Genomic DNA, 56844 nt, shown 5'->3' with positions numbered 1-56844 from the left:
GCGTTGAAGCTGACTTCATCCAGCACCTTGCCGCCGGCGTCCGTGAAGCTCTTGCGGAACGGCTGAATGGTGCTCTGCGTAAAGGGCGTCTGCAGCACGAGGATCGAGGCAGTCTTGATGCCGTCCTTGGCCATCGCCTTGCTGAAGGCCTCGCCCCAGCTCTTGCCATTGGTCTGGAAACGCCAGACCAGATTCTTGTTGTCGCCGTCGGTGATTTCATCGGCTGAGCCATTGACGGTGAGAAGTACGCCCTTCTCAAGCGTAATCGGCTTGACCGCCAGCGCGACGGCACTGCTCCATACGCCTGCGATCGATGCGACCTTGTCCACGTCAATCAGCTTGCGTGCGGCAGCGACACCGGCGGTCGGCTGCGTCTCGTCATCCGCCACGATCAGTTCCAGCGGGCGACCGAGAACCCCACCGGCGTCGTTGATAATTTTCACGGCGGCGCGAGCGGCTTGCTCTTCTTCCTGGCCGTAAGGTCCGCCGATCCCCGTCAACGGGGCCAGCAATCCGATACGAATCGGTGATTGCTGAGCGAGCGACATTGGCGGCGAAGCGAGGCTCGCTGCGAGCGCAACCGATGTAGCCAAAAGAGCGCGGCGGGACAGATACGAGGTAAGCACGGTGATCTCCAGGATACGTCACGGGCGAGCGCTGGAACAGATCTCTGCCCGGCCGTCGAACGCCGCAAGCCGTGAAACAGCCATGACATACATGTCAATGCTGCCCACGAAAGAAGCGCTTTTAGCCTCGTTTGCACCGCTATGGAACCTCGCGCGAACCGGGACACAGCCGGGAAAGAGATTTTTATTCTCGCACTCATAAGACGCATGGTGCTTGCGATAACCTGAATGGGTGTATCGATTTCGCGTCTCCAATCCGCCCCATATCACGGGACGTCAGCACAACTTCCGGCAGGAACGAGCCGCGGCAGGCCTCGTCAAACAGACAAGCTGGCTCTTCATTCGGTCGCCTATCGAGAGCAAACCGCCTTCTCTCTTCGCAGGGATTTCGAGAAAAACCGTCTCACATCGATCGTTGCGCCAGTGGGCTTGTTCTGAAGATGGCGCCATCGCATCTGCACGCTGGACGCGTTGCCTGATTTCCTGAAGTGTAGTTGCAACTTCTCCAAAGCGCACACTTATGCCGCATCAGCAGGCACTGAAGAGACATATCATGAAGACAGCAAGATTTCTGCACGTCGGCGCGCTCGCGTTGGGCTTTGTCGCGGCGACTATGCAAGGCGTTCGAGCCGAGACGGCCCAACTCCGTATCGCGCAGCAGTTCGGGATCGCCTATCTCCCGCTCATCGTCGCGAGCGAACGAGGCTTGATCGAGGACGAAGCCAAGGCGCTTGGCATCACGCCGCCGAAGATCGAATGGCTGCGGCTCTCGGGCGCCGCATCGATGAATGAAGCACTGATTTCCGGCGGACTGGATTTCGCGACCGCCGGCATCACGCCGATGATCCTGACCTGGGACAAGACGCGGACCACCGCCAAGATCATCGGCGTCGCCGCCTTGGGATCAATGGCCAATATCCTGACCACCAACAATCCGAACATCAAGACACTGGCCGACTTCACCGAGAAGGACCGCATCGCGCTGCCGTCGGTCAAGGTCGGCTTCCAGCCGATCGTACTGCAGATGGCGGCCGACAAGGCGTTCGGCAAATTCGACAAGCTCGACGAACTCACCGTCAGCATGCCGCATCCGGACGCAACGGCGCAGATCCTGTCGGGTCGCTCCGAGATCACCGCGCACTTCACGTCGCCACCGTTCTCGCAACAGCAACTCGCCAGCGGAAAAGTGCACGAGGTGCTGAACAGCTACGACGTGCTCGGCGGCCCGCATACGTTCAACGTGGTCTATGCCACCACCAAATTCGTCAACGACAATCCGAAGACGATCCAGGCTTTCGTGCGCGGACTCGACCGCGCCAATGACTGGATCAAGGCCAATCCGAAGGAAGCCACTGCGCTTTACATCAAGGCGGAAAACTCGAAGCTTGCGCCGGATTTTGTCGAGAGCATCATCCGCGACAAGAACATCAACTTCACGACAATTCCCGAAGGCGCGCAGAAATTCGCCGACTTCGAGGCCAAGGTCGGCCTGATCAAGCAGGCGCCGGCGTCGTGGCGGGATCTGTTCTGGTCCGGCCTCGGGGAAAAGCCGGGAAGCTGAGGTGAACGTCGCGCCGCGATCGGCTGACTTCGTCGGCGACGCCGTAACGGCGCCGCTGCTGGCGCTCGATCACATCAGCATCAGCTATCCCACCCGCGACGGCATCCTCACCGCCGTCGAGGATGTCAGCTTCACACTCTCGGCCGGCGAACGGCTGGTGCTGCTCGGCCCGTCGGGCTGCGGCAAGTCCACGCTGCTGCGTACGGTGGGCGGTTTCCTGAAGCCGAGCAGCGGCGAGATCCGGCTACACGGGCGGCGCATCGATGCGCCCGGCCCTGACCGCATGACGGTGTTTCAGGAATTCGACCAGTTGCTGCCGTGGCGTACGGTGCTCGGCAATGTTCGCTACGCACTGCAACGCGGCAAGTCGCTGCCGCGCCCACAAGCGGAAGAGGTGGCGCGCCACTGGCTCAGCCGCGTCGGGCTGAAGAATTTCGTCGATACCTATCCGCATACGCTGTCCGGCGGCATGAAGCAGCGCGTCGCCATCGCCCGCGCTTTCGCGCTGGAGCCGGCATTGCTGTTGATGGACGAGCCGTTTGCAGCACTGGATGCGCTGACGCGCCGGCAAATGCAGGACGAACTGCTGAAGCTATGCGAGGAGACCGGCAGCACGGCGCTATTCGTCACCCATGGCATCGACGAGGCGATCCGCGTCGGCACCCGCATCCTCGCACTGACGCCGCATCCCGGCCGGCTGGCCGCGGCATTCGACGTGCCGCCCGACACCCGCATCCGCGGCACCGCGCGCTTCGCCGAGCTGGAACGGCAGATCCAGCAGAGCGTGTTCGCCGATCCGGAAACCGAATATGTCTGACATCGCCGCACCGAAGCTCGTTCGCGCGCCTGCCCTGCAACGCGCGTTCTCCGGCACGCCGTGGCGCCGCGCCGTGATCCTCGCGGGCTTTGCGCTGATCTGGGAGCTTTATGCGCGCTGGCTCGACAACGCGTTGCTGCTGCCGACCATGGGCGCGACTTTGTCGGCGCTGTGGGCGGCGACCGTCTCCGGTGAACTGCCGGACCGCACCCTGACGTCGCTGCGCGTCCTGATCACCGGCTATGCGCTGGGCGTCGCCGTCGCCGCGGTCCTCACCACCCTCGCCGCACTGTCACGCTGGGGCAACGAAGCGCTCGGGCTGCTGACATCCATGTTCAATCCGCTTCCCGCCATCGCGCTGCTGCCCGTTGCATTGCTGTGGTTCGGCATCGGCACGCCGAGCCTGATCTTCGTCATCGTCCATTCCGTGCTGTGGCCGGTGGCGCTGGCCTGCTATGGCGGCTTCCTTGCCGTGCCGCCGACGCTGCGGATGGCTGGCCGCAATCTCGGCCTGTCCGGCGGCCGCTTTGTCGTGGAGATTCTGGTGCCCGCGGCATTTCCGCAGATCCTGTCGGGCCTGCGGATCGGCTGGGCCTTCGCATGGCGGACCCTGATCGCGGCCGAACTGGTGTTCGGCGTCAGTGCCCGTTCTGGCGGTCTCGGCTGGTTCATCTACACCAGCCGTGCACAGTTGGAGACGGCCAGCGTGTTCGCGGGACTGCTGACGGTGATCCTGATCGGCCTCGTCGTCGAAGGGGTTATCTTTCGCACATTGACGCGGATCACGGTGCAGCGCTGGGGCCAGGAGCAGGCCTGAGCGAGCAATCTGCGGCGGCAATACCGGAAGCACAACGTTCTCCGGATGGCGGCATTGTGCAGAGCGATCAACCCATGATCGTCCCGGTTTTTGGAATTCCCCAGATCGCCTGCTTGGGACTCTAATGCGTCATCGGTGATGGCACCTTTCACGCCCCAATGCAGGACAACGACAATGCATGCCAGACGAATGATCTTGAAAGCCGCCATCGCCATGGGTCTCGGCGTGGCTGTCGTCTCCGCTCCCACGCTGATCGGTTCCGGATCAGCGCACGCGCAAGAGAAGACCGTCCGGATTGGCTTCCAGAAATACGGCAAGCTGGTTCTGCTGAAGAGCAAAGGCAGCCTTGAGCCACGCCTGAAGGCGCTTGGCTGGTCCATCAAGTGGACGGAGTTTTCGGCAGGCCCCGCGCTGCTGGAAGCCATCAATGTTGGTGCGCTCGATTTCGGTAACACCGGCGAGGCGCCGCCGATCTTCGCGCAGGCCGCCGGCGCACCGATCCGCTATGTCGCCTACGAGCCGCCAGCGCCCAAGGGCGAAGCGATCCTGGTGCCGAAAGGCAGTCCGATCAAATCGGTCGCCGAGCTGAAGGGCAAGAAGGTCGCGCTCAACAAGGGCTCCAACGTTCACTATCTCCTCGTCAAGGCGCTGGAGAAAGCCAATGTCAAATATTCCGACATCACGCCGGTGTTCCTGGCGCCGGCGGACGCGCGGGCGGCGTTCGAGCGCGGTGCCGTGGATGCCTGGGTGATCTGGGATCCGTTCCAGGCGGCCGCTGAAGCTGCGATCGAGGCGACGGTTCTCGCCGACGGCACCGATACCGTGTCAAATTACCAGTTCTATCTGTCATCGCAGAAATTCCTGGAATCCGATCCCAAGGTGGTCGATGCGATTCTCGAAGGCCTGCGGGAAGTCGACGACTGGGCCAAGACAGACATCAAGGCGGTGGCCGAGCAATTGAGCCCCTCGGTCGGCCTGCCGGTTCCTGTCCTGGAGGTCGCGCTCAAGCGGCAGGCCTACGGGATCAAGCCGATCGATCGCAAGGTCATCACTGAACAGCAGCAGCTGGCCGATACGTTTCTCGCGCTCGGACTGATCCCGAAAGCCATTGCCGTAGCCGACGCCGCCGGGACATCCGCACCATGACCGCAGTCGACGACGCTCTCAAGATCCTCTGGTTCCTGCCGACCAGCGGCGACGGCCACTATCTCGGAACCACGGCCGGTGCGCGCGAGGTCGATTTCGACTATCTGCGGCAGATTGCGCGTGCCGCGGACAAGCTCGGCTATTACGGGGCCCTGCTCCCGACCGGCCGCAATTGCGAAGACTCCTGGGTCATCGCATCGGCCATCGCGCCGTGGACGGAACGATTGCGCTATCTCGTCGCCGTGCGACCCGGACTGCAGTCGCCCACCGTGGCGGCGCGCATGACTGCCACACTGGATCGCCTGACCAACGGACGGTTGCTCATCAACATCGTGACGGGCGGCGATGCCATCGAGAACAAGGGCGATGGCGTCTTCCTCGATCACGACGAACGCTATGAGGTCACCCGTGAATTTCTGAATGTTTACGCGCGGGAGCTCGCCGGCGAAGCCGTCACTGTCGCGGGCAAGCACATCACGGTCGAAGACGGTCGCATCCTCTACCCGCCGATCCAGACGCCCCATCCACCATTCTATTTCGGCGGTTCGTCCGATGCCGGCATCGATGTCGCCGTCGATACCGTCGACAAATACCTGACCTGGGGCGAGCCGCCGGCGCAGGTGGCGGAGAAGATCGCACGCGTGCGCGGGATCGCCGAGCAGCGCGGCCGCAAGATCACGTTCGGCATTCGGCTGCATGTCATCGTCCGCCATACCAACGAGGCGGCATGGAAGGCCGCCGACGAACTGATCGAGCATCTCACCGACGACACGATCGCATCCGCGCAGCAAATTCTCGGGCGAATGGATTCCGTCGGCCAGCAGCGCATGTCGCAATTGCACGGCGGCCGGCGCGACCGGCTCGAGGTCAGCCCGAATCTGTGGGCCGGTGTAGGCCTGGTGCGCGGCGGCGCTGGCACGGCGCTGGTCGGCGATCCCGCCACGGTCGCCGCACGCATCCGCGAATATCAGGACTTCGGCATCGATACGTTCATCCTGTCTGGCTATCCGCACCTCGAAGAGGCCTATCGGTTTGCCGAACTGGTATTCCCGCTGCTGTCGCTGCAACGGACCGACAATGTCCGGCAGTTCCGTGCCAATACCGGCCCGTTCGGAGAGCCACTCGCCGATCACCGCCGGGCGATTGCAAAAGTTTGACGCGCCACCGGTCTTGATCTCAGCGGCGCAACGACGCCGCGGCATCTGGAGGACACCACGTGACGAAACAGATTCGCCTCAACGCATTTGCCATGAACTGCGTGGCGCACCAGTCGCCCGGCCTGTGGACGCATCCCGACGATCGCTCCGGCGACTATAATCGCCTGCCCTACTGGCTCGATCTCGCGCAAACGCTGGAACGCGGACGGTTCGACGGACTGTTCCTTGCAGATGTGCTCGGCGTCTACGACGTGTTCGGCGGCAATCCGGACGCGGCATTGCGCAATGCCGCGCAGGTGCCGGTGAACGACCCGCTGCTGCTGGTGTCAGCGATGGCTGCCGTCACTGAGAATCTCGGTTTCGGCGTGACCTGTACGCTGTCTTACGAGCCGCCCTATCCATTCGCCCGCCGGATGTCGACCCTGGATCACCTCACCGATGGCCGCATCGGCTGGAACATCGTCACCGGCTATCTCGACAGCGCCGCCAAGGGCATGGGTAAGGCCAGCCAGAACGCCCATGACGACCGCTACAATGTCGCCGAAGAATATATGGAGGTCGTCTACAAGCTGTGGGAAGGCAGCTGGGAAGACGACGCCGTGCAGCGCGACAAGGCGCGCGGCATTTTCACCGAGCCGTCGCGCGTTCACCGCGTCCAGCATTATGGCGAGAACTACACCCTCGACGCCATCCATCTCTCCGAGCCGTCACCGCAACGAACGCCGGTGCTGTATCAGGCCGGAACGTCGCTGCGCGGAAAACTGTTCGCCGCGCAACACGCCGAATGCGTGTTCATGTCCGGTCCGGCCGCAAAGGTGATCGCGCCGCGCGTCGCTGCGATCCGCACGCTTACGGCAGAGACGGGGCGCGACCCGTCGGAAATCCTGATGTTCAGCATGATGACGGTCATCCTCGGCCGCACAGAAGAGGAAGCCGCCGCGAAACATGCGGAGTATCGCCGCTACATCAACCATGAGGGCGCCCTGACGCTGATGTCCGGCTGGACCGGCGTCGATTTCTCGACCTATGACCTCGACCAGAAGGTGGAGCACGTCCAAAACGAAGCAGGCCGCACGGCGATGGACAATATCACCCGCGCCGATCCCGATCGCACCTGGACAGTGCGCGAGGTCGCCGAGCATGTCGGCATCGGCGGCATCGGGCCAATCGTGGTCGGAACGCCCGAGCAGGTGGCTGACGCCATCGAGGACTGGGTTGCGCAGACCGACGTCGATGGCCTGAACCTCGCCTTCGCGATCTCGCCGGGAAGCTTTGAGGACATCGTCGATCTGCTGGTGCCGGAACTGACCCGGCGCGGCATCTACAAGAGTGCCTATACGCCCGGCACGCTTCGCGAAAAACTGTTCGGTGCCGGTCGCGCACGGCTGCAGGTGCCGCATCCAGCCTCCTCGTTCCGCCCCGCGCTGCCATCCGCTATCGCCGCGGAGTAACGGCCCGAACGACTCGACGTCGGCCTTCCGCTTGGGCTGGCACCAAAACAGCAGAGGGATCGACGCATGCGGGGCGCTCTGATCATTCCGGGCCTTCACGGCTCACCGGACGGCCACTGGCAGACCCTGTTGCAGAGCCATACGCCGTTTGCGCGCCGCGTCGAGCAGGACGACTGGGACGCACCTGTGCTCGATCGCTGGGTGGAGCGACTTCTGTCGAGCGCAGATGCCAATCCCGGCGCGATCGCAGTCGCCCACAGTCTCGGCTGTATCCTCATTGCCCATGCAGCGCTGCGGGTGCCGGACATCAAAATCGGCGGCGCACTTCTGGTCGCACCGGCCGATGTGGAAACGAACACCGACGCATTCCCGCAATTGCGCAACTTTGCACCGATGCCGACGACATCCCTGCCGTTTCCGAGCATGGTCGTCGCCAGCAGCAACGATCCCTTCATGTCGCTGCAGCGAGCGCGCATGCTGGCCGAGAGCTGGGGCTCGGACTTCGTCAACATGGGCGATGCCGGCCACATCAATATCGCGTCGGGCTATGGCTGGTGGCCAGCCGCGCATGGCATGGTGGACGCTCTCGTTGTGACAGCCGACGCGGCACAACAGCGAAAGACCCGGCTGTTCAGGGACATGCCAGGCAAACGAATTCCGGCGGCTTAGGCGTCATTTGCGTCGTCATTGCGAGAAGCGTTTGCGACGAAACAATCCAGTCTTCCTTTGTGGCCTTCTGGATTGCTTCGCTGCGCTCGCAATGACGAACTCCTGGACTAGTTTCAATCAATCATGCTCTGGAAAGGTCAGCCGTCGCCGCATTGGCAGACGAACGCACGAAGGCACTCTCGATGGCGGGGATCGATGACAACAAGGCCCTGGTGTAGTCATCGGCCGGGTTGGAAAATACCTGATCGACCGGTCCGGATTCGACGATCCGCCCGCGGTGAAACACCAGCACGCGATCCGCGATATGCTGGACGACGCCCAGATCGTGAGAAATGAAAAGCAGCGCGGTCCCGAGGCGCGCCTGCAGTTCGCTCAGCAGGTCCAGCACCTGCGCCTGGATCGAAACATCCAGGGCCGACACCGGCTCGTCGCACACGATGATGTCCGGCTCCGCCGCCAGTGCACGTGCAATGGAGACACGCTGCCGCTGGCCGCCCGACAACGACCGCGGAGTGCGACCGAGATGACCGGCGTTCAGACCGACCTGCTCGAGCAGCGCAACGATGCGGTCGCGCTTTATGCGCGCATCGCCGGTCAGGTTTTCGGCAATCACATCGGCGACCCGGTAGCGCGGATCGAAACTGCTGAGCGCATCCTGCGGGATATATTGCAACCTTGCGCGCAGCGCGCGCCGCTCAGCCTCCGCCACCCCGGACCACGGCTGCCCGAGCAGGCGCACCTCGCCCTCGTCCGGCGCGAGCAGGCCGAGCACGATCTTGGCGCATGTCGACTTGCCAGATCCGGACTCGCCGACGATGCCGACAACCTCGCCGGCCTTGACCGAAAAAGTTACTCGGGCGAGCGCCGGCGGCGATACCGCGCCGACCGCAGCTGATCGCCGCTGGACATAACGTTTAGAAATGCCCTCAATCTGGAGCACCAAAGCTTCATCCGACGGCCTTCGAATGGGAAGGCGCTCGCGGACGATGACAGACCCGACGACGCCGTTCCCTTCGACGCTTGCAACGTCAAATCGGGCAGACGCGAGCAGATGTCCTCTTGAATCAGCGGATGGGATCGCAGCGAGAAGCTGTCGCGTATAGGGATGGCGCGGACGGCGCAAGACATCCGCCGTGGCTCCGCTGTCCACGATGCGGCCGTCGCGCATCACAATCACCCGATCGGCGATTCCAGCCACGACAGCGAGATCGTGGCTGATCAACAGCAGCCCGGCGCCTTCCCGCACGCGCTCGGCCAATACGGCGAGCACCTGCGCCTGAACGGTGACGTCCAGCGATGTGGTCGGTTCGTCTGCGATGATGAGATCCGGATCGGCGGCAATGGCCGATGCGATCAGCGCGCGCTGGCGCAAACCGCCGGAGAGCTGATGCGCATATTGTGCAGCTCGATGTTCGGGATCGGGAATGCCGACCTTGCGCAGCACACCGGTGACACGTGCGGCAACTCTTTGTCGCCCACGTAATGTCCGATGCGCGGACAGCACCTCGCCGACTTCCTGGCCGATGGTGCGCAGCGGATCCAGCGACACCAGCGCGTCCTGCATGACAAGGCCGGTGACCGTGCCGCGCAGCTTGCGCCAGTCGGCTTCACGAAACTGCAACGCATTGCGGCCCTTGATCAGGAAGCGATCAGCGTCGACCTCGGCCCCATCGCCAGACAGGTTGAGCAGGCTCCGCGCCGTAATGCTCTTGCCCGATCCGGACTCGCCGACCAGCGCCACGCATTCGCCGCGGCGGATCGTCAGGTCGAAGTTCCGGACGATCGGTGCGCCGCCATTGGCGCCGGCAAAACCGATCGAGAGGCCCTCGATATCGATCAGCAGATCATCGGGCTGTGGAACGACCAGATATGGTTTGTCCGTCATGCCAGCCGTCCCTCGAACCGTTTCTGGATGGCATTGCCGACCAGCGTGAAAGCGATCACCGTCAGTGTGATGGCGAGGCCGGGAAACACGCCGGGCCACCACGCTACGCGCAGCACGTCGCGACTCTCCGCCAGCATCACGCCCCATTCCGGCGTCGGCGGCTGCGGGCCGAGCCCCAGAAAGCTGAGGCCCGACACCGCGAGGATCGTATTGCCGATATAGACCGTCGCAATCACCGGCACCGCGACCAAGACATTCGGCAGCACATGGCGGATGAAGATCTGCCAGCGGCCGAGGCCATAGACGACCGCATGCGTCACGTAATCGGCATCGCGCACCAATTGCGTTTGGGCACGGATGACGCGACCGAATTTCGGAATGCCGGCAATTCCCACAGCGATGGCGATGTTGAGCATACCCTGTCCCAGAAACGTGACCACCAGCATCGCCAGCAACACGCCGGGGAATGACGACAGCACGTCGAACACGCGCGACGTCGCCTCGTCGAGGAAACGGTTGCGTTGTCCGGCGAGAATGCCAAGCACGATGCCGAAGGCCAGGCTGATCGCCATCCCGCCGAGCCCGATCAGGAGCGAATAGCGCGTGCCGTGGATGGTCCGCGCGAACACGTCGCGGCCGAGCCGGTCGGTGCCGAACAGATGCTCCCAGCTCGGCGGCTTCAGCCCCAGCGCGTAATCGCCGATCAGCGGATCGAACTGGGTGAAGGCGCGTGGGAATGCCGCGGCCAGAAGCAGCACGAACAGAAACGCTAGCGAGATAGCAAGGCCTGGCGACAGCAATCGCGGCGCGATCACGGCCGCCGTCGTCACCGGTTCCACCGCACCGGGCGGGTTAACCTGCGGGTCAAGCGCGATGGACAAGTCCGCGAGCGGACGGGTTTGCACGTTCATTGCGCCCTCAGTCTCGGGTCGATCAGTAGATACAGGATGTCGAGCAGGGTCGACGCGGCGACATGGATGAAAGCGGCCAGCAGCACCACGGCCAGCACCACCGGCACGTCATGGGTCAGCACGGCGCCGAGAGTCACGGTGCCGAGACCCGGACGCCCGAAGACTTTCTCCGTGATCACAGCGCCGCCGAGCAGTCCGCCGATCAGCCAGCCGCCGAGCGTCACCGCCGGCAGCAGAGCATGCCGCAGCACATGGCGCGCGCGGATTACGAGCTCGCCGACGCCGCGCGAGCGTACCGTAGTGACGAAGGGCTGATCGAGCGTCTTCTCCATCGCCTCACGCAGCACCTGCGCCAGGAGGCCCGCCGTCGGCAATGCCAGTGTCAAGGACGGCAGCACAATCGACTTCCAGCCGCTGCCCCCGGACACCGGAAACCAGCGCAGCGTGAAGGAGAACGCCATCAGCAGCAGAATGCCGAGCCAGAACACCGGCGTCGATGCGAATACCAGTTCCAGAAAGGATGCGATCTGGCGCGAGATGCGCCCACGCCCTGCCGTCAGCAACGCGAGCGCGACTCCGATCACGATGGCCAGAAGTCCGCCGAGCAGCGCCAGTTGCACGGTCGGCATCAGTTGTGATCCCACCACCTCGGTGACGGGCTGACGCAGCACATAGGACGTGCCGAAATCGCCCTGCAGGATGCGCAGAAGAAAATCCAGGTACTGCGCGAGCAGACTGCGATCGAGCCCCCACTCCGCCGCAATCGCCTCGCGCAGCCCTGGATATTCCAGATCGCCCGCCAGGATATCCTGGATGCGTCCCGGCAAAGCGTGCAGCGCCAAGAATGACGCCGTCACACTTGCCCAGGCCACCACGAGACTGGTGAGCAATCTGGAAATAATACGAGACCACATGATCTCGTCTACTTCGCCAGCCAGAAGTCGTAGGCGCTCGATGGCGAGTCCAGACCCGCCTCGAAGCTCAACCCGTTGACGTTGTTCTTCGCCGCCAGGAACCAGCTCGGTGCGAACATTGGCACGATGAAGGCCTGGTCGACGCCGAGCTTCTGGATTTCATCGGTGAGGGCACGCTTCTTCGCCACATCGGTCGAGCGCAGCGCCTCATCGATCAGACCCGTGATCTGCGGATCCGGATTGGCAATGTTGGAATACAGAAACCCTTTGGAGCCGAGCATGTCCCACAACTCCCGCGCCGGATCCGATGGATTGTCGGTGTTCGGATAGATCGTCCAGTTGCCGTTGGCGTTGTTCTTGGCATATTCGCCAGCGGTGATGATGCGCAGGTTGAGATCGAAGCCGATATTCTTGCGCAACGCGGCCTGGATGCCTTGGATCAGCACTTCGCGGTTGTCGCGGACGTAAGGCTGCGGATAGCCGACGTCGATCTTCAGGCGCACGCCATTCTTCGTGCGGAAGCCTTCAGAATCGCGGCCGGTCCAGCCGGCTTCATCGAGCAGCTTGTTGGCGCCTGCGATATTGTTGCCCCACGCACCGACCAGCGCCTTGTTATAGGCCGGGTTGGCCGGGCCGATGATGGACCATGCACGCGGCACCGTACCGAGATAGACCTGCTTGACCAGCGGTTCGAGATCGAAACCGTCACGCAGCGCGCGCCGGACCCGCACGTCATCCGCGGGCGGAATGGTGTAGTTGATGTTGAACGTGAACGACGTGCTGGCGCCGGACGGACCGGTCAACAATTTGAATTCAGCCTGATCCGCGAACAGCGGCGCGTCGGTCGGCTGCACGCCTTCGATCAGATCGACCTGCCCCGACGTCAGCGCACCGGCCCGCACTGCAGCCTCCGGCAGGAACCGCAAGGTCACGCGATCGAGATAGGCCGGACCAGTATGCGCGGCATAACCCGGTCCCCACTTGTAATCCTTGTTGCGGACGAACACGGCGGACTGGCCACGGCTGTAGCGCTCGAACACGAACGGCCCGCTGCCCGCCAGCAGCGGCCCACCGCCGCACAGGTCGCCCTTGGCGAGGGCCTTTGGCGAGATGATGCCCAGCTTGACGTTGGACGTGGACTCCAGGAACGTCGAATCCGGCTGCGTCAGGATCAATTTGACGACATAGGGCGACACGACTTCGGCGCGATCGAAATATTGCAGCAGCGCGACTGCATTGGTGGCGTTTTCCGGCTTCTTGACGAAATCGTAATTCGCCTTCACCGCCGCGGCGTCGAACTTCTCGCCGTCGTGGAAGACGACGTCCTCGCGCAGCTTGTACGTATATTCCTTTCCGTCCGGCGAGATCGACCACTCAGTCGCCAGCCATGGCGCGAAGGTGCCGTCGGTCTTCTTGCCGACCAGCGAGTCGATATAGTTGCGCGCCACGAAAAACGCGGCCTGCTGGGAGGCGCGATGCGGATCGAAGCAGCTCGGCTCGGTCGCAACGCCCCATGTGATGGCGCCGCCCGAAACCGGCTTGCCCTCCTGCGCCTGCGCAAGCTGCCCGCCAAGCATGACCGACACGATGGCAATCGACGCGCGCGCCGAAATACTAATCTTCCTCATTGGGGACCGTCCGTTGGTGTTTTTGACTACCAACCGCGGCAGCAACGTCTCGCATTTTCTGAAGTGATCAATGACATGGAGTTGCCACTTCATCTGAGCGCTGCAACGCGGTAGCAATTTGTAGCGCGATCTAAATCTGCAATCCGCGCAAAGACAATGCACTTCACGCGATCTCACCGTCGCGACACCAAGTTTGAAAGATCATTCGCGATGCGATGCGATCAGTGGGCGAATGTCATACGCGCGAGCCCGAAGACAACTGGATCGCTCTCCGCCTCGCCCATCAGGAATGCTCCATGAGTGAACGCAAACTGCATCTCAACGTGAACCTGCTTCATTCCGGCGTCTATGCATCGGCATGGCGGTTACCCGACAGCGATCCCGGCGCATTCTACGACGTGCAGCATTATGTGAATGTCGCGAAGATCGCCGAGCGCGGAAAGTTCGACGCGATCTTTCTCGCCGACACGCCGGCCATCACCGACCGCATCGACCTGCGGCCGTTTCAATCCATGGAGCCGACCATCGTTCTGGCTAGCGTGGCTGCCGCGACCACGCATATCGGCCTGATCGCCACCGCATCCACGACCTATAACGAGCCGTATAACATCGCACGTCGCTTCGCGACGCTCGACCATGCAAGCGGCGGCCGCGTCGGCTGGAACGCGGTGACCACGGCGGACGCGTCTGCGAGCCGCAATTTCGGCCTGTCGAACGTACTCGAACACGGCTTGCGCTATGAGCGCGCAAAGGAATTCGCCGAAGTCGTGCACGCGCTGTGGGACAGCTGGGAAGACGACGCCTTTGTCGGCGACAAGGCGTCGGCGCGCTTCGTCGATATATCGAAGGTCCACGCCATCGATCATCGCGGCACGCATTACACCGTGGCCGGTGCGTTGACCGTACCGCGCTCGCCGCAGGGACGGCCGATCACCGTACAGGCCGGCGGTTCAAGCGACGGCCGCGACCTCGCGGCGGCGCAGGCCGATGCGGTGTTCACGCTGTCGCAATCGATCGACGACGGCGTCGCCTATGCGCGTGATCTGCGGGCGCGGGCCGTCGCCTATGGCCGCCCGTCGGATTCCATCGTGATCCTGCCGGGCCTCGCGACCATCATCGGCAGCACCGAGGCCGAGGCGCAGCGACGGCAAGACGAATTGTGGGACCTGGTGCCGATCCAGTACAGCCTGTCGCGCCTGGCAGGAACACTGCATGTCTCGCCCGACATCCTCGAACTCGACAAGCCATTGCCGGACATTCCACTGCCGGCCAATGCCAACCAGACGATGTTCAAGGGCACCGTCGCCATGGCCCGCAAGGATAATCTGACGGTGCGGCAACTGCTCAAGGCGCTGGGCGGCGGGGTCGGCCATCGCATCATCGTCGGAACGCCCGAGGCGATCGCCGACGATATCGAGGCCTGGTTCAGGGCCGGCGCCGCCGATGGCTTCAACCTGATGCCTGACGTCTTGCCGACCGGTCTGGCCGTGTTCGTCGACGAAGTCGTCCCCCTGCTGCAAAAGCGCGGTATCTTCCGCCGCGACTACGAGGGAACCACGCTGCGCGACCACTTCGGATTGGAACGTCCGCCCAGCCGCTATGCAAAGCGCCCCGCAGCGGCCGTCACGGCGTGATATCGTCACAGGTGAATGCTCCCGCCGCGATCGACGGGAGCATCATGGTCGCGTTAGCCCACCCTATGGTGCGTGAAACACCAGCGCGCGCAGCTCGATGCTCTCGCGCGGCGGCGCATCCACAGGCGCGGTCGGATCGGCGAAGGCCGTGTGCGGAGCGAAACGCGCGACGCCATCTTTGGCCGAATCATAGCACTTCAGCAGCAAGATCTCGTCGGGCGTCATATCCGGCACGTAGTACCAGCGATGCTGCGGATTGAATTTCACTGCGTAGGTTTCACCGACCCGGTGCTGATAGACCAGATCCGATCCGACCAGTTCGTCAAAGCGAACGGTCCGCGCATCGGCGACCGCCAGCGGCGAATCCTTCAACGGGCCGCGGATCGGACGCCAAAGATTGATGATCTGCACCCGACCCTTGAGCAATTCTTCCGCGTCCTCCGGGATCAAATCGCGGACACGTTGCGGACCCGATCTATCCGTATGATCGACATGTACCCGCGCGACTGGCTGGCGCGGGCCGTCGCCGCGGTCATTGACGCCATCGACGCGCTTGCGCACGGTATGATCGAAGATGAAGACACGGATCGCGCCGGTGATGTCTTTCAGCAGCTTCTCGGCTTCGGGATAGTAGACGCCCTTGACGTTCTCATCATCGTAGAAGTCGGAGACCGCGCTGTGCTGGTGCGCCACCGCAAAGCCGTGTTCATCGAGCGACCACTGATCGATGCTCGGCCGCACATCATGGATCGCAACCGCATGCGGCTCCGGCTCCGCGTTGGAGCGCGGCTCTCCTGCCGGAGGATCGAATGTATAGGTGCGAGGGCGGCCATTGATCGGTGCCAGATAGTTCAGATCCGCGGTGACGAATGCACCGGCCGTGATCTTCTCGTTGAGCAGTCCCATGATGGTTCTCCCGATTGACATGGGCTCATCACACATTTCATGCGGCCCATTTGCTTCAATCTGATCCCGGAGACCCGCCGCGCCAATGGGGCGTTTCAAATAAGAAACTCATTTCCCGACAGCCTGAAAACGGATGATGCGATTTCAGCATCGCTATAGATTGAAGATGTTTAATGTTGTGATCACGATCATCGTGAAAAACGTTCGGCGTCGGTGCTCCCACGCACGCGGAACATCGCGCGCATCCGCAAGCATTTACGCCTCGTGACCGACGCTCCGAAAGAAGGATTGGAAGCCGTTCGGCCCAACTTTGGAATTCCCAAGCGCGCTGTGTGGAGCGTTAATGGGTGTCTTCAGGAGTCGAATTGATGCCACATCCGCCACTTCTCGCCGTTGCCATCGCAGGCGCTCTCGCGCTTGCGACGGCCGTCGAGACCTATCACGCTGCCCATCAGCCCAAGCCTGACATGTCCCGGAATGCTGCAGTCACAGTGACGCCAGCCCAGCAACTCGATCGCGCGCTGCAGGCACTCCGCCTCGATGCTGCCCGGGACAACGCATCAGCCATGTAGACAGGAGAAAGGACCAAGGCATGTATCTCGGAAAGATGACCGCTTTGGTACTGGGACACGCGACGTTCCTCAGCCTGTTCGTGTGGTGGTTTCACTAGGCGGAGATCACGCCTTGCAGGACCGCCTTGTAGCGTCAACTCAACCGCGCGAGGCCTTCAGCAAAGTTGCCTCCCCCTTCACCCGTGGAAAGATTTGCTCGGCAAAACGCTGCATCTCACTCTCCAATGGCTGGAATTGCAGCATGAACAACTCTATGCCGGCGGCATGGAACTCGCGGATACGGGCAGCGACCGTATCGTAGCTTCCCACCAGACCCGCAGCGGTCCCGCCATTGGTGCCGACCCGCGGCGACTTCTGCATCGTTTGCATCATCACGACCTTGGGATCGGTATTGACACGCTGAATGGCCTTCATCGGCGCGTCCTGCGCGGCAAGCGCCAGCAGACGCTGATGTGCCTGCTCGGCTTCTGCATCAGTCTCACGCGCGATCACGAAGGCCGACAGGCCAAAACGCAGCGGAGCGCCGGCCCGCGGTCGTGCCGCCACATTGGCGATCAGTGCCGTGACATCGGCCAGCGGCTGGCCGTTGATGAACCAGACATCGCCATGGGACGCGACCAGTTCGCACGCCGGCTCCGACTCACCGCCGACATAGATCGCGGGCCGCGCCCGGTACAGGTCCTTCGGACGTAGCGCGTAGTCTCGGACATCGAAATTTTCGCCCTTGTGCGTCAGCCGTTCCCCGCTCGTCAGTCGCGCAACGATCGAGATCCATTCCTTGCCATAGGCATAGCGATCGTCATGCTCGGCAAAGCCGATACCGGCTTTCTCCAGCTCGGGCTTGTTCCAGGCATTGACCAGATTGAGCGCAAAGCGGCCGCGGCTGATATTCTCGATCTGCAGTGCCATCTTGGCGAGTACGACCGGATGAAACAGATAGGGCTTGATCGCCGCGATGATCTCGATCCGGCTGGTCAGTGCAGCCAGCGCCGCTGCAGAACTCCAGGTCTCGAGTTGATCGAGATCTTCCTGATGCGGATTGATGGTGTGCTGCGCGATCAGGGTCGAATCGTAGCCCAGTGCCTCGGCCTGCAGGACCAGCGCCTTGTTGCGCTCCCACGACGCATCATACGGCTCTTCGGGATCCTGATGCGCCGCCCGTGGCCCATGCACCGGTGCCCAGACGCCAAATCGAAGAGGGTTCGTGCTCATGGTCTGCCTCATATTCACGTCGCTCTCGCTATAAGACGACCCGCACACGACAATGCAAGCACCGCCGTGCACTTATGACATCGGCGGCAAAATAGCGCGGATCGAATGAGAAACTTCTTCTTCGCATGACGCGCAGCACCACAAGAAAATTCCACTGCGCGTCGGGCGGATTGAATTTCAAGGCAACACGCAGCTTCATTTTCCAAAAACAGGCACCGCAAAAGATCGTTCGCCTCTCAATCGCGTCGCTCGGATATCAAACTGATCTAATATCGCATGGAGAATGGTTTCGCCGAAGAAACTGAAGACGCTGCGCTTTTCGTTGCTCTATCATCGCCGCTGAATTTCAGAACTGCAGCAATGGATGGCAGGGTGAGCAACGTCGACTACGTCATTCAACAGGAGTATCGCGCGCCCGCAACGCCGGCACCCGCGCGCCACACCTCCACCATTGCCAAACCCGGCCTGAAGCCAAATCTGATCGTCCTGTCCTGGATCGCGCCCGTTATTCTCATCGTTGTATGGGAAGCGCTGGCGCAGGCCGGTTGGCTGTCGCCACAAGTCCTTCCTGCCCCCTCGAAGGTGCTACGCACAGCGTGGAAACTGACTTTGTCCGGATCGCTGCTGAACGATCTCGGCGTCAGCTTGCTGCGTGCGGCCGCGGGCTTTGCAATCGGCGGCAGCATCGGCTTCATCCTCGGCACGCTGGTGGGCTTCTCGCGCATCGCCGAAGCATTGATCGATCGCAGCGTGCAGATGATCCGCGCGATCCCATTCCTTGCCCTCGTACCGCTCGTCATCGTCTGGTTCGGCGTCGGTGAGGGACAGAAGATCTTTCTGGTCTCGCTCGGCGTCGCCTTCCCTATCTATATCAACACCACCCTCGGCATTCGCCAGATCGATCCGAAGCTGATCGAGCTCGGCCGCGTCCAGGGGCTGTCCACGCTGCAATTGATCCGGCGCATCATCCTGCCCGGCGCGTTGCCGTCGATCCTCACGGGTGTCCGCTATTCGCTGGCAACGGCATGGCTGGCGCTTGTGGTGGCCGAGACCGTCGGCGCGCAATCAGGCCTCGGGTTCCTGGCCATGGACGCCCGCGAATTCCTGCGCACCGACGTGATCGTGCTGACCATCGTGATCTACGCGCTGATCGGGGTTGCCGCCGACTCCATCGCCCGGCTGCTCGAACGCAAATTGCTCGCCTGGCATCCGAACTACGGCAAGGGCGCACGATCATGAGCCCGACATCCGTGACATCTAGCGAAAACGCCGTAACCGTGAGCGGCCTGACGCGGGCCTATGGCCCGCGGGTGGTGATCGATAGGCTGGATCTCCGCATCGGGCGCGGTGAATTCGTCGCGCTTCTCGGTGAGAGCGGCTGCGGCAAGACCACGTTGCTACGCGCCCTCGCTGGCCTCGACCCGATCCAGGGCGGACATATCGATGCGCCCGGGCGACCTGCGGTGGTGTTTCAGGAACATCGCCTGCTGCCCTGGGATACGCTCTGGCAGAATGTCTCGCTCGGCCTTCCCGGCGCGGATCCGCGCAAGCGTGCCGCCGCTGCCCTGGTTGAGGTCGGTCTAGGCGACCGGCTGGACGACTGGCCGCGTAATCTGTCTGGCGGGCAGGCGCAGCGCGTCGCCCTCGCCCGCGCGCTGGTGCAGGAGCCTCGGCTGCTGTTGCTGGACGAGCCCTTCGCGGCACTGGACGCACTGACGCGAATTCGCATGCATGTGCTGGTCAAGGAGCTTATCGCCCGCCACCAGCCCGGCGTGCTTCTCGTTACGCATGACGTCGATGAAGCAATTGCCCTCGCCGACCGAATTCTGGTGATGCGCAACGGCGTGATCGCATCCGAGCACCGCGTAGATACTCACGGCAGGCCGGCTGCATCCCGCGATCAACTACTTCGCGAACTCGGCGTCGCCACCAATCTCCAGGTCGCCTGATTCCACCTCACAGGAAGTTTTCTCATGTCAAAACCGTTCTTCACATCGTCACGCCGGGATTTTCTCAGTCTCGCGATGGCGGGTGTCAGCGCCTATGCCGGCATTCATCTCGCGAGCCATGACGACGCCATCGCGCAAAGCACCGGGCGAAAGACCGACAAGGTCCGTCTCACCTGGGGTTATCATGGTCTCACGCTGATCGCGAAGGAGCGCGGCGAGTTCGAGAAGGCACTCGCCCAGCATGACATCAAGGTGGAATGGCTCGGCCCATTCCCGAACCACGCGCCGACCTTACAGGCAGTGACCGGTGACAGTGCTGATTTTGGCTTTGGCGGTAGCACCACGCCCGCGCTGGCGGCCATCATCGCCGGCTCGCCACTCGTCTTCACCCAGTTCGTGCTCTACGAGCCGCGCACGACGGCGATCATCGCCAAGGATGATTCCGACATCAACAAGGTCGAGGATCTGGTCGGCAAGTCGGTCGCGGTCAACCGCTCCGGACTTGGCGAATTCCTGCTCATCGCAGCGCTCGAGAAGCACAAGGTCGACCGCTCCAAGGTGAAATTCGTCTATCTCAACCCACCGGACGCCGCGCCAGCACTCGCATCCGGCAAGGTGGATGCCTGGTCGATGTGGTCGCCGGGCGTCGACATCGCGCGGCTGGACTACAAGGCTCACGACGTTTTCCTTGAGGGACGCGACCTGCCATTCCAGATCGACTTCTCTTCTTACGTGACGTCCCGCAAATTCGCGAAGGACAATCCGGCCATCGTGCGGGCGCTCAACGCGGCTTATGAGAAGGAAGCGCAGTGGGTCAACAAGAACACCACCGACGCCGAGCATCTCATCCAGAAGGTCGCGAAGTACGACGACCGGATTCGCGACCAGTTCATTGAGCGCAAGCGCAACTACACGCTCATTCCGGTGTCGGACAAGAAATTCGTCGGAGAACTGCAAACCGCAGCGAACTGGCTGACCGAGCGAAAGGTCCTGCCCGAATCCGTCACCGTCTCGGATCATCTGGCCAGTCTTTAAGCTTCTATCGCCGCTCGATCCTTCCCCTGGAATCGCCGAGAAAGAACCCCATGAACAAGCCCACACCACAGCACTCGTTCGACGTGTCGCAGCCGATCCGGATCGGCTCGTCCGATCTGCAACAGTTGTTTGATCACATCGCGCAGGGCGAGGCAGAGCGCGAGCACGACCGTGTTCTGCCTTACGATATCATCGAGCTGATCCGCCGATCGCGGATCGGCGCGCTCCGCATTCCCAAGGCCGACGGCGGCGGCGGCAGTACGGTGCGTGAACTGCTCACTGCAGTCATCAGGCTGGCGGAAGCCGACGCCAATGTCGCGCATATCCTGCGCAATCACTATAGCGTGGTCGAGCGCCTGCTGACCTCGCCGCCAAGCGCGCAGAACCGCAAGTGGCGCGACGACGTCGCGGCCGGCGCCATCATTGGCCTTGCCACCACGGAGCTGGGCAGTTCGCAGGTGGGAGACATCGCTCCCGCCACCACCGTCACGCCGGATGACGATGGCTACCGCCTTAACGGCACCAAATATTACAGCACCGGCACGCTCTATGCGGACTACGTGCTGGTGCGCGTCGCGGATGGTAACCAAGCGCTCGCAACGACGATCATTCCGGTTAAGCGCGAAGGCATCGAGCTGGTCGATGACTGGGATGGTTCGGGCCAGCGCCTGACCGGAAGCGGCACCACGCATTTCCGCAACGTCCGGGTCGAAGCGGCCGAGCTCATTTTCGATCAGCCCAATATCGGTTATGGGGCCGCCTATCAGAACACGTTCGCGCAACTCTACCTGACGGCCATCAATGCTGGTATCGCCGCAGCCATCCTGCGAGACGCCAGCGACCTGGTCAGGCGGCGCGCACGCAGTTTCTATTACGCGCCGACTCTTCGCCCGCGCGAAGACCCCATCCTGCAGCAGACCGTTGGCCAGATCGCAAGCAATGCGTTCGCGGCAGAAGCAACCGTGCTGGCCGCGGCCGACGCGCTTGACGTATCGAGCAAGGCCCCGGATCGCGAAGATACCAAGCCAGCGCTGGATGCCGCCCTCGCATCGTCCAAAGCCAAGATCGTCGTCGACGAATTGGCCATCCGCAGTGGCAGCCTGCTGTTCGACGCCGGCGGCGCATCCGCGACCAAGAAGTCCGACAATCTTGACCGCCACTGGCGCAATGCGCGGACGCTGTCGTCGCACAACCCGGTGACCTACAAGGCACAGGCGATCGGCGCCTATGAGGTCAACGGCACGCCGCTGCCGGCCAAGGGCTTTTTCTAGGCAATCCGGAACGCTGCGACATCGTAGCGAGCGCGATACATTCACTTCATTCCCAACCTGGACACATCATGAGAGCTGCATCTCGATTTCTCATTCTCTCCCTTTCAGCGCTTGCACTGTCGTTACCCGCCCTGCAGGCCAACGCCGCCGACAAGCCGCTCAAGGTCGGCGTTTCGGCAGGGCCCTATGGCGACATTCTTCGCGAGGCCGCGCGGCTGTCCGAGAAAGAGGGACTGAAGGCGGAGATCATCGAGTTTAGCGACTGGAACCAGCCCAATGCAGCGCTGCAGGCAGGCGACATCGACCTCAACAACTTCCAGCACCGCTTCTATCTCGCCAATCAGTCGAAGGCGCGCGGTTACAAGCTCTCCGCCCTCGATGAATCGATCCTGGTGCCGGCCGGCGTCTTCTCCAAGAAATACACCAAGGCCTCCGACATTCCCGACGGGGCCAAGATCGCCATCCCCAACGATCCGACCAATGCAGCGCGCGCATTGTTGCTGTTTCAGACCGCTGGACTGCTCAAGTTGAAGACCGATGCCGGCCTCTCGGCGAGCATTCTCGATGTGACTGAAAATCCAAAGAAGCTCCATATCGTCGAGATCGACGCGGCCCAGTTGCCGCGGTCTCTCGATGACGTGGCAGCCGCCTTTGTGTCATCCAACTACGCCTATCTCGCCGGCCTGGACCTCAACAAGGCGCTTGCGGCCGAAACCAGCGTCGTCGAAGCCAAGCCATATTATACCCTCGTCTTCGCCGCACGTGACGATCGCAAGGACGATCCGCAGATCAAGAAGTTCATCTCGATCTATCGGTCGCAGCCGGTGAAGGATTTCATCCGCACCAAGTTCAACGGCTCGATCCTCGCCGCCTGGTAATCCCAAGGGAGGATAGCTTGCTTATCCTCCCTGACGCGATGTGGCATGGTCTGACTACGGGCCATGCCTGTCGGGACTGCGGCAGCGTATTAACGCGACGGCTATCCAACCATCATCGCGGGCTGATCTTGCTCCGCACCGATGCCTGCGTCACGAAACTGTTGGGCGGTACGTCTTCGGTCAACCAGACGTTGCCACCGATGGTGGAGCCGCTTCCGACCACGATGCGTCCCAGAATGGTCGCGCCGGCATAGATGATGACATCGTCCTCGATGATCGGATGGCGCGCATTGCCCTTGATGGCCTTGCCCTCGTGATCGGTGGGGAAGTGCCGGGCTCCAAGCGTTACCGCCTGATAGATTCGGACGCGATCACCGACGATGGCAGTTTCGCCGATCACGACGCCGGTGCCATGGTCGATGAAGATGCTGGCGCCAAGACGCGCACCCGGGTGAATGTCGATTCCCGTTGCGCTATGCGCCAGCTCGGCGATCAACCGCGCCACCATCGTCGCCCCGAGATTGTAAAGCAGGTGCGCGACGCGGTGATGGATGATCGCCACCATGCCGGGATAGCCAATCAGGATTTCGGGGAAGCTCGTCGCAGCAGGATCTCCCACGAAGGCGGCTCTGAGATCGCTGACCAGCCTGCCTCGGATCTCCGGCAGCCGGGCGGCGAAGCCGCGCGTCAACGCAACGGCGTCCTCAAAATGTCGCTCGGTCGGCGCGCCGTCGGAAACGAAAGTCTGCCCGCGGTAGACTTGCTCGAGCAAGCCATCCAGTGCGGCGCCCAGTTTGCCTTCGACAAACGCATCGATGCTTTCGGTGCCGAAATCGGAACGGCCATAATGCCGGGGAAACAATGCCTCGGTGAGGCTCTTGAGCACCTCTGTAAGGGCTTCGCGCGACGGCGCCCGTCTGCTCGGCCCACGCTGCCAGATATTGTGGGCAACGTCGCGGGACTCGCGCAGCCCGGCAACGATCGTACCCAAGTCCCAAAGTGGCGCCGGACCGTCCCGACCTATGTCTTGTTTGACGTCGTCGGCAACCCTCGACATCGCGGCTCCCCTGTTGCGATCTCATACAGCTGCAACTGTGACTCATGAGCCGAGGACAAGGAATTCCAAAAGTGCAGCATTTTCGATACGTCCATGCTTCCTTCTCACGCGCCGACCTCACGTCACGTGCCTTCGCTTCCGATACAATCGCGTTCAGGCACTCGAACCAGCCTACGCGCAGCTCCCAGGCCGGTGTACGCGACACGGTGCGATGATCGCATCGTAGTCGAATGGCTGGGGTCGTCGCCAAACAGCGGTTCATTCGCTGCATATGCCCGCGCACAGCATCGTCGCTATGCGGCGCCGCTAAATTTGGATGGCCATTTCATTGACGAACGAACGCCGCCGTCGGATATTCGTGACACAGATTGTGCACTTCGGAATGCCTGCATGACCGCATATGAGACAACAGTAGTGAGCCAGTTGCGCAAGCGCGTAACCCGCCGCTGCGTGTCCGCGGCCACCGGCGCGTGTTGTTGATTCCGGCGTAAAGCTCACACCGAACATCCCATCACTCACGGATAGGATCGCTGCCTCGGCGGCGAACAGAACGCGCATGTCCAATGCCTATGTCATCGAAGTCTTCAATCGCACTGCCGGAATCGTCGTCGCCGAAGAGCGCGGATTTCGCTTCTTTTCATCAGAGCCTGCCTTCGACACGCTGGAAGGCGACCATTTCGGATCGGCCCGTGCAGCGGAACGCGCGGCGAAGGCACTCATGGACCAGCGAAGTCACAAGGCTAGCCAATCCCGCATCGCCACGGCCCGCTGAGTTCGAGACTGTCTTGGCCTGACCAGAATGACAATCAGCGCGCCGAACGAACAAAATTGCCTGGTGCAGACGGCATGGAGAATATTACTCCACGCCGGAACGCCCCGACGTGCTGATCATCATTATTTCTGGCGCGCGCTTGCGCAGACCGGATTTATCGCCTTGTTATCTGCAAATGTCGCGTTGGAGAACGATGATGCGTGAACTATCGGCGGAAGCCCGGTTGCATAACCCTGCGCGCGCGTCGTCGAACCGCACAGCGGTGCGCCTGCACACGGCCGCCGTTTACGGCGCATTTGCGTTGATCGCAGCCATCGTGTTCGGCGCGACATCGGTGCGCCCATTTTGACAACGACACGGGACGGTGAGCCGCACGCAAACATGCGGTCCCATCGTCAGAGGACATCATGAGCGATCGTTCGGAGTTTCTTTGGTACATCCCGAATGACGTGAAGGCAGGTCACCGCGGCGATGTCGTCGACCCAAACCACAACAGCGTTGAGACGCTTGCCGACCAGGCGCAAGCGCTGGAACGTCATGGGTGGAAAGGCGCGCTGATCGGAACCGGCTGGGGACGGCCGGACACATTCACCGTCGCCTCAGTGCTGGCGGCCCGCACGACGAGTTTCGAGCCGCTCATAGCCATCCGCCCGGGCTATTGGCAGCCGGCGCATTTTGCATCTGCCGCAGCCACACTGGATCAATTGAGCGGTGGCCGGGTTCGTATCAATATCGTCTCCGGCAAGGACAATCTGGCGGCTTACGGCGATGACGAAGCCGACTCGTCGCAGCGATATGCGCGGACCAGGGAATTCATGCGCATCGTCCGGCGGCTGTGGACCGAAGAAAACGTCACCTATTCCGGCGCACATTTCCGCGTCGCTGACTCCACCGCTGCGCCGCGCATCATCCAGCGCGGCAGTCGCCGACATCCGAAACTGTATTTCGGCGGGGCGTCGGACGCGGCCGAGCATGTCGCCGCAACCGAAGCCGATGTCCAGTTGTTCTGGGGCGAACCGCTCGGTGACGTCAAGCAGCGCATCGAGCGGCTCAAGAGCTTGAGTCAGCGCCTTGATCGGGATCTCCCGCCCCTGGAGTTTGGCCTCAGGATCACGACGCTTGTCCGGGAGAGCTCGGCCGAGGCCTGGGCTACGGCGGAAGCCAAGGTTGCCGACATGGCGCGGAAAGCAGGCGCGGGCTGGAACGACCACGGCCCTCCAATCGCAATCGGTCAACAGCGACTGCTCGACCTGCAGGCCCGCGGCGACGTCCTCGACGACAATCTCTATACAGCGCCAGGAAAATTCGGCGCAGCCGGCGCCGGCACCACCTGGCTGGTCGGTTCGGCATCCGAAGTGGCCAGCTCGCTGCAGAAATACCGTGATCTCGGAATCAAGTATTTCATCCTGTCTGACACGCCCTATCTGGCGGAGATCGAGCGGCAAGGCAAAATACTCCTGCCTTTGCTTCGAGATTGATTTGCGGAAACGGAAATTTGACGACCTTTATATAGTTGAAATTATTATACAATTCCTGAAAACGCCTCTAGATTCAATCCTACCAAGGTCGGCTTTGCGGCCCATTCGCGCCTCCCGAAGGACGATGTAACTCGCCCTGAATACAGCGCCAGCTTCGGCGGGATCGCTTTCGTTCCGACGAGGTAAACCAGGCGAATATCGCTGCCCCTTTCGCGATACTCTGGCGCGCAAATTTAATTGCGGCGGCCTGCCGTAAGTGATTGAATTTTCAGCAACTCGACTCAACTAATGATGGAGATACTTTCGCCAGCGAGGTTACTGCCATGCTTGCCGAGAAGTTTTTTCTGGTGCTCGAGACAATCAGAAGTCACGCCTCCGATGATAAGCCATCCGGTGGTAGATCATCTTCAGTCGTGACTGGTCCCGTACCGCAGATCCCGATCAAACCGCCAAGCGAAAAGCAAACTAAGGCCGCCGACTGAGGTAGCGTTTTGCTTTTCACGAATGTGGGCGTTCGCACCATTCGAACAGCCCTGAGTCCCGCTGGTCCCGATCGATCCGGAAATTGCCGTCGTAATTTACCGCGTCATTCCATCGCCATCTTGGGCATGTCTTGCTAGTGTCATAAAATATGATGCGTGCTTCCGATGGAGTTACCATTGAACGCCCAGCAGCCAATCGTGCCCGATCCTGCTGGCGCAGCAATTGCTGTACGACCGGGCGAACAGGCGGAAATCGAACTCAAGCTGCTGGCGCCGCAAGCTATCCTGGAAAAGCTGCGCGAGATGCCCGTCATCGTACAGCATGCGCGCAATCGCGGCGTGGTCCGCCAGCTGGAGACAGTTTATTACGACACACCGGAGAGAGCGCTGTTTCAACGCGGCATGTCGCTGCGCGTGCGACGCAGCGGCAAGCATTTCATTCAGACGCTGAAACTTCTGCCCGACATCGGGCGGCCGTTGGCGCGATGGCAGTGGGAGACATCGGTTGACGGCATGACTCCCGACCTGGCGCAGCTTCCTGTTGCCGAGATTGGCGATCCGCTGACGACGCTTACGCCCGATGCGCTCGTGCCAGCGTTTGCGACAAGAGTTCGCCGGCATGCACGGCAGCTCGATCTGCCTGATGCGTCAGTTGAGATCGCCTTCGACGTGGGGACTATCGAGGCCGGTACGCGTCAAGAAGTCCTGTCCGAGATCGAGCTCGAATTGAAGAGCGGCAACGCCGGCGCGCTGTTTGATCTCGGAACGCAGTTGCTCGACGCGGCGCCACTGCAGGTCGGCACACGGAGCAAGGCAGAACGCGGCTATGCGCTGGCGTTCGATGTCGTGCAGCCGGCGGCGAAAGCCGAACCCATCAACATCACTGCCGAGCACGCGGTTGACGACGTCATTGCGCTGCTGGGGGGCGCTTGCTGGCATCATCTCCTGCGCAATCATGCGGTGGCAAAGGAAGGATCCGATCCCGAAGGCGTGCACCAGATGCGCATCGCTCTGCGCCGTCTGCGCACGATCTGTGCGCTGTTCCGGCGTGAGATTCCATCGCCCTCGTTCGAGGCAATCAACAGCGAAGCGAGGTGGCTGATGCGACAGCTCGGCCAGACCCGCGATTGGGACGTTTTCGCGACCACGATCGTTTCTCGCGTGGCGACGACAACGCCGGAGGTCGACTTCGGCGGCTTGCGCGACGCAATCGAGCGACAGCGCAAGTCGAACTACAGCAGCCTGCAGGCGGTTCTCGACGATCCGCGCTACAGCCGTTTTCTGCTTTCGCTCGGGCACTGGGTCGAGCGCCGCCGCTGGCGCAACGATATCGACAGCGATGCGCTGGCCGTCCTGTCGCAGCCTATGCCGGCGCTCGCCGACAAAATTCTGGCGCGACAGCAGCGGAAGGTGCGCAAGCGTGGCACGCACTTCCGGCAGCTCGACACCGCTGCACGGCACAGTCTCAGAATCGAGCTCAAGAGGCTGCGCTATGCGGCGGAATTCTTCTTGCCACTTTACACCGGCCATGCGCCCGCCAAACGCTACGTGGCTCGGCTCGCCAGACTTCAAAAGAGTCTTGGACGCGTATGCGACATCGCAAGTATCCGCGGATTGCTCGGTTCCGTCAGGCAAGGCGATCAGGCCGCACTTCACCTCGCCATCGGCACGGTGACCGGCTGGCAGGCCCGTGACGAGATTGCGGCCGCGACAACGCTGCGCAAGAAATGGCGGCGCTTCAAGGCGACGCCGGCATTCTGGGGCCGGTAAAGTTCGTCGCGCTCATCTACGGACGTGACAGAGCGCACCTGAAATTGCGCGGCAAACGGTGATTTTCAACCGAAACCAGACCCGCAGTAGTCAACACCACCGCTGCCCGGATTCGTGATTTTGCTCTCAATTGGCCTAAAAATGGCGCTCCGTAAGGGAATCGAACCCTTATTTTAGCCTTGAGAGGGCCATGTCCTAACCGTTAGACGAACGGAGCGTGCGCGGGAGGGGATAGCCGGGAATGGCGGTGGCTGCAAGATGCTGCCGCCCCCTCGCCCACTTATATGGTTATGGTTCGTTTTGGCGAACCTCAGGGCTCGCTGGCGAATTTCAGCGTGCCGGCGGGTTTCAGGCTCTTGGCGTCGAAAGTGCGGATTTCGGTGCTGCCGCCGACGTCCAGCGTCAGCACGATCCGGTCGCCAGCTACCCCCGTGGAGAGGATTTTGGCGCCTTTCGGCAGGGTCGCGGTCGTCGCCGACGTCACAGTGCTTCCATCCGTGCGGAAAAGGCGGTAGCCGATCACGACGAGCAGCGCGCCGACGCCCAGGGCGGTGGTCAGGCCCGCGATCAGCATCATGCGGCGGACGCGCGCGATCATGGCGGCCTGTTCAAGGGTCGGTTCGGGCGCGCTATCGGCGGCGGGCTGGGTCATGCAAACACTCGTCTCTTAATTCACGGCTCTCGAAGCAACACGCTTCTGTCAGGTAAGGCTTTACGGAATGAACGATCAACGGCTGGATGTCACGGTGCAGGGCGACGAAGGCTCGACCCGGCTCGATCGCGTGCTCGCCGTGCGCAGCCCGGCTTTGTCGCGGTCGCGGCTGAAGGCGCTGATCCTCGCCGGCCAGGTGACGATCACCCGGTCTGCGCAAGACCCCACCCCCGTGCGCGACCCCGCTTATCATGTCGCTGCCGGCGATACGATCACAATCGACGTCCCGCCGGCCATCGCGCCGGAGCCCGAAGGCGAGGATATCGCCCTCGATATCGTGTTCGAGGACGAGGACATCATCGTCATCAACAAGCCCAAGGGCCTCGTCGTGCATCCCGCCGCCGGCCACGAGACCGGCACGCTGGTGAATGCGCTGATCGCCCATTGCGGCGCGTCTTTGTCGGGGATCGGCGGCGTCAAGCGGCCGGGCATCGTGCACCGGCTGGACAAGGACACTACCGGCCTGATGGTGGTCGCCAAGAACGACGCCGCCCATGCGTCGCTGACGGCGCAATTCGCCGATCACGGCCGCACCAACGAAATGCGGCGCGGCTATATGGCCTTTGCCTGGGGCATTCCGAACCGGCCGCGCGGCACGGTGGAAGCGCCGATCGACCGGCACCCCCATGCCCGCGAGAAAATGGCGGTCCGCGAAGGCGGCCGCGATGCCGTCACCCATTGGGAAGTGCTGCAGGAATTCCCGGATCGCCACGGCAAGCCGATCGCCACCCTGCTGGCCTGCCAGCTCGAGACCGGGCGGACGCACCAGATCCGCGTGCATCTGGCCCACATCCAGCATCCACTGATGGGAGATTCGGTCTATGGCTCGCATTTCAAGACCAAGGCGTCGTCGCTGGGCGTAAAGAGCCGCGCGGCGCTGGAAGCGCTCGACCGGCAGGCGCTTCACGCCTATTCGCTCGCGCTCGAGCACCCTCGCACGGGCGAGATTCTGGAGTGGACCAGCGAGCTTCCTCACGATTTGGCGGTTTTACGGGCCCATATGGCCGTGCCAGAATGACGCAGATGCATATAAAAAAGTAAGCTTTTCCAAACGCTTATATTGGCCCCACGGGAACGTGACAGGGAATTCACTTTCAATACGCTTGTAGTAGGGTGTATGTTGCACCTGCGTCAAATGAGACGCGGAACATCGCAGCCAGGGCGGCTTTAACAAAGCGCTCGCTGCCTGGCCCGCCGCTATCGGGGGTCTGAACCACTGGAGGGCATCATAATGGCCCGTACAGCTACCCTTCCGGTTCTCAATGGAGAATCCGGCCTCTCGCATTACCTCGCCGAGATCCGCAAGTTTCCGATGTTGGAACCTCAGCAGGAATATATGTTTGCCAAGCGTTGGCGCGAGCACGACGATCGCGACGCGGCACATCACCTTGTGACCAGCCATCTGCGACTCGTCGCCAAGATCGCCATGGGCTATCGCGGCTACGGTCTGCCGATCTCCGAAGTTGTCTCGGAAGGCAACGTCGGTCTGATGCAGGCTGTGAAACGCTTCGAGCCGGAGAAAGGCTTCCGCCTGGCCACCTACGCCATGTGGTGGATCAAGGCCTCGATTCAAGAGTACATTCTGCGTTCGTGGTCGCTCGTGAAGATGGGCACCACCGCAAACCAGAAGAAGCTGTTCTTCAACCTGCGTAAGGCGAAGAGCAAGATTTCCGCCCTGGACGAAGGCGATCTTCGCCCCGACCAGGTGAAGCTGATCGCCACGCGTCTCGGCGTGACGGAACAGGACGTGATCGACATGAACCGCCGCCTTGGTGGCGACGCGTCGCTCAACGCACCGATCCGTGACGACGGCGAAGCCGGCGAATGGCAGGACTGGCTGGTCGATAACTCGCCCAATCAGGAAACCATCATGGCGGAGCACGAGGAGTTCGATCATCGCCGTCAGGCGCTGAACGGCGCCATCGGCGTCCTCAACCCGCGCGAACGGCGCATCTTCGAGGCGCGTCGCCTCGCCGATGAACCGATGACGCTGGAAGATCTTGCCTCGGAGTTCGGCGTCTCGCGCGAGCGTGTCCGTCAGATCGAAGTCCGTGCCTTTGAAAAGGTGCAGACCGCGGTCAAGGGCACCATCGCCAAGGCGGAAGCTGCCGCTCTGGAAGCTGCGCACTAACAGGCGTAGCGGATACAACGAATACGAAAGCCGGCGGAAACGCCGGCTTTTTTGTTGGGATCGATTATCTGATCGGCTTCGCCAGCGCCTCAGTCCGGTCGCGCTCGGTCATGTCGATCACCGTTTCGACAGGTGCCGTTAGTTCATAGACGTAGGACACATCGGTGAAGTAGCGCTTCGCCGTACCACCCAGTGCTTCCGGCGCCACGCGATCGAGCAGCACCAGACCGAAATCGCTGTCCGGCCGCCGCGTTGCTTCGCTGGTGTTGAACTCTTCCCAGCGGAAATTGAACAGCCCATCCGGCTCGCTGCCCGTAATCTCCCAATGCGCAACGATATGCGGATGCTTGCCGACCAGCGAGAGGCCCTCGTCGGAATGCGAGGCAAGTTCAAAGAACAGCAGCGACAGGCTCTGCGCAGCGCGCGCGCTGACAATGATGTCCGGACCTTCCAGTGCGATACGGTCGGCGTGCGGGATCGCACGCGCCTCAAACAGGCCCTTGAGCTGCACGCCCTGCCACTGGCTCTCGCTCAGCAGCGACACGACATTCGACATCGCGTGAATACGACCGATCAGGAGATCGCGCGCGCTGTCCACGTCGGAGCCGTGACGCAGCGTGCGCGTCACGATGGACTGGATCACCGCCAAAATGTTCTTCACGCGATGATTGAGCTCGTCGATGACGGCGGTCAGGCGACGTTCGAAGCCGATGCGGATCTCCACCTCGCGCCGCAGCCGCAGATTGGCGTAGGAGACATAGCCAAACAGCCCGCAAACAATGGCCGTCAGCGCGAGGCCGAACCCGCCGACGATGATCGCGGTGCGCTGCGCGCGCAGCTCGGTATTGATCTTCGGATAATAGCCCAGCGACCAGTCACGTCCGCCGAACGAAACCGTGCGCAGCACTGCCAGCGCAGGACCATTCCCCACCAACGGGCGCGCCGTTACCCTGCCGTCGTCGTCGGCGACGATTTCGCCATCAGCGACACGCGGATCTTTCAGCGCCACCGAGAACAATGACATCTCGTCATTGGCCAGCATCAACGGCCCGAGTTCATAGGAGAACGACACGAAGCCAGCCGGTGCGGGATTGCCCTCGGACACAACGGGCGTCACCAGGACCAATCCCAGCTGTCCATCGGGCTGCTGCAGCGGCGTGGGATTGGAGGCGACCGGCTTGCCTTCGTTCAGGGCGCGAGCCAGCGTTGGCCCTGTGATGGGGGAGAAGTTCAGGACGCGACCGGCAAAGCCGTCGGTGACGGAATTGCGTGGCTCCACATCCATCAGCACGTCCAGCGGCTGCTCCAGCGCCTTGGCATCGAGGCGATCGTCGTTGTAGTTGCGGATCGTGGGATTGCGGTAGCCGGCACTGGCGAGCTCCGCGCTGGCGGCCGCCAATTCATTCGGCTGCAGGCGAGCGATCCATCCGGCGATGGCGAAATCGGTCTTGAAGGCGTAGATCGAAGACCGCAACGGCTGCAGCATATTGGCCTTCATGACCGTGGGGGCACGAAACAGCCCGGCTGCAACCCGGGCCAGCAATTCGCGCTCGGTCAGACGCTCCTGCACCAGGCTGGCATGGATATCCACGGCCCGGCCCAGCGCGATATTCTCGATCGCCAGCTCCTGGTCATGCACGCGATAGGCCGCAAGGCCGGAGAGCAGAGCTCCGACCAGTGCCAGTAATGCGATGATGAAGCCAAGCCGGACCACACGGATACTCGGGAAATTAGGAGACGTTGCTGCCGGGTCAGCGGCTCAGGAGTATGCCAATCATGCCGGAACAATTTGGTTCCAGCCCGATGGAAATTATTTCCGGACCGGACAAATCTTGAAAAACAGGCTTAACGCAATATCACACGACAGATTGGCCGACGGGCATCGACCAGCCCGTCGTTATAGCCAACTCGATATGAACGCCTCAAGTCGAAGCCCGCTCGTGAGACTACGGCAGAGGCCTTATTCACAAGTTTCAGGCGACTGCCTTGGCCTTAAGACCGCCCTTGCTCTCAATGAATGAGATAATCCGGTCGAGACCTTCCCGCGTCTTCATATTGGTCATCACGAAGGGCCTGACCCCGCGCATCCGTTTGGCATCGACGTCCATCTTCTCGAGCGAAGCCCCGACATAGGGCGCAAGGTCGATCTTGTTGATCACCAGCAGGTCCGAGCGCGTGATGCCCGGCCCCCCCTTGAGGGGATCTTGTCGCCGGCCGCGACGTCGATGACGTAGATGGTGATATCGGCCAGTTCCGGCGAGAAGGTCGCCGCGAGGTTGTCGCCGCCGGATTCGATCAGCACCATGTCGAGATCGGGAAACTTGACGCGCATGTCGGCGACGGCGGCGAGGTTCATCGAGGCGTCCTCGCGGATCGCCGTATGCGGACAGCCGCCAGTTTCGACGCCAGCAATGCGATCCGCTGTCAGCGAGCCCGAGCGCACCAGATATTCGGCGTCCCACTTCGTGTAGATGTCATTGGTGATGGCCGCGATGTCGTAGCGCTCGCGCATGGTCTTGCACAGCAGATCCATCAGCGCGGTCTTGCCGGAGCCGACAGGACCGCCAATACCGACGCGGAGCGGACCGTGAAAACTGGACATATCAAATGCTCTCCGGGTTGAAGATAAAATAACGGTCCTCATCCTGAGGAGCGCTCGGCTTCGAGCGCGTCTCCTTGCGAATGGCAAAGCCATTCGCTGGGGATGGCCACAATCTCATCATGGTTCGAGACGCGCGCCAAGCGGCGCGCTCCTCACCATGAGGTCTGTGTGCAAGACGCTGACACTCATGACCTGAACAGCCGCGTATACTGCGTCTCGTGACGCATGCCGGCGATATCAGAGCGGAATGTCGCGCCGCCGAGATCGTCGAGGGATGCGGCCATGGCGCGATGGCCTGTGGTCACGACGACGGGCTCCAGCGCTGCAAGTGCGCGCTGGCTGTCGGTCTGACCGAGCGGCACCAGCCGCGCGCCAGCGGAAATCCAGTTCGAGACCACCGCGTGGAAAAAGCCATGCATCGTTGCGGAGAGCGGCACACCATGGGCGGCGCTCACAAGCCCGACGGCAACGGGATAGACGATCGGGCTGTCGCATATCGCGATCAGCCGCTCCATACCCTCATGCGACCAGGCATTACGTGCGATCTCGATGAAGGCCTTGCCTTGCGTGGTGGTCTCCAGCTGACGTTCCCTTGATGGCGCGAAGGCGCTGGCGAGTTCGGCAACCTCACGCAATGCCTTGTCGTCGCCGTCAGATGCCGCGCGGTGCACATGAGCGAGAAACACGCCATCGCAAAACCCTGCGCCATCGGACAGCATCGCCGACAACCAGTCCTGCAGGCTGGCGGCATTGGTGATGTCCCCTGCTTCCACCGCCCATTCGATACCGCTGGAATAGGAAAACGCGCCGACAGGAAAAGCCGGCGACAGCCAGGTCATCAGCCGGTACAGCGCAGCGCCTTCGTCGGCAGACAAGGCGGGAGAGTCGTTCAGCGAACTAGTGTCCGCCGGTCTATTTGTGGTCATGAGCATGAGAGTGACGATGGTGGTCGTGCTTGCTGTCGTGATCATGGTGATGATCGTGATCGTGACCGCAATGCTCGTCATGGACATGCTCGGCATGACCATGCGCCTGGTGACGATGGTCATGTTCGCCGTGATCGTGGCCATGATGATCATGTCCATGATCGTGATGAGCATGATCGTGATGACCGTGATGCCCATGTCCGGCCGGCTCATGCGCAGCGGCATAGGCCCCGCCTTCGGGATCGAACGGAGCTTCGATCTCGATCACCCGCGCGCCGAGACCCCTCACCATCTCCTCGATCACATGGTCGCTGCGGATGCGCAGCCCCTTGGCCATGATCTGCGTCGGCAGATGGCGGTTGCCGAGATGCCAGGCGAGCCGCACCAGATGGCCGGGATCGGTACCACGGATCTCGATCAGCGGCTCCGGTGCGGCGACCACCTCGATAAGGCGGCCGTCTTCCAGCACCAAGGCATCGCCGCCGCGCAAGGCGACGGCGTTTTCGAGATCGAGCAGGAATTCCAGTCCGCGCGTCCCCGTCATCGCCATGCGGCGACGATGACGGTCGTCAAAGTCGAGAACGACGGTGTCTACCGCCGCCTCTTTCCAGTTGTATTGGCCTTTGACTTCAGTCGCGCGGATCATGGAATCTCTCGTTCAGCTTTTTTGTTTGAGCATAATCTCTCGACAAACGATCTCGTTTGTCGGTGAAAACCGGTGCCCCCCTTTCGGGATCATGCTCTAGCGCACCACGACGTCAGCCGGGGTGATGATTTCGATCTTCGGAGGCGCGCTGAAGCATTTCACCGCGACGCGGCCGAAGGTCTTCATATGTTCCTGTGTCCGGTGCGGCACCAGCGCCTCGGCATTCTCCCATTGCTCGACGAACACCATGCGGGTCGGATCGGTGACGCTCTCGTGCAGATCATAGGCAATGTTACCCGCTTCCTTGCGGGTCTCGGCGATACAAGCTTTGGCAGCTTCCATCAGTTCGGCGCGGGCTTCGGGTTTCACGGACAAAGTGGCAACGACGTAGATCAAGGGGAGTCCTCCCGGTTTGTTGTTATGGCTAAGGATGCCGGGACGGACATTAGGGCGTTATGATGCGAGATTGAAGGGCTCTTTCTTCTCTCTCCCCGGAGCGAAGCGACTGGGGAGGGTGGCACAACTGCGAGCGTTCAGCGAGCATCGTGACGGGTGGCGCTGTCCTCACGTGGGGCGGCGCCCCACCCCCGCCTATCGGCGGACCCATGGTGGACGAATTCGTCCGCCAGACCCCACTGCGCAGCTACGCTGCTTGGGGGAGGGAGACCATTCACCTCAATACATAAAGTACCTCTGCGCCATCGGCAGAACTTCCGCCGGCTCGCAGGTCAAAAGCTCGCCATCCGCCCTCACCTCATAGGTCTCCGAATCCACCTCGATCTTCGGCGTCGCACCGTTATGGATCATGCTTTTCTTCGAGATGCCGTCGCGGACATTCTCAACCGCATAGAGCGATTTCTGGATGCCGAGCTTCTTGGCGAGACCGCCGGCCACCGCCGCACCCGATGTGAACACCACCGACGACTGCGTCAGCGCGCGACCGAAGGCGCCGAACATCGGCTGGTAGTGCACCGGCTGCGGCGTCGGGATCGACGCGTTCGGATCGCCCATCGGCGCCGCCACGATCGAGCCACCCTTGATGACGAGATCAGGTTTGACGCCGAAGAACGCCGGCGACCACAACACAAGGTCAGCCATCTTACCCTTCTCCACCGAGCCGATCAGCTTCGACACACCATGCGCAATCGCCGGATTGATGGTGTATTTCGCGATGTAGCGCTTGACGCGAAAATTGTCGTTGTTGCCCTTGTCTTCCTTCAGCGAGCCGCGCTGCTTCTTCATCTTGTCGGCGGTCTGCCAGGTCCGGATGATCACTTCGCCGAGCCGGCCCATGGCCTGACTGTCCGACGACATCATCGAGAGCGCGCCGAGATCGTGCAGGATGTCTTCGGCAGCGATCGTCTCCTTGCGGATGCGGCTTTCGGCAAACGCAAGATCTTCCGCAATCGACGGATCGAGATGGTGGCACACCATCAGCATGTCCAGATGCTCATCGATGGTATTGCGGGTGAATGGCCGCGTCGGATTGGTCGACGACGGCAGCACGTTCTTGAGGCCCGCGACCTTGATGATATCAGGGGCATGACCGCCACCGGCACCTTCGGTGTGGAAGGCGTGGATGGTGCGGCCCTTGAAGGCCTTGATCGTGTCTTCGACAAAACCCGACTCGTTCAGCGTGTCGGAATGCAGCATCACCTGCACGTCGTAGTCGTCGGCGACGCTGAGGCAGTTGTCGATCGCGGCGGGCGTGGTGCCCCAGTCCTCGTGCAGCTTCAGCGCACAGGCACCGGCATTGATCATTTCCACCAGCGGCGCGGGCTTCGAGGCATTGCCCTTGCCGGAAATGCCGAGATTGACCGGGAACGCATCGAAGGACTGGATCATCCGCGCGATATGCCATGGGCCGGGCGTGCAGGTCGTCGCAAAGGTGCCGTGCGACGGGCCGGTGCCGCCCCCGAGCATCGAGGTGACGCCCGACATCAGCGCGTGCTCGATCTGCTGCGGACAGATGAAATGGATATGGCTATCGAAGCCGCCGGCGGTGAGGATTTTTCCTTCACCCGCGATGACGTCGGTGCCGGGGCCGACATTGATGGTCACGCCCGGCTGGATGTCGGGATTGCCGGCCTTGCCGATGGCGTGGACCATGCCGCCCTTGAGGGCGACGTCGGCCTTCACGATGCCCCAGTGATCGACGATCAGCACGTTGGTGATGACGGTATCGACAGCGCCCTGCGCGCGTGTCGCCTGCGACTGCCCCATACCGTCGCGGATCACCTTGCCGCCGCCGAACTTCACCTCCTCGCCATAGATGGTGAAGTCCTTCTCCACCTCGATGATCAGATCGGTGTCGGCGAGCCGTACGCGATCGCCGGTGGTCGGGCCGAACATGTCCGCATAGACGGAGCGTTTGATTTTCACGGGCATGAGATCAGGCCTTCCCGACGATGGAAGATGAGGAGAGTGGATTCGAACGCAGCGATGCCGCCGGGGATGCGGACATCCCGATCAGTGCGTAGCTTGCGTCTTCGTTCATTGACGGCGTGACCCGCGACTTCCATAACTTCGCGCACCCCAACAAGGCGCGCGGCGTCGGGATCTGACACGGAGACCGATATCGTGAGATGGAAGAACGTCTATCCATTTGCTGCGGCGTGCCTGCTGTTCGCGCTGACGTTCTGGCTATACCTGACCCGCGTCATGTGGCTCGGATTTCCCGACGGCTTCATTGCCGAACTGGACGCTGCCGAGGCTGTCCTCATCACCTGGTTCAACTGGTTCAGCATCGCTCTGGGCATCTGGTTCGTGATCCTCGGCATCCGATCGTTTCGTAACGAAATCGGACGTTGGTCATTGTACAGCTGTCTTCTGTTCGTCTCGATCGTCCTGATATCGCTGGCCATCGATCGATACTTCCGCTCGTTCATGATGGACAGCGCCGGCGGCTAGGCGCTCAGAGCTTCCCCATCACATCGCCGCGGAAGCCATAAACCGTGCGCTTGCCGGCGAGCTCCACCAGCTGCACGTCGCGACTCTGGCCGGGCTCGAAGCGGACCGCCGTGCCGGCGGCGATATCGAGCCGCATGCCGCGGGCTTTCTTGCGGTCGAATTTCAGCGCCGGATTGGTTTCAAAAAAGTGGTAGTGCGAGCCGACCTGGATCGGTCGGTCGCCGGAATTCGCCACAGTCAATGTCACGGTCTTGCGCCCAGCATTGAGCTCGATCTCGCCGTCCTGGATGAAGAGTTCGCCGGGGATCATGTGAGGCCTCAACGAATGGGTTCATGGACAGTGACAAGCTTGGTCCCGTCGGGGAACGTCGCTTCCACCTGAATGTCGTGGATCATCTCGGCGATGCCGTCCATGCATTGCGCGCGGGTGATGACCTCGGCGCCGGATTTCATCAGCTCGGCAACGGTACGGCCGTCGCGCGCACCCTCAACGATGAAATCGGAGATGATGGCGATGGCCTCGGGATGGTTGAGCTTGACGCCGCGCTCCAGCCGGCGGCGCGCCACGATGGCGGCCATCGAGATCAGGAGCTTGTCTTTTTCGCGGGGGGAGAGATTCATCGGCAGGTCTCTGTAAGTTTAGTTCAACCACATGCGCGGCAGCATCGCGCCTGATCGCCCGAGCACCGCCATCATGTCGGCGCGCAGCTTGGCCGCATCTTGTGCACAGAAGCGGGCCATTGCAAAGCCGTTCCAGCAGGAGATACCGACTTCGCCGCCGGCGCCATCCGTGGCTTCGTGTAGCCGCTCAATGAGCGCCTCGTCACCGGGCACGATGAGCGCCGTGCCAATCGCCACGGCGCCATGTCCGATGGCCGGTCGCGCCAGTTTCGCGGCGATATCACCATCCAGCCGCACGTTTTCCGCGAACACCAGCCTGCCGCCGCGGCGCAGGCGCCAGCGGTCGACGAAAGACCCCGTCTGCATCACCTCGCCCATGGCCGCACGACCGAACACCACGATCTCGCAAAGCAAAAGCGTCGCGCGATCGGCCAGATCGATATCGATGCGCCTGATGGTGCGGGCTTGGTCGAACAGGATGGTTTCCTGCGGCAGCCAGGACAGATGCGCGCCGGCTTCGGCCTTCAGCGCGATATTGATTTCGGCCGCGGGACCATGCGAGCGATAGACCTTCTCGGCGGCCGCCGTGGTCACTGTCAGGCGCGCGCCCTCGCCGGCCGCGATATCGATATTGAAGCGGTCGCCGCCGGCCGCACCGCCGGCGGTGTTGACGAACATCGCCGACAGGCCGTGATCTTCAGGGGACGGAAAGCGCACGCGCAGCGAGCCGGATTCATGTAGCTGGCGGCGGCGAGTCTTGCCCTCCACCAGATGCACGTCGAACCTCACCGCGCCGCGGGCACGGTTGGCGGCGAAGATCGCCGAGGGCGACAGCGTGGTGTTGTCAGCCTGCATGCACTCTCCGGCTTTGAGCCCGCGTTACAGCGCCATCTGGCGGCTGATTTCGGCGGGATCGAGCGTGCTGCGGTCACAGGTGTATTTCACCGCGCCGCGATCCATCACGGCGAAGTTGTCGCCGAGTTCGCAGGCAAAGTCGAGATACTGTTCCACGAGGACGATAGCGATATTGCCGAGCGAGCGCAGATAGGAAATGGCGCGGCCGATATCCTTGATGATCGAGGGCTGGATGCCTTCAGTCGGCTCATCCAGCAGCAGGAGCTTCGGTCGCATCACCAGCGCACGGCCGATGGCAAGCTGCTGCTGCTGGCCGCCGGAGAGATCGCCGCCGCGCCGACCGAGCATCGAGTTCAGCACCGGAAACAGCGAGAACACGTCGTCGGGAATATTGCGGTCGGCGCGCTTCAGCGGCGCATAACCGGTCTTGAGGTTCTCCTCCACCGTGAGCAGCGGGAAGATCTCGCGCCCCTGCGGCACGAAGGAAATACCACGCCGCGCCCGCTCGAACGGCTTCAGCGTCGAGATATCCTGGCCGTCGAAGGTGATCGAACCTGACGAAATCGCCTGCTGGCCGACCATGGCGCGCAGCAGCGAGGTCTTGCCGACACCGTTGCGGCCGAGGACACAGGTGACCTTACCCGGCTCCGCCGAAACGGTGACGCCGCGCAGGGCCTGCGCTGCGCCGTAATAGAGGCTGATATTGTCGACTTTGAGCATACTCTATCGCCCCAGATACACTTCGACCACGCGGTCATTGGTCGACACATCGTCGATGGTGCCTTCGGCCAGCACCGTGCCTTCATGCAGACATGTCACCTTGACGCCGAGTTCGCGCACGAAGGTCATGTCGTGCTCGACCACCATGACGGTCTTGTTGTCGCGGTTGATTGCTTTCAGCAGTTCGGCGGTCTGATGCGTCTCGACGTCGGTCATGCCCGCGACGGGCTCGTCCACCAGCAGCAGCTTCGGATCCTGCGCCAGCAGCATGCCGATTTCGAGCCACTGCTTCTGGCCATGCGAGAGATTGCCGGCGAGCCGATCGCGCGAGTCCGTGAGACGGATTGTCTCCAGCACCTTGTCGATGCGTTCGGCTTCGCCCCGGCTGCCGCGCCAGAACAGCGTGCCGCGCACGGAGTGATCGACATTCAGCGCCAGCAGCAGATTGTCGTAAATCGTCTGGCTCTCGAACACTGTCGGCTTCTGAAATTTGCGGCCGATGCCGAGCTCGGCGATCTTGGTCTCGTCGAGCAGCGTGAGATCATGGGTGCCGTCGAAATAGACGTCGCCCTCGTCCGGCTTGGTCTTGCCGGTGATGATGTCCATCATCGTGGTCTTGCCAGCGCCGTTGGGGCCGATGATGGCGCGCATCTCGCCAGGTGCCAGCACCATCGACAGGTTGTTGATGGCATGGAAGCCGTCGAACGAGACATGGACGCCGTCGAGATAGAGCTGCGCCGAGGTGATGCGCTTCTGGCGCGCTTCCGCCTCGCGTGCTGCGACCACGGGATCGATCACGGCAGGCGCGTGGGAGGCCGGCGTTGTGGGGGCTGGCGTTTCAATCACGGTCATCACGCCTTCTCCGCCAGATGAGGTTTGGTGACGCCATCTTCCGCTGCGGCGCTATCGGCATTCGCGCTATTGCTGGCTTTGCGGCTTTCCGACCACGCATTGAAGGTGCCGATGATGCCCTTGGGCAGCAGCAACGTCACGAGAATGAACAGCGCACCGAGCATGAACAGCCAGTAGGGAGCAAGGGCGCCCGATGTGAACACCGTCTTGGCGTAGTTGACCACGACCGCGCCGAGCGCCGCGCCGACCAGCGTGCCACGGCCGCCGACCGCGACCCAGATGACTGCTTCAATCGAATTCGCCGGGGCGAATTCACCGGGATTGATGATGCCCACCTGCGGCACATAGAGCGCACCTGCAACGCCGGCCATGCAGGCCGACAGCGTGAACACGAACAGCTTGTAGGATTCGACGCGATAGCCCAAAAATCTTGTGCGGGATTCCGCGTCACGTATGGCGATCAGCACCTTGCCGAGCTTCGAGGTCACGATGGCGCGGCAGACGAGGAAGCCGACGATCAGCGCCAGACAGCTCAGCGCGAACAGCGCCGCACGCGTGCCGTCGGCCTGCACGTTGAATCCGAGGATGTCCTTGAAATCGGTCAGGCCGTTATTGCCGCCGAAACCGAAATCGTTACGGAAGAAGGCCAGTAGCAGCGCATAGGTCATGGCCTGGGTAATAATCGACAGATACACGCCCGACACGCGCGAGCGGAAGGTGAGCCAGCCGAACACGAAAGCGAGGATGCCCGGTGCGATCAGCACCATCGCCGCTGCGAACCAGAACATGTCGAAGCCATACCAATACCACGGCAGCGCCTTGTAGTTCAGGAACACCATGAAGTCCGGCAGTAGCGGATTGCCGTAAACGCCGCGCGAACCGATCTGGCGCATCAGATACATGCCCATGGCATAGCCGCCGAGCGCGAAGAAGGCACCGTGACCGAGCGAGAGAATGCCGCAATAGCCCCAGATCAGATCGATCGAGAGCGCGAGAATGGCGTAGCAGACATATTTGCCGAACAGCGCCATCAGATAGGTCGGCACCTGCAGCGGCGAATCCGCCGGCAGCAGCAGGTTCGACAGCGGAATGAGAATGCCGACGGCGGCGACGATCAGCAGGAAGATCGTGGCGCTGCGGTCCAGCGTGCGGGTGAGGAAATGCGGCGTCATGCTTCGATCGCCCTGCCCTTGAGCGCGAACAGACCGCGCGGCCGTTTCTGAATGAACAGGATGATCAGCACCAGGATGGCGATCTTGCCAAGCACGGCGCCTGCGACCGGCTCCAGGAACTTGTTGGCGATGCCGAGCGAGAACGCGCCGACCAGCGTACCCCACAGATTGCCGACGCCGCCGAACACCACGACCATGAATGAGTCGATGATGTAGCTCTGGCCCAGATTGGGCGACACGTTGTCGATCTGCGACAGCGCCACGCCGGCAATGCCTGCAATGCCGGAGCCGAGGCCGAAAGTCAGCGCATCCACACGCGAGGTCGCGATGCCCATGGACGCCGCCATACGGCGGTTCTGGGTCACCGCGCGCATCTCAAGTCCAATTGAGGTGTAACGCAGCATGGCCAGCAGGATCGCGAACACGGCAAGCGTGAAGCACAGGATCCAGAGCCGGTTATAAGTGATGGTGAGCTGACCCAGCTCGAATGCGCCAGACATCCAGGAGGGATTACCGACCTCACGATTGGTCGGGCCGAACATGGTGCGCACCGCCTGTTGCAGCACCAGCGACAGCCCCCAGGTCGCCAGCAGCGTTTCCAGCGGACGGCCATAGAGGAAGCGGATGATGGTGCGCTCGATGACGATGCCGAGGAGACCGGCGACGATGAAGGCCAGCGGGACCGCCATCAGCAGCGAATAATCGAACAGGCCAGGATAGCTGGTGCGGATCACGTCCTGCACCACGAAGGTGACATAGGCGCCGATCATCACCATCTCGCCATGCGCCATGTTGATGACGCCCATCACGCCGAAGGTGATGGCGAGACCGATGGCGGCGAGCAGGAGAACCGAGCCGAGCGACAATCCATACCAGGCGTTCTGACCGATCGACCACAGTGTCTGCCGGCTGTTGATCGCCGTGACGGCGCTGGCCGCGCTGCGCGCAACGCCGATGGTCTGGTCGCCAGGCAGGCTGGTGAGTAGCGCCAGCGCGTCCTGATCGCCGCGCCCCTTGATGATGGCGATGGATTCGATCTTCTCGGCCTCGGTCGCATCTTCCTTGTAGAGCAGGATGGCAGCACGGGCCTCGGTGAAGGCCTGTTTGGCGGCCTTGTTGGTTTCTTTCTCCAGCGCGGTCTCGATCACCGGCAGCATCGTAGTTTCGTGGCTCTTGAACACCGACTGCGCCGAGGCGATGCGCTTGGCGGGATCGGGCGACATCAGCGTGAGCCCGCCCAGTGCGGATTCGATGTTGCGGCGAAGACGATTGTTGAGGCGCACCGCTGCGGCACTGGCCGGCACTTCGGCAACGGCCTCGCCGGTCGCGGCGTCGGTGACCTTGCCGTCGGTGCCGGTGAGATAAACCTTCTTGCTGTCGGGATCGGCGGAGAGGCGGCCTTCCTGCAGCGCGGTGATCACAGCGAAAGCCTGCGGATTGCCCGAGGTTGCGATGATGCCCACGGCTTCGTCGCTATCGGAGAAATCATCATTGGCGAATTTGGCGACGGCATCCTCGAAAGGACCCGCAAAGGCCGGAATAGCGGTCGCGCCTATCAGCAGAAATGCAACAGCGATCGCGCGGAAACGATAAAGGAGATCAGTCACTGGAAAACCCCGGCCGAAGAAAAAAGAGAAGGCGACGGATTCACCGCCTTCTCCAGTTTTGGGAGTCTCGTGTCAGAAGAGTCTCGGGAGGATCATCATTGCGGGCGGAAAATGCCCGCAATGATGGAGAACACAGAACCTCAGAGCGAGATCAGGAACCCTGACCGCCGCACTTGTTGGTCTTGGTGTTGAAGTTGCCGCACTTCTTGCCGACCCAGTCGCCGATCAGGTCCTTGGAGCCGTCGAGCTCCTTCGACCATGCATCGCCAGCCACCAGCGCGGGGGTCTTCCAGACCACGTCGAACTGGCCATTGGCCTTGATCTCGCCAATGAACACCGGCTTGGTGATGTGGTGGTTCGGCAGCATCTTCGAGGTACCGCCGGTCAGGTTCTTGGCTTCGATACCGGGCAGAGCGTCGATGACCTTGTCGGCTTCGATCGACTTGGCCTTCTCGACCGCCTTCACCCACATGTTGAAGCCGATCACGGTGGCTTCCATCGGGTCGTTGGTCACGCGCTTCGGATTCTTGGTGAAGGCCTGCCATTCCTTGATGAACTTCTCGTTCTCAGGGCTCTTGATCGACTGGAAGTAGTTCCAGGCCGCGAGATGGCCGAGCAGCGGCTTGGTGTCGATGCCGGCGAGTTCTTCTTCACCCACCGAGAACGCAACCACCGGAATGTCGGTCGCCTTGATGCCCTGGTTGCCGAGCTCCTTGTAGAATGGAACGTTGGCATCGCCATTGATGGTCGAGACCACGGCGGTCTTCTTGCCGGCCGAGCCGAACTTCTTGATGTCGGCCACGATCGTCTGCCAGTCACTATGACCAAACGGCGTGTAGTTGATCATGATGTCTTCCTGCTTGACGCCCTTCGACTTCAAGTAGGCTTCGAGAATCTTGTTCGTGGTGCGCGGATAGACGTAGTCGGTGCCGGCCAGCACCCAGCGCTTCACCTTCTCGTCCTTCATCAGGTAGTCGACCGCCGGGATCGCCTGCTGGTTCGGAGCGGCGCCCGTGTAGAACACGTTACGCTCGGACTCTTCGCCCTCGTACTGCACGGGATAGAACAGGATGTTGTTCAGTTCCTTGAACACCGGGAGAACCGACTTGCGCGACACCGAGGTCCAGCAGCCGAACACGACGGCAACCTTGTCCTTGGTGATCAGCTCGCGCGCCTTTTCGGCGAACAGCGGCCAGTTCGATGCGGGATCGACCACCACGGCTTCGAGCTTCTTGCCGTTCACGCCGCCCTTCTTGTTCTGCTGATCGATCATGAACAGCACGGTATCTTTCAGCGTGGTCTCGGAAATCGCCATGGTGCCCGACAGCGAGTGCAGAACGCCGACCTTGATGGTGTCGTCTGCGGCTTTGGCCGGCGAAAATGCCGACAGGCCCAGAGCCAGACCCGTCGCGGCAGCCATCAGGCTCCGGCGCGAAATCGGCTTGGCTATAGCGTGAGTCAAATTGGTAATCATGTGCGGTCTCTCCCTGACGCAGACGAAATCAATGCGGAACGGCCCCACGGCCGGCGCGTTAAGGAGATCGCAAGAAGTGTGCCAGCCCCGGAACACACGTTAAGTGCTTGGGATTGTTCGCTGGTTTCCGATTTTCGCAAAACGCTGAGGCTGGCCTGTTTATTTTTTGTGCAGAAAAATTGATCATGCACACGGCAATCAGCTTAAATAATCACCAAAAATTGCCTCATGTCTAAATTTCATGCAGCGGTATTTTGTCGCTGGTTTTAACCCTCACGCCGATTGACCTTGAATCCGCCGCCTTGCTGTTCCATATCAATCGAACGACCTAGAGAATCATCAGGTCCTTGCGAGCCGCGTGTTCTGATCCCGTCTTTACTCTGATCTCCTCAGGGCAGTTCGACGGTTTCTGGCTTGCCCCTTCAGCTAACCAGAACTGACGCCCCAAACACGCGGGTGTCCCAGACACACTCGCGCGCTCCCTGGCCCCATGGTCTTTGAATCATGGCCGGGCGCCTGCTTTCACTTTGGAAAGATTAATCTTTTGACCACCTTTCAGGAATTCGGCCTCGCCGATCCCATCACCCGTGCGCTTAAAGAAGAAAACTACACCACCCCGACCCCGATCCAGGCCCAGACCATCCCGATTGCCATCACCGGCAAGGACGTGATCGGCATCGCCCAGACCGGTACCGGCAAGACCGCTTCCTTCGCGCTTCCTATCCTTCACCGCCTGCTCGAGAACCGCATCAAGCCGCAGCCGAAGACCTGCCGCGTGCTGGTGCTGAGCCCGACCCGCGAACTCTCCGGCCAGATCCTCGACTCGTTCAACGCCTATGGCCGCCATATGCACCTCGCATCGGCGCTGGCCATCGGCGGCGTGCCGATGGGCCGTCAGGTCCGTTCGCTGATGCAGGGCGTGGACGTCCTCGTCGCAACCCCGGGCCGCCTGCTCGACCTCGTGCAGAGCAACGGCCTCAAGCTCAACATGGTTGAGTTCCTGGTGCTCGACGAAGCCGACCGCATGCTCGACATGGGCTTCATCAACGACATCCGCAAAGTCGTCGCCAAGCTCCCGATCAAGCGCCAGACGCTGTTCTTCTCGGCCACCATGCCGAAGGACATCGCCGATCTTGCCGAAGCAATGCTCAAGGATCCGGCCCGCGTTGCGGTGACCCCGGTTGCCTCCACCGTGGAGCGCATCAGCCAGCGGATCATGCTGGTCGATCACTCCGCCAAGCCGACGATCCTCGCCCAGATCCTCAAGACCGAGACGGTCGATCGCGCACTGGTGTTCACCCGCACCAAGCACGGCGCCGACAAGGTCGTGAAGGGCCTCGAGCGCGCCGGCATCGCCGCCGCCGCGATCCACGGCAACAAGTCGCAGAACCATCGCGAGCGTACGCTGGCCCAGTTCCGCACCGGCGAAATCCGCACCCTAGTGGCCACCGACATCGCCGCCCGCGGCATCGACGTCGACGGCATCACCCATGTGGTGAACTTCGACCTGCCGAATATCCCGGAAACCTATGTCCACCGAATCGGCCGTACGGCCCGTGCCGGACGCGAAGGCATCGCAATCTCGCTTTGCGCGGGCGAGGAAATGGCGTATCTGCGCGATATTGAAAAGCTGATCCGCATTTCGCTTCCGAAGGAAGACCGCCGCACCCCAGGCCGCAACGACGTGGGGCCGTCGCCTTCCCAGAACCGTGGCGGTCAGCGCAACGGTCGCTCCGCCCCGCACGCACCACGCAGCAATGACGGAGCGCCCGGCAAGAACGCGCGCAATCGTCGTCGCCCTCATGGCGGCAACGGCGGCGCATCGCAGCCGAACCGCGATCATGGTCGGAACGAGAATGCGAGACACGAGAATGCACGGCATGAGCCGATCTCACGTCCGGCCAACCAGGCTGGAACCGCGACTAAAGAAGGGATGCAGGGCGTTGCCTTCCTGCACCGCGAAAGCCGACCGAATACAACCCCGAACCGCACCCAGCGGCCACGCTAACAGCCGATCGATCTGGAGCTAACAATGGCCAAAGAAGAGCTGATCCAGTTCGAAGGACTGGTGACCGAAATCCTCCCCGATGCACGCTATCGCGTGCAATTGGACGCAGGACACGAAATCGTCGCCTACACCGCCGGCAAGATGAAGAAGAACCGCATCAAGACGCTGGCCGGCGACCGCGTGACCATCGAGATGTCGCCTTACGATCTCGAAAAGGGTCGTCTGATTTTCCGCCACAAGGACGAGCGTCCCGGCGGTCCTCCGCGTGGCGCACCGCCGCGCGGTCAGTTCCGTCGCCGCTAAGCGCATCCAGCGTTTAAACTGTCGACAGTTTAAAGCGCAACGACAACCCATCCGCGCATCGGATCACTCGCGATGCGCGGATGGGTAAGCGTTCCTGACCGTTCGTGCGCAATCAAAAAATCGTGCGCGTCAGGATTGTTTTGAGGGGGCGCTTCCCCTAATATGAGTTAATCGATTTTCGGCCGGACGACATTATCTATCCCCCGGTGCAGCCGGTCTAGACTGACGACCCTTCCAAAAATTCGATGTCACCAGCCCACATTTGTTGCGTGGGCTACACTATATCTTTGAGAAGGGACTACCCCCATGAGCATGGGAACAGTGAAGTGGTTTAACGCGACCAAGGGCTTCGGCTTCATTCAGCCGGACGATGGTGGCAACGACGTGTTCGTTCACATCAGCGCCGTTGAGCGTGCCGGTCTCGGCACCCTGCGTGAAGGCCAGAAGATCAGCTACGAAATCGTTGCTGACCGTCGTTCCGGCAAGTCGTCGGCCGACAATCTCCGCGCCGCAGGCTAAACGTCACTCGCAAGCTTGATGCTTGCGAACTGATCGACTGAATACGAAAAGGCCGCGCTCTTGAGCGCGGCCTTTTTGCTGAAGCATGATCCAAAAACTGGATCGACGATCGTTCGCTGCAACTACAAATACGCGGCGCATGATCGCAAATTACGGCGTGCAGCTCGTCACCATCACGACGCATGAGGTTTGACGCGGTCGCGTGTACATCGCATCGGACAGCGTGAGCCCGCCCTTCGGCACGACCCAGCCGATCGTCGGCACGTATGTATAGTTGGCCTCGCCGAGGATCAGATACTGGTTCGGCAGATAGTTCCCATTGGCGTCCTTGACGATCAGATTGGTGGGAACCGATACGATATCGTTCACTTTCCTGACCACATCATTGCCATTCACTTTCCCGGTGGGAAAATCGCCGCGCGTCCACACCACCTTGGCGATCTTGGTCGACGGATCGATATAGACCTGACTGATCGACGCCTTGAGCTGCGTCTTGTCATAAGGCGTCAGCATCGCATCGGCGATGATGAAGAAATTCGAGACATCGGTTTCCGCCAGCGTCGTGTAGCGCGACGCAAGATCGGCCAGCCCCTGTGAGATCTGGCTGACCTTGCGATCAACGGCAAAACCGTTGGAAACATCCAGCATGCCGAAGAACATCAGGAACATCAGCGGAATGATCATCGCGAACTCGACCGCGGAGACGCCTCTCGTATCGTCTCGCAACAGCAAGGCCTGTCGCCAGGCTGCCAGTGCTGCCATACGCACGCGCATTGTCCCGATCCCTGCCATCACTGCGGCCCGGTAGCCGCCGTCGCGGCCAGCAGGCGCTTGCTGCTCGTCGTTCCACGACTGATATTGGCGATATTGTAGCCCAGGCCAGTCACATAAAGCGGCCACTGATAGAAGCCGCGCACGACCACCGTCTTGCTGGTCGGACAGGCCGGCGGCTGGTAGACGAGATTCGTCGACACATAGTTGCCGCTGGCGTCGATCGGATCCGAAATCGTGATCGCGGTGCCGGGATCGTATGACCGCACATCGATGTCGAGCTTGGTGCAATCCATCAATGCCGATGCGCGCGCGCAGATCGACGTCTTGAAATCGACGGCTGTAGCTGCAGCGGAACACGTATAAACCGACCGCGCAGCATCCTGGACGCCGGTTTCAAGGACCTGCCCCGCCAGAAACACCATGCCGGTTTCCATGATGGCGAAAATCAGCGCGAAAAAGATCGGCGCGATCATCGCGAATTCGACTGCGGCCGAGCCGCCGCTGTCGTGGCCGAAGCGGCGCAGCCGCCTGGCGAGCATCGCCATCGAGATCAGCGGTAACAGCATCTGCAAGTGCCTCGGTGATAGGAAATAGCTACCACCGAGATGTATCGGAAACAGATTGTTGAAGTGTTTCGCCGGATCGAGACAAGACGGCTCGATGGGTTAACCCACTGTTGACCATGTCTCCGCTGAACGATACCGCATGGGATGCGGCACCATTTGCGCGTTTACGAGATCACAGGTCAGTTGTTGAGCCTGGCGGCATTTCCTGCCGTTATGGCCTGAGTACTGAGAGTCCCGGCCTGCCCAATCGCGGATCTGAAGAAGGTCTCACCGTCACCCAGCCTCACGCGTCGCTGACATTCCGGCGTACAGGTATAAGTCTCACGCTCGACACCACGATAGACGGTGACGAGTTTGTCGGTCGGACCTTCGACCTGAACCAGCCGATCCATCAGGACAGCGCCCGTACGATCCATTGCGATCACATTGGTGGCGCCATAGCCCTTGCCGGTCACCACGACCATGCCGCCGGGCTGTAGCGTCACATCTGCAATCAGGGGGTTGCCGACCACAATGGTGGCGATCTTCTCAGGAAATTTGACGAGCTTGGCCTGATCGACGCTGACCGCGATCAGATCGTCCGCAGGGGCCGCAAGACCGCCCACCGGCAACAGCATGGTCCCTGCCACCAAGGCACGGGCCACAAACACCGCACGCATCCGCGCGCGCTTCGACTGAAACGACATCCTGTACTCCGGGACGATACAAGCCGACAAAAGCAGATACGCAGCGGTGCCGGCGCCCGACATGGCAAATGTGCCGTTAATTGATGAAGGAACTGGAAACGGCGGTGGCGGGGTGCATGATGGACGCTGTCCCGGCTTAGGAAGCCTAGATTGACGGGCCATTGCCCGGCAAACCAATTGGTTTGCCTGAGGGCGCACGAAGGCGGCGAAGCCACTGCAGTTCGAACCTCAGCACTCCAATTGGAGTGGCAGAGAATCCTGATCCAAGCTCGTCATTCCGGGGCGCTGCCCGCACTTGCCGGACGCGAACCCGGAATCTCGGTGTGTTTTGCGCTGAACAGGTCGAGATTCCCAACCACACCAATTGGAGTGGCTGAGGTTCGTCTGCGCGAAGGCGCGCAGCCGCCCCGGAATGACAGTGTGGGGCGGCAAGCAGCACCCGAACATTTTTCCTATTTTCCGTTGACAACATCCCCAAAAGGTTTATATTCCCTTCGTCCTGCCCCACCGAGAGGGGCGATCGCGATCGTCACGTTCGCGGGGTGGGATGCGGTGGACGCCGGAGATGCGGCGTTACGCGGTTCATGGGGTGACGTCTGTCTTCGGGCAGGACGGATCTGCGCCAGCACTGCCACTGGCAAGGAGACGGCCGGCCTTGAGATGGAAAGACCCCTGGACAGTGTGACGGACGACCAAATCGAAACGCGTCCGGCTTACTCGCTTGAGGCTCCCTGTCCCTCCGCCGTGGGACCATCATTTTGGTGATCGGACCGTTCGCCAAGGCAAAGTGCAAGCAGGCTGAAAAAACACCGTATGCGGAACGTCGGGCACTTGCTCGGCGCCTCCGAAAGTCCTGATGCACGCTCAATTGCGGAAGACCGCATTCGCATCAGGCCCAAGGGTGCAACGGGCACCTGGCGTTCCGCACGCCCTCTCACAGGAGGGTGGGAATGCAAGACACGACGGCGCCCCCGCGCCGCAAACAACAGGGGTGATGACGCATGTCTGAAGCGCAGTGGCTGTTTGACTTTGAATGCGCAACGACGCACAGGCGCCAGATGCATCCCTCCCTCAAGCATTGTTTAGCAATGCGCCGTGGCTCCGCCGCTTGGGGGAGAGAGAAGGAAGAGCGCCCTACTGCTTGAACGGATAGACCAGCTGGCCGGTGAATTCAGTGGGCAACGGCTCGCCATCAACACCGTAATTGTCCGGCAGTTCGCCCTTCGGCATGCGGAAGGTCCCGAACATGATGTCCCAGATCGGAAACGTGCCGGCGAAATTGGTGTTGCCGCCGCGCTCCTGCGAGGTGTGGTGCCAACGATGAAACACCGGCGTCGCCAGCACATATTTGAACGGCCCGAGGGTCCAGTTCAGATTGGCGTGCACGAAAGCCGAGTGGAAGGTCGTGAACGGTCCGACCCACAGCATGATGTTCGGCGAGATACCCGCCATCAATAGCAGCACGTCGACGGCGACGGTACCGAGAAACAGGTTGACCGGATGAAACCGTGCAGCGGAGATCCAGTCCACCTCTTCCGACGAGTGATGGATCGCGTGGTATTTCCAGAATCCGCCGCCGTGATACATCCGGTGCAGCCAGTACAGCATGAAGTCGGACGCCACGAGGAAGAAGATCGCCTGTACCCAGAGCGGCATCTGCGCCAGCGGCCCGTGGCCATTGTCGTAGAAGGCGATCAGTTCATCGGCATCGTGAATATTGAAGACGACGGCAGCGCCGACCACGAGGAGTCCGATCCGCACGACGCGGGTGATCAGCGGCACGAAGAACCAGTAGACCACGTCGGTTACGATCTCCGTCTTGCGCCACCAGTGCTTGCCGGGATTGCAGGCCCAGAAATGCGTCAGCACCGTAAAGACCACGGCCAGAGCCAGTGTGATCGGGACCACCTTCATGATGGTCTCACCGAACATATTCAGGATATCGAAGGGGAGTGTCGTCATCGCGGCCTCGCGGTATTCGAAGGCCAAGAGTTACCGCGGTATGCTTAAGGAGCAATGAAGCGAAAAGGACACGCGTGGTGTCATCAAACCCAAGTCATTCTAAAATCGTCTTAAGTAGGTATTTACCGTGCAAAAGAAGAGACAAATGCGACCGACTTTCATCAATCGAATTAACCGCACTGCAATTCCCCACTCCTAGTGTTCCCTCATGGTCACGGTGCTGAGAACGCCGGGGAGACCAGGCATCACGATCGACAGCCACGTGCACATATGGAGTTTTGTATTATGAAGAACCTCGTTTCGCGTTTCATGAAGGATGAGTCCGGCGCCACTGCTATCGAATACGGCCTGATTGCTGCCGGCATCTCGCTGGCCATCATCGCAATCGTTAACGGCCTCGGCTCGAACCTGAACGGCAAGTTCGGTCAGATCAACACCTCGCTCAAGTAAGCGACTGTTACGAGTGCACCAAAAGGCTCCGGTGTCCGGAGCCTTTTTTGTTTCCGAATGCTGCTGACCGTCGCCTTCAGGATCGTTCTGCGTATGAGACACCCCGACATTCCCCGCTCCGTCCTGCAGGGACTTCAGATCTCGCTCCGCGACCCTGCCGGCTTGGTCTGCGCCGCATTGATCCTCGCGCTGGTCGCCGTTGCGATCCGGATCGCCAGCGTTTGGTAAATTCTTTCTTGTTGTCCGATTGTTCATTTCTGCTGGCTAGGTTTTCCGTCGTCGCCGCAACGGGCCTTTGAAGCCATGATCCTCGATTTGACGCGCCTTCTGCTGTTCCCGGGCCTGATGGCCTATGCGGCGATCAGCGACCTTTTCACGATGACCATTTCGAACCGCATCTCGCTGCTGCTGGTGGCGGGCTTCGCCGTATTGGCGATCTTTGGCGGAATGGGTCTGCAGGGTGCGCTGTCGCATCTCGGAGCAGGGGCATTGGTGCTGGTGGTCGCTTTTACCTGTTTCGCGTTCGGCTGGATCGGTGGCGGCGATGCCAAGCTCGCCGCAGCGGCGGGACTGTGGTTCGGCTTCGACCATCTCGTGAACTACCTCGTTTACGCCTCGCTGTTCGGCGGCGCGCTCACGTTGCTGCTGCTGCAATTCCGTCAGTGGCCACTGCCCTACGCGCTCGGCGGCCAGGCCTGGCTGATGCGTTTGCATCACAAGGAAACCGGCATCCCCTACGGTATTGCCCTCGCCCTCGGCGCACTGCTCGTTTACCCCGACACCGGATGGGTGAAGACGATCAACCTGGCACGTTTCGCGCTTCACTAAAATCGGAACTTTCTATTAACGCGATTTAGATACCGCTCATTAACCATGCTTTGACGAATAACTGGTCAACTCCCGTTACAGCGGCGGCAGCGTCGCGGCGTAATGTGGAAAGTGAAGCGTATGAATACCGCACGCATTGTGGTCCTCGCCATTGCACTCGGCGCTGGCAGTGTGGCGCTATATCTTGCGAGCACATCGGACGCACCGCCCCCCCCTCAGGTCGCCGAGGCCCCGACAACTGACGTCCTCGTTGCCAAGGCCGATATCGCGCTCGGTCAGGCACTAGGTCCCGATGATGTCCAGTGGCAGTCTTGGCCCGCATCGGCGGCGAGCACCAACGTCATCAGCCGTAACAGCCGCCCGGACGCCGCGGCGCAAATCGCCGGCTCCATCGCGCGTTCGGCCTTCATTGCCGGCGAACCGATCCGTGAACCGAAACTTGTGCGCGCAAATGGCGCTGGCTTCATGGCCGCCGTTCTGCCGACCGGCATGCGTGCCGTCTCCACCGAAATTTCGCCGGAAACCGGCGCCGGCGGTTTCATTCTGCCGAACGACCGCGTCGACGTGATCCTGTCGAAGCGCGAACGCGGCGGTGATCGCGGCGGCATGGAGGTCATAAGCTCCGAGATCATCTTGAACAATATCCGCATTCTCGCCATCGATCAGGCGCCCAAGGAAAAGGACGGGCAGAATTCAGTCGTCGGCAAGACCGCAACGCTCGAATTAAAGCCCGAACAGGCCGAGTTGCTCGCCCGCGCGCGGCAGAGCGGCACGATCTCGCTGGCGTTGCGGGCCCTGGTCGACGCCAACGCGCCTCCGCCGGTTGAAGATCCCAATAGCGGCAAGCGCGACAGCATTAGCATCGTGCGTTACGGCATCCCGTCGACCGCGACCATGACGAAGTGATCGAGAGGACGCAGGCGATGAAGCGCATCACAACAGGCGGATCGATGCGGGCTCTTGCAGCCCACGCGCTGTCGCTCACCGCCATCACGGCGCTCGCGATCAATCCCGTATTGACGCCAGTTTTCGCGGCCGACGCCACGTCTATGCAAGCCGGCAGCGCCGGCCCCTTGAACGCAAAATTCCTGCCGCTCGGCATCGGCAAGTCGATCGTCATCGACCTGCCGCGCGACATCAAGGATGTGCTGGTCGCCGATCCCAAGATCGCCAACGCCGTCGTGCGTTCGGCGCAGCGCGCCTACATCATCGGCGCGACCGTAGGCCAGACCAACATCGTATTCTTCGACGTCACCGGCCAGCAGATCGCCGCCTACGATATCGCCGTCACGCGCGACCTGAACGGTATTCGGGCCGCGCTCAAGCAGACCATGCCCAATTCGGATATTCGCATCGAAGGTCTCGGCGATGGCGTAATGCTGTCGGGTACGGCATCGAGCCAGGTCGAAGCGCAGCAGGCCGCGGACCTCGCGGCGCGCCTCGCCGGCGGCATGGACAAGGTCGTGAACAGCATCTCGGTGCGCGGGCGTGATCAGGTCATGCTCAAGGTCACCGTCGCCGAAGTCCAGCGCAACATCGTCAAGCAACTCGGCGTTGATCTGTCGGCATCGATGAGCTACGGGACGTCCGTCGTCAACTTCAACAATAGCAACCCGTTCACGGCGCGCGGCAGCAGCCTGGTCTCCGATAATGCCCTCAAGGCATCCTTCGGATCGACGCCATCCGTCACGGCGACGCTGAAGGCGATGGAAAACGCCGGCGTCATCCGGACGCTCGCCGAGCCCACGCTGACCGCGATCTCCGGCGAGACCGCCAATTTCCTTGCGGGTGGCGAATTTCCGGTCCCCGGCGGCAATACCTGCGATCCCACAACGCGGATCTGTACGACGCAGATTACCTTCAAGAAATTCGGCATTTCGCTGGGCTTTACGCCGGTGGTTCTGAGCGAAGGTCGTATCAGCCTGCGTGTCGGCACCGAAGTCTCCGAGCTATCGCAGGAAAATTCCGTCACGATCAGCGGAACGTCGATCCCGGCGATCAAGGTCAACCGTGCGGACACCACGCTCGAGATTCCGTCCGGCGGTTCGATGGTAATGGCCGGCCTTATCAAGCAGCAGACCAAAGCGGCCATCAGCGGCCTACCGGGCATGTCGCAATTGCCTGTGCTGGGCACGCTGTTCCGCAGCCGGGATTACGTCAACAACAACACCGAACTGATGGTCCTGGTCACGCCCTATGTGGTCCGCGCTGTCGCGCAGAAGGATCTCTCGCGTCCGGATGACGGCTTCGTGGATGCGTCCGATCCGCAGGCCGATCTGCTCGGCAACGTCAACCGCATCTATGGCGCACCGCACCGCACCGAGCCGACCCAACCGATGCGCAGCTATCGCGGCGTTTTCGGCTTCATCACGGATTGAGACGGGGCAAGTATCAGATGACCATGATCAATCACACAGCGATACATTCTTCGCGCACGCGGACTGCCACGGGCGCGCTGCTGTTCCTGGCGCTTGCGCTCGGTGGCTGCAAGACCGTTGCGCAGGACGCCACGTCGAGCATACCGGACGATTACCGGCTGCGGCATCCCATCGTTGTCGAAGAACGGGCCAAGACCACCGAGGTCTTCGTCGGCAGCCAGCGCGGCGGCCTGTCTGCCACACAGCGCGCGGATGTCATATCGCTCGGTCAGGACTGGTTGCGCGAAGGCACCGGTGTCATCACCGCGGAGGTGCCGGTCAATACACCGAATGCACGCGCCGCCAAAGAGTCTTATCGTGAGGTTCATTCACTCCTGATGGCGATCGGCGTGCCGCAGAACGGCGTCCTGATGCGCAGCTATCAGCCGAGCGATCCGCGTATGTTGCCGACCATCCGCGTCAGCTATCCGCTGATCGGGGCTTCGGCCGGTCCGTGTGGCACCTGGCCCGACGACCTTGCGTCATCGATCAAGAACAAGGGCTA

Annotated in this window: 56 protein-coding genes, 1 tRNA gene and 1 pseudogene (2 of these 58 cut by a window edge); 30 read left to right on the top strand and 28 right to left on the bottom strand. The window is 61.6% G+C overall.

What is annotated here, in order from left to right:
- Positions 1 to 626, bottom strand: the 5' portion of a protein-coding gene (locus RSO67_RS24910) for an ABC transporter substrate-binding protein (RefSeq protein ID WP_315841010.1). 595 nt of this gene lie to the left of the window's left edge; 626 of the gene's 1221 nt are visible here — the first part of the coding sequence; the start codon lies at positions 624 to 626; its stop codon lies beyond the left edge, outside the window.
- A 553-nt stretch (positions 627 to 1179) separates the two neighbouring features.
- Here RSO67_RS24910 and RSO67_RS24905 point away from each other — a divergent pair.
- The 7 genes from RSO67_RS24905 to RSO67_RS24875 all read left to right on the top strand — a co-directional run bounded on the left by RSO67_RS24905 (position 1180) and on the right by RSO67_RS24875 (position 8244).
- On the top strand, positions 1180 to 2187 hold the full coding sequence (locus tag RSO67_RS24905; protein WP_315841009.1) for an ABC transporter substrate-binding protein: 1008 nt from the start codon (positions 1180 to 1182) through the stop codon (positions 2185 to 2187).
- A gap of 1 nt (position 2188) precedes the next feature.
- Positions 2189 to 3004: an ABC transporter ATP-binding protein gene (locus RSO67_RS24900; RefSeq protein ID WP_315841008.1), complete on the top strand. Its 816-nt coding sequence runs from the start codon at positions 2189 to 2191 to the stop codon at positions 3002 to 3004.
- A complete protein-coding gene (locus tag RSO67_RS24895; RefSeq protein ID WP_315841007.1) occupies positions 2997 to 3821 on the top strand; it encodes an ABC transporter permease in 825 nt (274 codons plus the stop codon). The genes RSO67_RS24900 and RSO67_RS24895 overlap by 8 nt, the downstream gene beginning before the upstream one ends.
- A 174-nt stretch (positions 3822 to 3995) precedes the next feature.
- Positions 3996 to 4967: a sulfonate ABC transporter substrate-binding protein gene (locus tag RSO67_RS24890; RefSeq protein WP_410001778.1), complete on the top strand. Its 972-nt coding sequence runs from the start codon at positions 3996 to 3998 to the stop codon at positions 4965 to 4967.
- Positions 4964 to 6124, top strand: coding sequence for an FMNH2-dependent alkanesulfonate monooxygenase (gene ssuD, locus RSO67_RS24885; protein ID WP_315841006.1), 1161 nt, complete (start codon positions 4964 to 4966; stop codon positions 6122 to 6124). The genes RSO67_RS24890 and ssuD overlap by 4 nt, the downstream gene beginning before the upstream one ends.
- A gap of 59 nt (positions 6125 to 6183) precedes the next feature.
- Positions 6184 to 7575: an LLM class flavin-dependent oxidoreductase gene (locus RSO67_RS24880; RefSeq protein ID WP_315841005.1), complete on the top strand. Its 1392-nt coding sequence runs from the start codon at positions 6184 to 6186 to the stop codon at positions 7573 to 7575.
- A gap of 66 nt (positions 7576 to 7641) precedes the next feature.
- Positions 7642 to 8244, top strand: a complete 603-nt coding sequence (locus RSO67_RS24875; protein ID WP_315841004.1) for an alpha/beta hydrolase — start codon at positions 7642 to 7644, stop codon at positions 8242 to 8244.
- A gap of 121 nt (positions 8245 to 8365) precedes the next feature.
- Here the strand turns inward: RSO67_RS24875 and RSO67_RS24870 are convergent, their stop codons facing one another.
- The 4 genes from RSO67_RS24870 to RSO67_RS24855 are packed head-to-tail and all read right to left on the bottom strand — an operon-like array spanning position 8366 to position 13582.
- Positions 8366 to 10129: an ABC transporter ATP-binding protein gene (locus RSO67_RS24870; RefSeq protein ID WP_315841003.1), complete on the bottom strand. Its 1764-nt coding sequence runs from the start codon at positions 10127 to 10129 to the stop codon at positions 8366 to 8368.
- Positions 10126 to 11040: an ABC transporter permease gene (locus tag RSO67_RS24865; protein ID WP_120288766.1), complete on the bottom strand. Its 915-nt coding sequence runs from the start codon at positions 11038 to 11040 to the stop codon at positions 10126 to 10128. The genes RSO67_RS24870 and RSO67_RS24865 overlap by 4 nt, the downstream gene beginning before the upstream one ends.
- Positions 11037 to 11954 (bottom strand): ABC transporter permease, encoded by a 918-nt coding sequence (locus RSO67_RS24860; RefSeq protein WP_315841002.1) that lies wholly within the window; start codon positions 11952 to 11954, stop codon positions 11037 to 11039. Before RSO67_RS24860 ends, RSO67_RS24865 begins: the two co-directional genes overlap by 4 nt.
- Positions 11955 to 11962: 8 nt before the next feature.
- Entirely contained in the window at positions 11963 to 13582 is a 1620-nt protein-coding gene (locus RSO67_RS24855; protein WP_315841001.1) for an ABC transporter substrate-binding protein, read from the bottom strand.
- A gap of 296 nt (positions 13583 to 13878) precedes the next feature.
- Between RSO67_RS24855 and RSO67_RS24850 the strand changes: the two genes are divergently transcribed.
- Positions 13879 to 15216 (top strand): LLM class flavin-dependent oxidoreductase, encoded by a 1338-nt coding sequence (locus RSO67_RS24850; RefSeq protein WP_315841000.1) that lies wholly within the window; start codon positions 13879 to 13881, stop codon positions 15214 to 15216.
- Positions 15217 to 15279: 63 nt separating this feature from the next.
- On the opposite strand, the gene RSO67_RS24845 is transcribed toward RSO67_RS24850, so the two are convergent.
- Entirely contained in the window at positions 15280 to 16122 is an 843-nt protein-coding gene (locus tag RSO67_RS24845) for a CmcJ/NvfI family oxidoreductase (protein ID WP_315840999.1), read from the bottom strand.
- A gap of 368 nt (positions 16123 to 16490) precedes the next feature.
- On the opposite strand from RSO67_RS24845, the gene RSO67_RS24840 reads away from it, so the two are divergent.
- Complete coding sequence (locus RSO67_RS24840; RefSeq protein ID WP_315840998.1) at positions 16491 to 16694, top strand: hypothetical protein; 204 nt, start codon at positions 16491 to 16493, stop codon at positions 16692 to 16694.
- A gap of 138 nt (positions 16695 to 16832) precedes the next feature.
- Here the strand turns inward: RSO67_RS24840 and RSO67_RS24835 are convergent, their stop codons facing one another.
- A complete protein-coding gene (locus tag RSO67_RS24835) occupies positions 16833 to 17906 on the bottom strand; it encodes an LLM class flavin-dependent oxidoreductase (RefSeq protein WP_315840997.1) in 1074 nt (357 codons plus the stop codon).
- Between the two features lie 450 nt (positions 17907 to 18356).
- On the opposite strand from RSO67_RS24835, the gene RSO67_RS24830 reads away from it, so the two are divergent.
- The 5 genes from RSO67_RS24830 (at position 18357) to RSO67_RS24810 (ending at position 23039) form a co-directional block, all read left to right on the top strand.
- Entirely contained in the window at positions 18357 to 19145 is a 789-nt protein-coding gene (locus tag RSO67_RS24830) for an ABC transporter permease subunit (protein ID WP_315844353.1), read from the top strand.
- On the top strand, positions 19142 to 19855 hold the full coding sequence (locus RSO67_RS24825; protein ID WP_315840996.1) for an ABC transporter ATP-binding protein: 714 nt from the start codon (positions 19142 to 19144) through the stop codon (positions 19853 to 19855). Before RSO67_RS24830 ends, RSO67_RS24825 begins: the two co-directional genes overlap by 4 nt.
- 24 nt (positions 19856 to 19879) lie before the next feature.
- Positions 19880 to 20890 carry an NrtA/SsuA/CpmA family ABC transporter substrate-binding protein gene (locus tag RSO67_RS24820; protein ID WP_315840995.1) on the top strand — a complete coding sequence of 337 codons (1011 nt, stop codon included), beginning with the start codon at positions 19880 to 19882 and terminating at the stop codon, positions 20888 to 20890.
- A gap of 50 nt (positions 20891 to 20940) precedes the next feature.
- The gene (locus RSO67_RS24815) at positions 20941 to 22161 is read left to right on the top strand and encodes an acyl-CoA dehydrogenase family protein (RefSeq protein ID WP_315840994.1); all 1221 of its coding nucleotides are present in this window, start codon (positions 20941 to 20943) and stop codon (positions 22159 to 22161) included.
- A 68-nt stretch (positions 22162 to 22229) separates the two neighbouring features.
- Entirely contained in the window at positions 22230 to 23039 is an 810-nt protein-coding gene (locus RSO67_RS24810) for a MetQ/NlpA family ABC transporter substrate-binding protein (RefSeq protein ID WP_315840993.1), read from the top strand.
- A 112-nt stretch (positions 23040 to 23151) separates the two neighbouring features.
- On the opposite strand, the gene epsC is transcribed toward RSO67_RS24810, so the two are convergent.
- Complete coding sequence (gene epsC, locus RSO67_RS24805) at positions 23152 to 24096, bottom strand: serine O-acetyltransferase EpsC (RefSeq protein ID WP_315840992.1); 945 nt, start codon at positions 24094 to 24096, stop codon at positions 23152 to 23154.
- A gap of 556 nt (positions 24097 to 24652) precedes the next feature.
- Between epsC and RSO67_RS24800 the strand changes: the two genes are divergently transcribed.
- The 4 genes from RSO67_RS24800 (at position 24653) to RSO67_RS24785 (ending at position 28598) form a co-directional block, all read left to right on the top strand.
- Positions 24653 to 24868: a hypothetical protein gene (locus RSO67_RS24800; protein WP_068738647.1), complete on the top strand. Its 216-nt coding sequence runs from the start codon at positions 24653 to 24655 to the stop codon at positions 24866 to 24868.
- A gap of 109 nt (positions 24869 to 24977) precedes the next feature.
- Entirely contained in the window at positions 24978 to 25217 is a 240-nt protein-coding gene (locus tag RSO67_RS24795) for a hypothetical protein (protein ID WP_315844402.1), read from the top strand.
- 58 nt (positions 25218 to 25275) lie between these two features.
- The gene (locus tag RSO67_RS24790) at positions 25276 to 26346 is read left to right on the top strand and encodes an LLM class flavin-dependent oxidoreductase (protein WP_315840991.1); all 1071 of its coding nucleotides are present in this window, start codon (positions 25276 to 25278) and stop codon (positions 26344 to 26346) included.
- Positions 26347 to 27005: 659 nt separating this feature from the next.
- On the top strand, positions 27006 to 28598 hold the full coding sequence (locus RSO67_RS24785) for a CHAD domain-containing protein (RefSeq protein WP_315840990.1): 1593 nt from the start codon (positions 27006 to 27008) through the stop codon (positions 28596 to 28598).
- 142 nt (positions 28599 to 28740) lie between these two features.
- Here the strand turns inward: RSO67_RS24785 and RSO67_RS24780 are convergent.
- Positions 28741 to 28815 (bottom strand) — tRNA-Glu (locus RSO67_RS24780).
- Positions 28816 to 28908: 93 nt separating this feature from the next.
- Positions 28909 to 29250, bottom strand: a complete 342-nt coding sequence (locus RSO67_RS24775) for a hypothetical protein (RefSeq protein ID WP_089261503.1) — start codon at positions 29248 to 29250, stop codon at positions 28909 to 28911.
- 67 nt (positions 29251 to 29317) lie between these two features.
- Here RSO67_RS24775 and RSO67_RS24770 point away from each other — a divergent pair, with 67 nt between their 5' ends.
- Positions 29318 to 30328 (top strand): RluA family pseudouridine synthase, encoded by a 1011-nt coding sequence (locus RSO67_RS24770; RefSeq protein WP_315840989.1) that lies wholly within the window; start codon positions 29318 to 29320, stop codon positions 30326 to 30328.
- Positions 30329 to 30541: 213 nt separating this feature from the next.
- Entirely contained in the window at positions 30542 to 31441 is a 900-nt protein-coding gene (rpoH, locus tag RSO67_RS24765) for an RNA polymerase sigma factor RpoH (protein WP_089261507.1), read from the top strand.
- A 64-nt stretch (positions 31442 to 31505) separates the two neighbouring features.
- Here the strand turns inward: rpoH and RSO67_RS24760 are convergent, their stop codons facing one another.
- From RSO67_RS24760 to ureC, 6 genes and pseudogenes are all read right to left on the bottom strand, one after another.
- Positions 31506 to 33155, bottom strand: coding sequence for an HWE histidine kinase domain-containing protein (locus RSO67_RS24760; RefSeq protein ID WP_315840988.1), 1650 nt, complete (start codon positions 33153 to 33155; stop codon positions 31506 to 31508).
- Positions 33156 to 33414: 259 nt separating this feature from the next.
- Positions 33415 to 33974, bottom strand: a pseudogene (gene ureG / locus RSO67_RS24755) (urease accessory protein UreG).
- Between the two features lie 254 nt (positions 33975 to 34228).
- The gene (locus RSO67_RS24750) at positions 34229 to 34975 is read right to left on the bottom strand and encodes an urease accessory protein UreF (protein ID WP_410001913.1); all 747 of its coding nucleotides are present in this window, start codon (positions 34973 to 34975) and stop codon (positions 34229 to 34231) included.
- Positions 34956 to 35615 carry an urease accessory protein UreE gene (locus RSO67_RS24745; protein ID WP_315840987.1) on the bottom strand — a complete coding sequence of 220 codons (660 nt, stop codon included), beginning with the start codon at positions 35613 to 35615 and terminating at the stop codon, positions 34956 to 34958. Before RSO67_RS24745 ends, RSO67_RS24750 begins: the two co-directional genes overlap by 20 nt.
- A 96-nt stretch (positions 35616 to 35711) precedes the next feature.
- Positions 35712 to 36011, bottom strand: coding sequence for a putative quinol monooxygenase (locus RSO67_RS24740; RefSeq protein WP_315840986.1), 300 nt, complete (start codon positions 36009 to 36011; stop codon positions 35712 to 35714).
- 279 nt (positions 36012 to 36290) lie between these two features.
- Positions 36291 to 38003, bottom strand: a complete 1713-nt coding sequence (gene ureC / locus RSO67_RS24735) for an urease subunit alpha (RefSeq protein ID WP_068733942.1) — start codon at positions 38001 to 38003, stop codon at positions 36291 to 36293.
- Positions 38004 to 38195: 192 nt separating this feature from the next.
- Between ureC and RSO67_RS24730 the strand changes: the two genes are divergently transcribed.
- Positions 38196 to 38525, top strand: coding sequence for a hypothetical protein (locus RSO67_RS24730; RefSeq protein ID WP_315840985.1), 330 nt, complete (start codon positions 38196 to 38198; stop codon positions 38523 to 38525).
- A gap of 4 nt (positions 38526 to 38529) precedes the next feature.
- Here RSO67_RS24730 and RSO67_RS24725 read toward each other — a convergent pair whose 3' ends face one another.
- From RSO67_RS24725 to urtA, 8 genes are all read right to left on the bottom strand, one after another.
- Entirely contained in the window at positions 38530 to 38835 is a 306-nt protein-coding gene (locus RSO67_RS24725) for an urease subunit beta (protein WP_231077862.1), read from the bottom strand.
- 8 nt (positions 38836 to 38843) lie between these two features.
- Positions 38844 to 39146, bottom strand: coding sequence for an urease subunit gamma (locus RSO67_RS24720; protein WP_068733936.1), 303 nt, complete (start codon positions 39144 to 39146; stop codon positions 38844 to 38846).
- Between the two features lie 18 nt (positions 39147 to 39164).
- Positions 39165 to 40001, bottom strand: coding sequence for an urease accessory protein UreD (locus RSO67_RS24715; protein ID WP_315840984.1), 837 nt, complete (start codon positions 39999 to 40001; stop codon positions 39165 to 39167).
- Positions 40002 to 40025: 24 nt separating this feature from the next.
- Positions 40026 to 40721 (bottom strand): urea ABC transporter ATP-binding subunit UrtE, encoded by a 696-nt coding sequence (gene urtE / locus RSO67_RS24710; RefSeq protein WP_068733931.1) that lies wholly within the window; start codon positions 40719 to 40721, stop codon positions 40026 to 40028.
- Positions 40722 to 40724: 3 nt separating this feature from the next.
- Complete coding sequence (gene urtD, locus RSO67_RS24705) at positions 40725 to 41573, bottom strand: urea ABC transporter ATP-binding protein UrtD (protein ID WP_315840983.1); 849 nt, start codon at positions 41571 to 41573, stop codon at positions 40725 to 40727.
- Positions 41573 to 42745, bottom strand: a complete 1173-nt coding sequence (gene urtC, locus RSO67_RS24700; RefSeq protein WP_315840982.1) for an urea ABC transporter permease subunit UrtC — start codon at positions 42743 to 42745, stop codon at positions 41573 to 41575. The genes urtD and urtC overlap by 1 nt, the downstream gene beginning before the upstream one ends.
- Entirely contained in the window at positions 42742 to 44352 is a 1611-nt protein-coding gene (urtB, locus tag RSO67_RS24695) for an urea ABC transporter permease subunit UrtB (protein ID WP_315840981.1), read from the bottom strand. The genes urtC and urtB overlap by 4 nt, the downstream gene beginning before the upstream one ends.
- 151 nt (positions 44353 to 44503) lie before the next feature.
- Positions 44504 to 45826: an urea ABC transporter substrate-binding protein gene (gene urtA, locus RSO67_RS24690; protein WP_092149862.1), complete on the bottom strand. Its 1323-nt coding sequence runs from the start codon at positions 45824 to 45826 to the stop codon at positions 44504 to 44506.
- A 490-nt stretch (positions 45827 to 46316) separates the two neighbouring features.
- Between urtA and RSO67_RS24685 the strand changes: the two genes are divergently transcribed.
- The 3 genes from RSO67_RS24685 (at position 46317) to RSO67_RS24675 (ending at position 48656) form a co-directional block, all read left to right on the top strand.
- A complete protein-coding gene (locus RSO67_RS24685) occupies positions 46317 to 47834 on the top strand; it encodes a DEAD/DEAH box helicase (protein ID WP_089261529.1) in 1518 nt (505 codons plus the stop codon).
- Positions 47835 to 47858: 24 nt separating this feature from the next.
- Positions 47859 to 48137, top strand: coding sequence for a translation initiation factor IF-1 (gene infA, locus RSO67_RS24680; RefSeq protein WP_068733922.1), 279 nt, complete (start codon positions 47859 to 47861; stop codon positions 48135 to 48137).
- 306 nt (positions 48138 to 48443) lie between these two features.
- Positions 48444 to 48656 carry a cold-shock protein gene (locus tag RSO67_RS24675; protein ID WP_011474122.1) on the top strand — a complete coding sequence of 71 codons (213 nt, stop codon included), beginning with the start codon at positions 48444 to 48446 and terminating at the stop codon, positions 48654 to 48656.
- A 150-nt stretch (positions 48657 to 48806) separates the two neighbouring features.
- Here the strand turns inward: RSO67_RS24675 and RSO67_RS24670 are convergent, their stop codons facing one another.
- The 4 genes from RSO67_RS24670 to RSO67_RS24655 all read right to left on the bottom strand — a co-directional run bounded on the left by RSO67_RS24670 (position 48807) and on the right by RSO67_RS24655 (position 52644).
- Positions 48807 to 49430: a TadE/TadG family type IV pilus assembly protein gene (locus RSO67_RS24670; RefSeq protein ID WP_315840980.1), complete on the bottom strand. Its 624-nt coding sequence runs from the start codon at positions 49428 to 49430 to the stop codon at positions 48807 to 48809.
- A gap of 17 nt (positions 49431 to 49447) precedes the next feature.
- Entirely contained in the window at positions 49448 to 49996 is a 549-nt protein-coding gene (locus RSO67_RS24665; protein ID WP_315840979.1) for a TadE/TadG family type IV pilus assembly protein, read from the bottom strand.
- A 179-nt stretch (positions 49997 to 50175) separates the two neighbouring features.
- Positions 50176 to 50682 (bottom strand): pilus assembly protein N-terminal domain-containing protein, encoded by a 507-nt coding sequence (locus RSO67_RS24660; RefSeq protein ID WP_315840978.1) that lies wholly within the window; start codon positions 50680 to 50682, stop codon positions 50176 to 50178.
- A 1134-nt stretch (positions 50683 to 51816) separates the two neighbouring features.
- On the bottom strand, positions 51817 to 52644 hold the full coding sequence (locus tag RSO67_RS24655) for a sterol desaturase family protein (RefSeq protein ID WP_315840977.1): 828 nt from the start codon (positions 52642 to 52644) through the stop codon (positions 51817 to 51819).
- A 285-nt stretch (positions 52645 to 52929) separates the two neighbouring features.
- On the opposite strand from RSO67_RS24655, the gene RSO67_RS24650 reads away from it, so the two are divergent.
- From RSO67_RS24650 to RSO67_RS24625, 6 genes are all read left to right on the top strand, one after another.
- On the top strand, positions 52930 to 53094 hold the full coding sequence (locus tag RSO67_RS24650; protein ID WP_315840976.1) for a Flp family type IVb pilin: 165 nt from the start codon (positions 52930 to 52932) through the stop codon (positions 53092 to 53094).
- A 93-nt stretch (positions 53095 to 53187) separates the two neighbouring features.
- The gene (locus RSO67_RS24645; protein WP_315840975.1) at positions 53188 to 53322 is read left to right on the top strand and encodes a hypothetical protein; all 135 of its coding nucleotides are present in this window, start codon (positions 53188 to 53190) and stop codon (positions 53320 to 53322) included.
- Positions 53323 to 53397: 75 nt separating this feature from the next.
- Entirely contained in the window at positions 53398 to 53922 is a 525-nt protein-coding gene (locus tag RSO67_RS24640; RefSeq protein ID WP_315840974.1) for a prepilin peptidase, read from the top strand.
- 120 nt (positions 53923 to 54042) lie between these two features.
- Positions 54043 to 54828 carry a Flp pilus assembly protein CpaB gene (gene cpaB, locus RSO67_RS24635; protein WP_315840973.1) on the top strand — a complete coding sequence of 262 codons (786 nt, stop codon included), beginning with the start codon at positions 54043 to 54045 and terminating at the stop codon, positions 54826 to 54828.
- Positions 54829 to 54845: 17 nt separating this feature from the next.
- Complete coding sequence (locus RSO67_RS24630; protein ID WP_315840972.1) at positions 54846 to 56300, top strand: type II and III secretion system protein family protein; 1455 nt, start codon at positions 54846 to 54848, stop codon at positions 56298 to 56300.
- 23 nt (positions 56301 to 56323) lie between these two features.
- Positions 56324 to 56844, top strand: the 5' portion of a protein-coding gene (locus RSO67_RS24625; protein WP_315840971.1) for a CpaD family pilus assembly protein. The gene runs 214 nt beyond the window's last position; 521 of the gene's 735 nt are visible here — the first part of the coding sequence; it begins with the start codon at positions 56324 to 56326; its stop codon lies off the right edge, out of view.

The organism is Tardiphaga sp. 709, from assembly GCF_032401055.1.
Lineage (GTDB): Bacteria > Pseudomonadota > Alphaproteobacteria > Rhizobiales > Xanthobacteraceae > Tardiphaga.
Note: the sequence above shows the minus strand (reverse complement) of the source record. Positions and strands in the feature narration are given on the sequence as shown.

Bases quoted from the DNA above. Each gene is read 5' to 3' on its own strand.
- RSO67_RS24860 (WP_315841002.1), bottom strand. From the start codon at position 11,954: ATGTGGTCTCGTATTATTTCCAGATTGCTCACCAGTCTCGTGGTGGCC.
- RSO67_RS24840 (WP_315840998.1), top strand. From the start codon at position 16,491: ATGCCACATCCGCCACTTCTCGCCGTTGCCATCGCAGGCGCTCTCGCG.
- RSO67_RS24820 (WP_315840995.1), top strand. From the start codon at position 19,880: ATGTCAAAACCGTTCTTCACATCGTCACGCCGGGATTTTCTCAGTCTC.
- RSO67_RS24685 (WP_089261529.1), top strand. From the start codon at position 46,317: ATGGTCTTTGAATCATGGCCGGGCGCCTGCTTTCACTTTGGAAAGATT.
- RSO67_RS24745 (WP_315840987.1), bottom strand. From the start codon at position 35,615: ATGATCCGCGCGACTGAAGTCAAAGGCCAATACAACTGGAAAGAGGCG.
- RSO67_RS24770 (WP_315840989.1), top strand. From the start codon at position 29,318: ATGAACGATCAACGGCTGGATGTCACGGTGCAGGGCGACGAAGGCTCG.
- RSO67_RS24800 (WP_068738647.1), top strand. From the start codon at position 24,653: ATGTCCAATGCCTATGTCATCGAAGTCTTCAATCGCACTGCCGGAATC.
- RSO67_RS24715 (WP_315840984.1), bottom strand. From the start codon at position 40,001: ATGCAGGCTGACAACACCACGCTGTCGCCCTCGGCGATCTTCGCCGCC.
- urtA (WP_092149862.1), bottom strand. From the start codon at position 45,826: ATGATTACCAATTTGACTCACGCTATAGCCAAGCCGATTTCGCGCCGG.
- RSO67_RS24855 (WP_315841001.1), bottom strand. From the start codon at position 13,582: ATGAGGAAGATTAGTATTTCGGCGCGCGCGTCGATTGCCATCGTGTCG.
- RSO67_RS24790 (WP_315840991.1), top strand. From the start codon at position 25,276: ATGAGCGATCGTTCGGAGTTTCTTTGGTACATCCCGAATGACGTGAAG.
- RSO67_RS24775 (WP_089261503.1), bottom strand. From the start codon at position 29,250: ATGACCCAGCCCGCCGCCGATAGCGCGCCCGAACCGACCCTTGAACAG.
- RSO67_RS24850 (WP_315841000.1), top strand. From the start codon at position 13,879: ATGAGTGAACGCAAACTGCATCTCAACGTGAACCTGCTTCATTCCGGC.
- RSO67_RS24835 (WP_315840997.1), bottom strand. From the start codon at position 17,906: ATGAGCACGAACCCTCTTCGATTTGGCGTCTGGGCACCGGTGCATGGG.
- epsC (WP_315840992.1), bottom strand. From the start codon at position 24,096: ATGTCGAGGGTTGCCGACGACGTCAAACAAGACATAGGTCGGGACGGT.
- RSO67_RS24875 (WP_315841004.1), top strand. From the start codon at position 7,642: ATGCGGGGCGCTCTGATCATTCCGGGCCTTCACGGCTCACCGGACGGC.
- RSO67_RS24720 (WP_068733936.1), bottom strand. From the start codon at position 39,146: ATGAATCTCTCCCCCCGCGAAAAAGACAAGCTCCTGATCTCGATGGCC.
- RSO67_RS24825 (WP_315840996.1), top strand. From the start codon at position 19,142: ATGAGCCCGACATCCGTGACATCTAGCGAAAACGCCGTAACCGTGAGC.
- RSO67_RS24645 (WP_315840975.1), top strand. From the start codon at position 53,188: ATGAGACACCCCGACATTCCCCGCTCCGTCCTGCAGGGACTTCAGATC.
- RSO67_RS24655 (WP_315840977.1), bottom strand. From the start codon at position 52,644: ATGACGACACTCCCCTTCGATATCCTGAATATGTTCGGTGAGACCATC.
- RSO67_RS24905 (WP_315841009.1), top strand. From the start codon at position 1,180: ATGAAGACAGCAAGATTTCTGCACGTCGGCGCGCTCGCGTTGGGCTTT.
- RSO67_RS24810 (WP_315840993.1), top strand. From the start codon at position 22,230: ATGAGAGCTGCATCTCGATTTCTCATTCTCTCCCTTTCAGCGCTTGCA.
- cpaB (WP_315840973.1), top strand. From the start codon at position 54,043: ATGAATACCGCACGCATTGTGGTCCTCGCCATTGCACTCGGCGCTGGC.
- RSO67_RS24660 (WP_315840978.1), bottom strand. From the start codon at position 50,682: ATGTCGTTTCAGTCGAAGCGCGCGCGGATGCGTGCGGTGTTTGTGGCC.
- urtE (WP_068733931.1), bottom strand. From the start codon at position 40,721: ATGCTCAAAGTCGACAATATCAGCCTCTATTACGGCGCAGCGCAGGCC.
- RSO67_RS24870 (WP_315841003.1), bottom strand. From the start codon at position 10,129: ATGACGGACAAACCATATCTGGTCGTTCCACAGCCCGATGATCTGCTG.
- urtD (WP_315840983.1), bottom strand. From the start codon at position 41,573: ATGACCGTGATTGAAACGCCAGCCCCCACAACGCCGGCCTCCCACGCG.
- urtC (WP_315840982.1), bottom strand. From the start codon at position 42,745: ATGACGCCGCATTTCCTCACCCGCACGCTGGACCGCAGCGCCACGATC.
- RSO67_RS24640 (WP_315840974.1), top strand. From the start codon at position 53,398: ATGATCCTCGATTTGACGCGCCTTCTGCTGTTCCCGGGCCTGATGGCC.
- ureC (WP_068733942.1), bottom strand. From the start codon at position 38,003: ATGCCCGTGAAAATCAAACGCTCCGTCTATGCGGACATGTTCGGCCCG.
- RSO67_RS24650 (WP_315840976.1), top strand. From the start codon at position 52,930: ATGAAGAACCTCGTTTCGCGTTTCATGAAGGATGAGTCCGGCGCCACT.
- RSO67_RS24865 (WP_120288766.1), bottom strand. From the start codon at position 11,040: ATGAACGTGCAAACCCGTCCGCTCGCGGACTTGTCCATCGCGCTTGAC.
- RSO67_RS24630 (WP_315840972.1), top strand. From the start codon at position 54,846: ATGAAGCGCATCACAACAGGCGGATCGATGCGGGCTCTTGCAGCCCAC.
- infA (WP_068733922.1), top strand. From the start codon at position 47,859: ATGGCCAAAGAAGAGCTGATCCAGTTCGAAGGACTGGTGACCGAAATC.
- RSO67_RS24725 (WP_231077862.1), bottom strand. From the start codon at position 38,835: ATGATCCCCGGCGAACTCTTCATCCAGGACGGCGAGATCGAGCTCAAT.
- RSO67_RS24815 (WP_315840994.1), top strand. From the start codon at position 20,941: ATGAACAAGCCCACACCACAGCACTCGTTCGACGTGTCGCAGCCGATC.
- rpoH (WP_089261507.1), top strand. From the start codon at position 30,542: ATGGCCCGTACAGCTACCCTTCCGGTTCTCAATGGAGAATCCGGCCTC.
- RSO67_RS24675 (WP_011474122.1), top strand. From the start codon at position 48,444: ATGAGCATGGGAACAGTGAAGTGGTTTAACGCGACCAAGGGCTTCGGC.
- RSO67_RS24665 (WP_315840979.1), bottom strand. From the start codon at position 49,996: ATGCTGTTACCGCTGATCTCGATGGCGATGCTCGCCAGGCGGCTGCGC.
- RSO67_RS24750 (WP_410001913.1), bottom strand. From the start codon at position 34,975: ATGCTCATGACCACAAATAGACCGGCGGACACTAGTTCGCTGAACGAC.
- RSO67_RS24670 (WP_315840980.1), bottom strand. From the start codon at position 49,430: ATGCGCGTGCGTATGGCAGCACTGGCAGCCTGGCGACAGGCCTTGCTG.
- RSO67_RS24890 (WP_410001778.1), top strand. From the start codon at position 3,996: ATGCATGCCAGACGAATGATCTTGAAAGCCGCCATCGCCATGGGTCTC.
- RSO67_RS24845 (WP_315840999.1), bottom strand. From the start codon at position 16,122: ATGGGACTGCTCAACGAGAAGATCACGGCCGGTGCATTCGTCACCGCG.
- ssuD (WP_315841006.1), top strand. From the start codon at position 4,964: ATGACCGCAGTCGACGACGCTCTCAAGATCCTCTGGTTCCTGCCGACC.
- RSO67_RS24895 (WP_315841007.1), top strand. From the start codon at position 2,997: ATGTCTGACATCGCCGCACCGAAGCTCGTTCGCGCGCCTGCCCTGCAA.